Raw genomic sequence first — 43,733 nt, forward strand, 5'->3', positions numbered from 1 at the left:
CTGCGCCCGCCAGCACGTCGGCCACGAGCCGTTCGCGGTGCTGCTCGGCGACGACATGATCGACGCCCGCGACAAGCTGCTGCGGCGGATGATCGAGGTCCGCGCCCGGTACGGCGGCAGCGTGATCGCGCTGATGGAGGTCGAGCCCGACCAGGTCTCGGCGTACGGCTGCGCGGCCATCGAGGCGACCTCCGAGGAGGACGTCGTGCGCATCTCCGACCTCGTCGAGAAGCCCGCCGCCGAGGAGGCGCCGAGCAACTGGATCATCATCGGCCGGTACGTCTGCGACCCCGCGGTGTTCGACGTCCTGGAGAAGACCCCGCCGGGGCGCGGCGGCGAGATCCAGCTGACCGACGCGCTGCGCACCCTCGCCGACATGCCCGCCGACCAGGGCGGAGGCGTCTTCGGGGTGAAGTTCCGGGGCCGCCGCTACGACACCGGCAACAAGCTGGAGTACCTGCGGACGGTCGTCCAGTTCGCTGCGGAACGTCCTGATCTGGCGCCCGAGTTCCTCCCGTGGCTGCGCGAGTTCGTCCAGCGACAGGACGGCGTGGGCGGCGCGAAGAACCCGTGACGGCACGCCAGACTGGGGGCGTGGAGATGAGAACGGTCGACGAGCATCTGGCGGAGATCCTCGGCAGCGTCACGGAACTGCCGCCGCTCGACATGGCGCTGCTGGAGGCGCAGGGCGCGGTGCTCGCCGAGCCCGTGACCGCGCCGGTGCCGCTGCCGCCGTTCGACAACTCCGCGATGGACGGCTACGCCGTCGTCGCGGCCGACATCGCGGCGGCCACCGAGGCCGATCCGGTCGCGCTGCCCGTCGTCGGCGACATCGTCGCGGGCGACTCGGGCGTGGCGGCGATCCGGCCGGGGCTGACCGCCCGGATCATGACGGGCGCGCCGCTGCCGGCGGGCGCCGACGCGGTCGTCCCCGTCGAGTGGACGGACGGCGGCAACGCCACCGTCCGGATCTCGCGCGCCGCGCCGTCCGGCAACTACATCCGCCGCGCGGGGGAGGACGTCGTCGCCGGGCAGGTCGTCGCGGACGCCGGCATCCGGCTCACCGCGCCCCAGATCGGCATGATCGCGGCGGTGGGACGGGCCCGGGTGACGGTCCGCCCGAAGCCGCGCATCGTGGTCGTCGCCACCGGTGACGAACTGCGCGAGCCGGGCAGCGGTTCGCTCGCGCCCGGCCAGATCTGGGAGTCGAACAGCTTCATGCTCACCGCCGCCGTGGTCGAGGCGGGCGGGGTGGGCTACCGGCAGGCCACGGTGGAGGACGAGCCCGCCAAGGTCCTGGAGATGCTCCACGACCAGCTCGTGAGGGCCGACGCCGTGGTCACCACCGGCGGCGTCTCCATGGGCACCAGGGACGTCGTCAAGGAGGTCCTCACCGGTACGGGCACGGTGGGCTTCCACAAGGTGCGCATGCGTCCCGGCAAGCCGCAGGGGTTCGGCCTCCTCGAAAACACGCCGGTCTTCACGCTTCCGGGCAATCCGGTGAGCGCGTACGTCTCGTTCCAGGTGTTCGTGCGTCCCGCCCTGCTGGCGATGCAGGGGCTGCCTCCCGAACCGCTCCCGACCGTGAGGGCCGTCCTCGCCGAGGACGTCGCCTCGCCCGCCGGGCTCCGCCATTTCGTGCGCGGCAGGCTGACGTACGAGCAGGGCTACATCGTCACGGCCGCGGAGACGCAGGGCTCGCATCAGCTCGCCTCCCTCTCCTCCGCGAACGCGCTCATCGTCCTGCCGGAGGACGCGGAGGCCGTGCCGGCCGGTTCGCACGTCGAGGTGATGAGGTTGCCGTCGTGAATTCCACGGGTCCCGAGTTCACCCACCTGGACGACAAGGGATCGGCCCGCATGGTCGACGTGTCGTCGAAGGACGTCTCGGCGCGGACGGCGACGGCGACGGGCTTCGTCCGGCTCTCCGCCGAGTGCGTCGCCCTGCTGCGCGCGGGCGGCATCCCCAAGGGCGACGCCCTGTCCGTCGCCCGCGTCGCCGGGATCATGGGGGCCAAGCGCGTCCCCGACCTCGTCCCGCTGTGCCACCCGATCGCGCTGCACGGCGTCACCGTCGACCTGGAGGTCCGGGACGACGGCGTCGCGATCACCGCCGTCACCCGCACCGCCGACCGCACCGGCGTCGAGATGGAGGCGCTCACCTCCGTCGGCGTCGCCGCGCTCGCGCTGGTCGACATGGTCAAGGCCGTCGACCCCGCCGCGGTGATCACCGATGTGCGGGTCGAGGAGAAGACCGGCGGCAAGACCGGGGTGTGGCGCCGGTGATCAGGGCGATGGCGGTCACCGTGTCGAACCGGGCCGCCGCGGGCGTGTACGAGGACAGGTCCGGGCCCGTGCTGGTCGAGATGCTGGAGGACCTCGGCTGCCGCGTGGACGGCCCCGTCGTCATCCCGGACGGCGACGCGGTCGCGGACGTGCTGTGGGACGCGGTCGCCCAGGGCTACGACGTCGTCGTCACGTCCGGCGGGACCGGCCTCACCCCGACCGACGAGACCCCCGAGATGACCCGCCGGGTCCTCGAATGGGAGATCCCGGGCATCGCCGAGGCGATCCGGCTGGAGGGCCGCGAGAAGGTCCCCGCCGCGATCCTGTCCCGCGGCCTCGCCGGCGTCGCGGGCCGCACCCTCATCGTCAACCTGCCGGGCTCCACCGGCGGCGTCCGCGACGGCATGACCGTCCTCGGCCGCGTCCTGGCCCACGCCGTCGACCAGATCGCCGGCGGCGACCACCCGCGCCAGTAGGCGCCCGGGTGCCCGCCAGCGCCGGCGAAGGCTCAGCCGAGGGCAAGGACCCGCATGACGTGCCGTGCGGTGCGTCCGCCCTCCTGCTCCGCGACGCCGAGCGCGGTGCGCAGGTCGAGCTCGTCGAGGAGTGCCCGGGTCACCGCCGCCTCGGCCGCGGGGGAGGAGCGGCGGCGCCCGGCCGCCTGATGGAGGCGGTCCAGGTCGGCCGCGGCACGGTCGAGATCGCCGGGCGTGTAGTCCCATTCGTCCGCCCACGGCTCGGTGAGGAGCATGAGCCGGACGGCCGAGGCCGCGTGGTCGTGGATCAGGTCCGACACCAGCACCAGGTTGCCGGTGGACTTGGCCATCTTGACCCCGTCCCGGCAGACCATCCCGACGTGCAGCCAGGCCCGGGAGAACGGGCGCACCCCGGTCAGCGCCTCGGCCATCGCGGCCTCGTAGGCGTGGTGCGGGAAACGCAGGTCGGTGCCGCCGGAGTGCAGATCCAGAGCGGGGCCGAAGGTCGTCATGGCCATCGCGGTGCATTCGGCGTGCCAGCCGGGGCGTCCCGTGCCCCACGGGCTGGGCCAGGCGGGCTCACCCGATCGCGAGGGCCGCCAGACGGCGACGTCGAACGGGTGCTCCTTCGCGGGGTCGTCGGGCGCGTCACCGTATTCGGCCAGCAGGGCATGCGCCCGGTCGGCGTCGAGTCCGGCCCGCCGCGGGACGTCGGCGCCGCGGAAGTAGACCGCGCCGTCGCGGACGTAGGCGTGATCGGACGCGATGAGGCCCTGGGCGAGCGCGACCACCTCCACGACATGGTTGTGCGCGCGCGGCTGGTGATCGACGGGGTGGACGCCGAGGGCGTCGAGGTCGCGTTCGAAATAGAACTGCTGGACGGCGGCGAAGCTGTCGTACGGGCTGCCGGCGCGGTGCGCGGCCTGGTTCAGGACGTCGTCGACGTCGGTGACGTTGCGGCACACGCGCACGTCGCCACCCGCATGGCGCAGGACGCGGGCGGCCACGTCGGCCCAGACGAAGGTGCGGGCGTGCCCGAGATGGGTCGCGTCGTACGGGGTGATCCCGCAGACGTACATCCGGGCGGGTCCGACGACCGGGAGCCGGCGGCCGCCGATCTTCAGGGTGCGGTCCGGTGCGTTGCGCTCCATGAGTGCCCTCTTCGGTGTGGTCAAAGGCGCCGATCAGCGGCAACCGCCTCCAGCGCGGGCCGCCGCGGACGGGCTGCCGTGTGGGCACGGGCCAGCCGCTCAAGGCGGGCGGCGCGCAGGATCTTCGCGAGCTGCGGACGGACGCCGGTCAACGTGACCGTACCTCCCCGGCGGCGCGCCAGTCCTTCGGCGGCGGCGATCGCGGCCAGGCCTCGCGCGTCGCAGAAGGTCAGCGCCGACGTGTCGATCAGGACGTGCGGCCCCCGGTCGTCGATCAGCCGGGCCAGCTCGATCCCGAAATCGGCGGCGGTGGCGATGTCCAGTTCCCCCGCGATCGTGACACGTGTCGCGCCTGCGCCATCGTGCCTGCCCCGCGCTGTGAACTGCACAGGGGTGTTTTGTAGGACGGTGTGGGTGTTTGTTGTGGTTCCTCCATTGGACACCCTTCAAGACTCCGCTGCCGTCCGCTCGGTGGACAGGGACCAAGGTCCCGGTCGTCGCGTGCCAAAGTCCTGGTCAGCGGGAACACCGCCTAGAGCACATCAATCCCGCGCGGTAACGCGAAATGAACCGAGAGTGACGAGAAGGGGATCGCGATGTCCGAGACGATCGTCGTCGCCACCGACGGGTCCGAGGCGTCGGACCGCGCCCTCGACTGGGCCGCCGCGGACGCCGTCCTGCGCAGGCGCCCTCTGCACATCGTCCACGCCGTCGAGAGCTGGCCCTACAAGGCCCCGCTGTTCGCGCCACCGGAGATCGTCGAGCAGACGACCCAGGCGGGGCACGCGGTCCTCGTCGCCGCGGTCGAGCACGTGCACGAGCGGTGGCCGGACCTGGTGGCGACCACCGCGCTGGTCGCCGAGGAGACGTCCAAGGCCCTGCGGGAGCAGTCGGAGAACGCGTTCGAGCTGGTGCTGGGCAGCCGCGGCCGGGGCGGCTTCGCCAGCCTGCTGCTGGGATCGACGAGCCTGAAGATGGCCGGGCGCTCCGCCGTCCCGGTCGTGATCGTCCGTGGCGACGCCGCGGACCGCGGCGAGGTCATCGTGGGGATCGACCTGCTGCGGGACGTGGACCAGGTGCTCGACTACGCCTTCGACGCCGCCGCCGTCCACGGGGCCCGGCTCCGCGTCGTCCACGCCTGGCAGACGTTCGCGACCCTGATCGAGGCCGGCTACGTCATCGACGCCGAGCAGATCGAGCTGGACCTGCGCAACCAGCTCATCGCCGCCTACAGGCCCCTGCGGGACAAGTACCCCCACGTGGACGTCGTCGACGAGATCGTCCTGGAACACCCGGTCATCGCGCTGTCCAACGCCTCCCGCGACGCCCGCCTGCTGGTGGTCGGCGCCCACGACCGGTGGCCCCCACCGCAGCTCGGCTCGACGACCCACGGAGTCATCCACCACGCGGAGTGCCCCGTCGCGGTCATCCCGTCCCGCTGAGCCCGCCGCCGGCCAGGAGCCCGTGCGGACGAGTACGCCGAATCTTTTCCCGCGAGGTGTCGAACGGCGCCGGACCCGTTCGTAGCGAGGGTGAGAGACCGGCACCGGCCGGTCGCCGCACACCGGAGGCCCCGCGATGTCGGTCACCCCGCCGCTCCACGAGAGCACCGCGACCACCACCCCCAGAGCCGGACGGCGCGAATGGGCCGCGCTGGCCGTGCTCGGCCTGCCCACGTTCCTGGTCTCGATGGACTTCTCCGTTCTGTACCTGGCCGTCCCGCACCTGACCGCGGGGCTCGCCCCGAGCGGCGTCCAGCAACTGTGGATCGTCGACATCTACGGCTTCCTGATAGCGGGCTTCCTGGTCACCATGGGCACCCTCGGTGACCGGATCGGCCGCAAGAGGCTGTTGCTCGCCGGCGGCGCCCTGTTCGGCATCGCCTCCGTGGCGGCGGCGTTCTCCACCAGCCCGGAGATGCTCATCGCGAGCCGCGCGCTGCTCGGCGTGGCCGGTGCCGCGGTCATGCCGTCGGTGCTGGCCCTGGTCACCGGCATGTTCACCGACCAGCGGCAGCGCAGCCGCGCCCTCGCCGTCTATCTGACCTGTTTCATGGGCGGGATGACCCTCGGTCCCCTCGTGGGCGGCGTGCTGCTGGAGTTCTTCTGGTGGGGCTCGGTGTTCCTGGTCGCCGTGCCCGGGATCGTGCTGCTGCTGGTGTTCGGTCCCTTCCTGCTTCCCGACCAGCGTGCACCGCGGTCCGGCAGGCTCGACCCGCTCAGCGTCGTGCTGTCCCTGGCGGCGATCCTGCCGTTCGTCTACGGGCTCAAGGAACTGGCCGCCCACGGCTGGGCGCGGACGCCCGCGGTCGCGCTGACGGTCGGCATCGCGGTGGCGGTGGTGTTCGTCCGGCGGCAGCGGCGCCTGCCCCATCCGCTGCTCGACCTGAGCATGTTCGGCGACCGGACGTTCAGCTCCGCGCTGGGCCTGTTCTTCGTGACCGCCATGGTGGGCACCGGAACGCTCCTGCTCGTCACGCTGTACCTGCAGAACGTCGCCGGCCTCACCCCTCTCAAGGCCGGTCTGCTCCTGCTGGTGCCCAACGTGCTGATGATCATCGGCAACCTGGTCACCCCGTCGCTGGCGAATCGCGTCCGCCCGGCGTACCTGATCGCGGGCGGGCTGCTCGTGGCCGGTGTCGGCTACACGCTCTTCGTGCTGGCCGACTCGGCGTCCGGCCCGGAAACGGTCTTCATCGCGATGTGCGTCGTCATGCTCGGCACGGCGCCGCTGGCCGCGCTCTGCAACCACCTCGCCATGGGCGCGGTGCCGGCGGACAGGGCCGGCTCCGGGGCGTCGATCGTGCAGACGACCACCGAGTTCGGCCTCGGGCTCGGCATCGCCACCCTCGGCACGCTCGGAACCGCGGTGTACCGGGGCGGCGTGGAGGACGCGCTCGGCACGCTGCCGCCCCACGTGGCGGACGCCGCCCGGGAGAGCGTCGACCGCGCGGTCGGCGCGGCCGGCCGGCTGCCCGCCGGGCAGAGCGAGGACCTGCTGGCCGCGGCCCGCGACGCGTTCACGTCCGGTGTGCATGTGGTCGGCCTGGTCAGTGCCGTCATCTACGCCGTCCTCGCCGTCCTCGCCGTGTGGGCGTTCAGGCACGTGCGGGACGCGTCCGGCGGCGGTGACGGCATCCCGGAGGACGGGGACACCGCGACGGACCTCCCGGAGATCGTCCCGGCTTCCGGCACGGGGGCGGCCGGCATGGAAAGGTGCTGATGGTGGCGCACGCGGCCGGTTGATGGAGTCGAGGAGTTGATCGTGATGAAGTACCTGATCGCCGTCCAGTTCGACGAGAGCGCGCCGGAGCCCCCGGAGGAGGAGATGCGCGCGCAGATGGCCCGGACGTCCAAGGTCACCGAGGAGATGCAGGCGGCGGGCTCGTGGGTGTTCGTGGGGGGCCTGCTGCCCTCGGACGCGACCACCGTGGTGCGTCCGGGCAACGGGACGACCACGATGACCGACGGCCCGTTCGCCGAGACCAAGGAGCAGCTCGGCGGGTTCTGGGTGATCGAGTGCGACGACCTGGACCAGGCGCTGGCCTGGGCCGAGAAATGCGCGCTGGCCTGCGGCGAACCGGTCGAGGTGCGGCCCTTCATGGACGCGCAGTGGGCCTGAGAACGGATGATCTGGACGCCATCTACCGGGCGGAGTACGGGCGGTGCGTCGCGACGCTGACGCGCGTCCTCGGTGACATCGGGCTGGCCGAGGAGGCGGTGCAGGACGCGTTCGCCACCGCCGTCCAGAAGTGGGAGGAGCCGCCGCCCAACCCCGGCGCCTGGATCGTGACCACCGCCCGGAACCGGGCGATCGACCGGCTGCGCCGGGAGTCGACCAGGGAGGCCCGCCATGCGCAGGCGCTGCTGCTGCACCAGCCCGACGAGCCGAAGGAGGTGGGACCGGTGCGCGACGACCAGCTCCGGATGATGTTCACCTGCTGCCACCCGGCGCTGTCGCCGCTCGCGCAGACCGCGCTCACCCTGCGGCTGCTGGGCGGGCTGGAGGTGCCGGAGATCGCGCGGGCCTACCTGGTGCCCGAGGCGACGGTGTCCCAGCGGATCGTCCGGGCGAAGAAGAAGATCCGCGACGCCCGCATCCCCTACCGGGTGCCCGCCGCCGCCGACCTCCCCGACCGGCTGGCCTCGGTGCTGACCGTGCTCTACCTGATCTTCAACGAGGGCTATGCCTCGACGTCGGGGGAGCTGCTGCGCACGGACCTGTGCCTGGAGTCGGTCCGGCTGGCCAGGGAGCTGGCCGAGCTGATGCCCGACGAGCCGGAGGCGATCGGCCTGCTGGCGCTGCTGCTGCTCACCGAGGCGCGGCGGCCGGCACGGGTGGGGCCCTCGGGCGAGCTGGTGGTGCTGGCCGAGCAGGACCGGTCGCGCTGGAACCGGGAGCTGATCGCCGAGGGCCACGAGCTGGTGCGGCGGTGCCTGCGGCGGGGGCGGCCGGGGCCGTACCAGTTGCAGGCCGCGATCAACGCCGTGCACACCGACGGCCCGGCGACCGACTGGACGCAGGTGCTGGCGCTGTACGACCAGCTGCTGCGGCATTCCCCGACACCGGTCGTGGCGCTCAACCGCGCGGTCGCCGTCGCCGAGGTGCACGGACCGGACGCGGCGCTCGCCATCGTCGACGACCTGGACCTGCCCGGCTACCACCTGCTGCCCGCCACCCGCGCGGACCTCCTCGCCCGCCTCGGCCGTACCGCCGAGGCCGTCGCCGCCTACGACGAGGCCATCGCCCTGGCCACCAACGACACCGAGCGGATCTTCCTGGAGACGCGACGAGCACGCCTTGCCCAGGACGCCTGAATCAGGACGGCCCGATCAGTTGGTGATCGAGGCGCGGAACCGGTAGCGGTCGCCCCGGTAGACCTGGACGGTCAGCTCTATCGGGCGCTCCGCCTGGTTGAAGGTCAGCTGGGTCGCGACGAGCATCGGCATGGTGTCGCCGATCTTGAACAGCTCGATCTCCCGCGGCGTCGGATGGCGGGCCTCGACCTCGTAGTCGGCGACGCGCGGCAGCTGCGGTGGGTCCGCCGCGCGGAGGGTCGCGTACAGCGAGGCGCTGTTGAAGTCGGTCCCGGCCAGGGCCGGGCAGGCCGCCAGCGGGAGCCGGTTGTGTTCGAGCACGACCAGCAGGTCGTCGAGGAAGCGGAGCCGGTGGAGGTCGAAGAGGTCGGCACCGGGGGCGATGCGGAGCTGCTCGGCCTCCGACACCGTCGCCGGGCGCACCGTGGCGGACAGGACCTCGCTGCGCGCCGTCAGGCCGTTGGCCTGCGCGTAGTCGGCGAAGCCCTGGACCTGCGGGGCCGTCACGGTGGGCGCCGCCGCCTGCTCGGGGACCTGGAGCTCGGCGACGAACCAGCCGCGTGACGAGGCCGGACGCACGATGCCCCGGGACTCCAGTTCGGCGAGGGCGGCCCGCAGCGTCACCCGCGAGACGGAGTACCGGGCCGCGAGCGCCCGCTCGGACGGCAGCCGGTCACCGGCGCGCGCGGCGGTGGCCCGCAGGTCTTCGAGCAACTGCGCGGCCGTGCGCTCGTACAGGGGGAGCGCGTCGTCGGCGAACAGGCCGCGGGGCAGCGGCGTCTGCTCAACAGTCATACCAGAAGCATACCGGTTGAGCTGATCGTCCAGTTCGGGCCGCCGCGTGCTCTGCCCCTTCTGGCCTGCGCCGTCGCTACCGGGGTCGAACCAAAGAATGCCGGATCTAGGCCATTGACAAACCAAACGCATACCACTTACGTTCCGGATAGACCATCCGGCGAGGACGGGGGGAGCACCACCGTGAGCGGACTTCCCCTCGATCCCGTCCGGCGCCACGGTGACGGCCCGGCGGTGCCGCGGACGCGCGCCCGCGGCGGCCGGCGCCGTTGAGATCCACCCACGCGAGGAGGAACCCGACCTTCATGGATCGAACCCTGGGGTACGCAGCCGGCGAACTCGACGACCGCGGAGCGGGCCGGACGGCCCGCGAGATCGCGCAACAGCCCGCCCTGTGGCGCGAGGTGGCCAAGACGGTCTCGGCGCTGGGCGGGAAGCGCGACGCCTTCCTGCGTCCGCTGCTCGATCGCCGTGACGTGCGCATCGTGCTGGCCGGTGCGGGGACGTCCGCGTACGCCGGCGAGCTCCTGGCGCCGGCGCTCGGCCGCCGCCTCGGCCGCCGCGTCGAGGCCGTCGCCAGCACGGAGCTGGTGGCCGACCCGCACGGCTGCCTCGCGGAGGACGTGCCGACGCTGCTGGTCTCGTTCTCCCGCTCGGGGGACAGCCCCGAAGCCGTCGCCGCGACCCGACTCGCGGACCGGCTCCTGACCGAGTGCCACCATCTCGTCGTCACCTGCAACCCGGACGGTCTGCTCTACCAGGAGCACGCCGGCGCGGAGTCCTCGATGGTGCTGCGCATGCCGGCCGCGGCCAACGACCAGGGCTTCGCCATGACGTCGAGCTTCACGTGCATGGTGCTCGGCGTCCTGCTCGTACTCGGCGACGGCACGGCCGACGAGGCCGTCCACCGGCTCGCCACCGCCGCCGAACGCGCGCTGCCCGCCATCGCCGAACGAGCCCGGTCGCTGGCCGCGGCGGGCTACGAGCGCTTCGTCTATCTCGGGAGCGGCCCACTGCGGGGCCTCGCGCAGGAGTCGGCGCTCAAGCTGCTGGAGCTGGCCGCCGGTGACGTGGTGACCCACGCCGAGTCGCCCCTGGCCTTCCGGCACGGCCCCAAGGCCGTGCTGAACGATCGGACGCTGGCCGTGGTCTACGTGTCCAACGACGCCTACACCCGGCGCTACGACCTCGACCTGGTGGAGGAGCTCCGCCGGTCGCTCGCGCCGGACGGCGTCCTCGCCCTGACCGCCCAGGACGGCGAGCCCGGGGAGGACCTCTGGCGCCTCCCAGGACTGGACGGCTTGGACGATGCCCTGGTAGCGCTCTGCTATGCCCTGTTCGCGCAGGTTATCGCGTTGCACACCTCCCTCCGTCTAGGACACCGACCCGACAACCCGTTCCCCGCACAGGAGGTCAACCGTGTCGTGCAAGGCGTCACCATCCACCCGCTCGGCTGAGCCGCCGCGGGCGGCCATCGCGCCCGGAGCCGGGGCGTGACCATGTTCCTCGGAGTCGACGGGGGCGGGACGAAGACCGCCTTCAGCCTGGTCACCGGGAACGGGGAGATCACCGCGCAGGTGGAAGGCCCGTCCACCGACTACTTCTCGGTGGGCATCGACCTGGTCGGCCGCGTTCTGCGGGACGGTGTCGCGGACGTCTGCGCCAAGGCCGGCATCGCGTCCGGGGACGTCCGGCACGCGTTCTTCGGCCTCCCGACCTACGGCGAGGTCAGCGGCGACATCGCCACCCTCAACGCGTCCGCCCGCGATGCCCTCGGGCACGACCGCTTCGCCTGCGGCAACGACATGGTCTGCAGCTGGGCGGGCTCCCTCGGCTGCGAGGACGGGATCAACGTCGTCAGCGGCACCGGTTCCATCACCTACGGCGAGCGCGACGGCCGCCGCGTCCGCGTCGGCGGCTGGGGCGAGCTGTTCGGCGACGAGGGGTCCGCCTACTGGATCGGCATCCGCGGGCTCAGCTGCTTCTCCAAGATGAGCGACGGCCGCCTGCCCGCCGGCCCCCTGCACGCGCTGATCAAGGAGCACCTGGACCTCGACGAGGATCTCGACCTGGTCGACGTGGTGCTCAACCGCTGGCAGGGGAGCCGGAGCAAGATCGCAGCCCTCAGCAGGCTGGTCGTCACCGCGGCCGACCAGGGAGACCGCCACGGGGCCGGCATCCTCACCGAGGCCGCGCGGGAACTGGCCGAGACCGTTGACACCGCGCGCACGCACCTCGGGTTCCCGCCGGGCCGGCCGGTGCCCGTCTCCTACTCCGGCGGAGTGTTCAACGCCGGCCCGTCGATCCTGGACGCCTTCCACCGCGAACTCGGCGAGCGGTACGCCGCCTTCGAGCTGCGCGACCCCCTCTTCCCACCCGACATCGGCGCCGCGATCTATGCCGCGAAGCTGAGCGCCGACCCGCTGAGCCACGACGCGCTCCAGCGCCTGCAAACCGCATCCAGCACGTCGTAGGGAGAAGACGATGAAGAACGACAGAAGCTGGGTCATCTACGCCGCGCTGCTCGTGGCCTTCTGGGGCACGTGGGGCGCTCTCTCCAACCTGCCGACGAAGTGGTACGACTACCCGGACGAGATGATCTACATCGTCTGGGCGCTGACGATGCTCATCCCGACCTACTTCGGGCTGCGCGGCGTCACCTTCGACCGCCGGCCCGTCGCGGCCGGCTACGGCCTGGTCATCGGGCTGACCGGCGCCGGCGGCCAGCTGCTGCTCTTCCACGCGCTCACCGTCGGCCCCGCCTACCTGATCTTCCCGATCATCGCGCTGTCCCCGGCCATCACCGCGCTGATGGCCATCGCGTTCCTCCGGGAACGGCTCACCACGCTCTCGGCGATCGGGCTCGTCGCCGCCCTGGCGGCCCTCCTGCTGTTCAACATCTCGGACGGCGACGGCGACGCCTCCACGGGCCCCTGGCTGATCTACGCGATCGGCATCTTCGTCGCCTGGGGCGTCCAGGCCTTCTACATGAAGAAGGCCGCCACGGTCGGCGTCAACGACGGAACGACCTTCGCCTACATGACCATCAGCGGACTGCTGCTGATCCCCGTCGCGATCGTCATGATGGGCGGGCTCCCCGGCGACTTCACCTGGAAGGCCCCCACCCTCACCGCCGCGACACAGATACTCAACGCGATCGGTGCGCTGTTCCTCGTCATGGCGCTGAGCCGCGGGAAGGCGACGATCGTGGCGCCCTCGACGAACGCCCTGTCCCCGGTGCTCACCGTCATCCTGTCCCTGGCGATCTACCAGACGGTCCCATCGGTCTACGCCGTCATCGGCATCGTCCTCGCGATCGGCGGCTCGACCCTGATGATCTACACCGACGAGCAGAAGGGCGCGGCCGCGCCGGCGGCCGAGCCCGAGGGGAGCCTGACATGAAGCGGCGCACCGTACTGAAGATCGCCCTCGGAGGCGCCGGAGCGACCGCCCTCCCCGCCGGGGTCATGACCGCCACCCCCGCGAGCGCCGCCGACGTCGTCGGGGTAGGCGACACCACCATCACCCTGGAGTTCGACGACGAGCTGCGCAGCCGGGTGGCCCTGAAGGACGTCGGCATCACGCGCTTCGACGCCGGTGAAGCCCTCCTCCTGCAAGGCGGGGCCATCGAGGCGTTCGCCTACCGCGGACACCGGACCCGCAAGACCCGGCACCCCCGGCACGGCGCGGGCGTCCACGTGACCATCCACGGCGACGCCGACAATGGCGTGCGGAAGACGGTCGAGCTGACCTCCTTCAAGCGCCTGCCCGGAATGATCCTGATGAAGGTGACCTACACCAACCGGTCGCGTACCGCGCTGAAGGTCACCGGATGGCGCAACGGAGCCCACGAACTCATCGAGAAACCCGGCGGCTTCTACACCTTCTCCGGCACCACCCACGAGGACCGCCGCGACTGGGTGCAACCAATGAAGGACGACTTCTTCCAGGAGAACTCCCTGGGAATGGACTCATCCGACTACGGCGGCGGAACACCCCTCGCAACCGTCTGGCGCCGCGGCGCGGGCCTCTCTGTCGGCCACGTCGAACCCGTAGCGAGAATCCTGAGCATGCCCGTCCGCAGAACAACCCGCGGAGCGAGCATCGCCATCAAAGCCGAAACCGACCGCACCCTGAAACCGGGCCGGCACCTGACCACGGAAACCACATTCCTGACGGCAGCCCCGGGCGACCACTTCGTGCCCCTCCAACGCTACCGCGACTACATGGGCGACATTTCCCTGCGCGCCCCCGACGCCCCCGACTCGGCCTTCGAGCCCATCTGGTGCGCTTGGGGCTACGAGCGCGACTTCACCGTCGACCAAGTCATCGGGACACTTCCCAAAGTGCGCGAGGTCGGCCTCCACTGGGCCGTCCTCGACGACGGCTGGCAGACCAACGAAGGCGACTGGGACCTCAACCCCCAAAAGTTCCCGCAAGGCGAACCGGACATGCGAGCCTTCACCAAGCAGATCCGGGACGCGGGCCTGCGCCCCCGCCTCTGGTGGGCCCCACTGGCGGCGGACCCCGGAAGCAATCTGTTCACCGAACACCCCGACATGCTCCTGCTGGACCGCGACGGCAACAAGCAAGAAGTGACCTGGTGGGACGCCTACACGCTGTGCCCCGCCTACCAGCCGACCGTCGACTACTTCGTCCGCCAAGCCAAGAAATTCATCGGCGACTGGGGCTACGAAGGCCTCAAAATCGACGGCCAGCACCTCAACGGCGTCACCCCCTGCTACAACCCGGCCCACCGGCACGCCCGGCCCGAAGAATCGACCGAAGGCGTGGCCCGCTTCTGGAAGGCGATCTACGAAGCCGCACATCAGGCGAACCCGAACGCCCTCATCGAACTGTGCCCCTGCGGCACGGCCTTCGCCTTCCACAACCTGCCGTACGTCGACCAGTACCCGGCGTCGGACCCGGAGTCGTCCTACCAGGTCCGGACCAAGGGCAAGACGATGAAGGCCCTGATGGGGCCGGGCAGCAGCTACGCCGGCGACCACGTCGAACTCTCCGACGGAGGCGACGACTTCGCCTCCAGCTACGGCGTAGGAGCCGTCCTGTCGACCAAGTTCACCTACCCGCAGGACACCCCGGACGATCCAAACGCGCTAACCCCCGAACGGGAAGCCCTCTGGCGCAAATGGATCGCCCTCTACAAGAACAACATGCTCCCCACCGGCATCTACAGGGGCGACCTATACGACATAGGCTTCGACAAGCCCGAAGCACACGTAATCGCCAAGGGCAGGACCCTCCACTACGCCTTCTACGCCCCCCAATGGAACGGCACAATAGAACTACGAGGCCTGGGAAACGCCCGCTACCACCTAACCGACCCCTTCACCGGCAAGTCACTAGGCACAGCAGACGCCCGGAACAACAGGGTGAAACTAACCTTCAACCAGTTCCAACTCCTAACCGCCACCCCAACCCCCTGACACCGCACAACCAAGACGCAGCGGGCGGGATGACCATTCCATTCCCGCCCGCCGCGCCCCACCGCCTCAGCAAGGCAAACGCCGCAACTCACGCCTTCGAGGATCGCTCCCACCGAAACAGGTGGCTACCAATGCCGCTTGACGGTCCCCTTGGTGGCGACACGCGCCTTGGTAAGAGTGCGCAGCTTCGCCCGCCGGCTGCGCCGCTGCAGCCTGCTTTCGACCCAGTCCCCCAGCGGTAGACCAGGTTCCTTCCGCCACGTCTTCGGCCGCCGACGCGCCAGCCGCTCCTCGGCCTCCTCGGCCCTGTCGCGGTCGAGCGTGCCGGTAGCATCCCGAAGAACCCGCTGGAGACGATGCCGGTTGGCGCGATTAGGAAACCGCTTGTTCAGCCGTACCGCATTCCTGGACGTCTCGTCGTTCTCCGCGTAGGCATTGCGGCGGTCTGACGAGGCTCAAACCAGTTGAGGGATGACCAGTCCCCAGACCACGACCATCATCCAGCCGAGCGCGGCTCCGGCGATCGCCAACCCGATGCCGGGCTGGCCGGAGCGGCGCACCCGCGCCCACGCCACGTGCCCGAGAAGGATCGCCGGGATAGAGGTGACGCCGCAAGTGATCGGTCCGAACAGTCCGAGCACCAGTGCCCGGATCGCAGCATGGTTATGGGACGTCCAGGCGCCTGGGATGCCGTGGATGAACGAGGGCGGCCAGACGGGTCCGTAACCCTCAGAGCGCGGCCGCGCTTCTCGGCTGGCGGCCTCCCGGTACCACCATTCAGCCTCGGCGAACCGCCGCTCACCCTCAAGCACCGCCGCGTAGTCGCGCGTCGCGTCCGGGTCACCGCCCAACGCGGCCTCCTGCCGCGGCTCCAAGCGTCCCACCACAGCGTTCCCCTCATAAAGCCTCACGCCAGGCTGACGGGGCAAGCAATGATCAACCCCGAGCGGTCGAGCCAGATCACGGATGTGAATGCGAGGGCCAACGAGGTCCGTTCCTCGACCGGGGGATTGCCGAGCAGCCTCCGGCACACCCAGATCGTAGGGTCGATGGTGCTGGACTTCTGCAGCTCGAGATCGGTGAGCAGCGCACCGACCTCCAACCACCCGTCCACCAGGTACGCGCGTCGAGGTGTTCGGTGGCAATAGCAACGAACCGGGGGAGTGCGCTGATCGATATGCGCGCGAGCCGCTTTGTGACGCTGTGGGGGGGTTGCGGCAAACGGCGGCGGGTGCCTTTGCGGCGTCAGATGCGGCCGGTCTCGTGGGCCCACATGGCGACCTCGACGCGGTTTCGGGCGCCGAGCTTTCGCATGAGGCTGGCGAGGTGGGCTTTGACGGTGCTTGGGGTGATATGGAGCTCGCTGGCGATCTCATTGTTGGTGCGGCCTTGGGCTACAGGCACGAGGACTTCCTCCTCGCGGGCGGTGAGCGGTTCTATCGGCTGCCTCGGTGGTGGGGTCTGTGCGTGGGCGAACGCTGCGAGTAGTCGGACAGTCACGCTGGGTGCGATCAGTGCGTCTCCGTCGGCGGCGGCGTGGATGGCCTGGGTCAGCAGGGCGGGTCCGGCGTCCTTGAGTAGGAACCCGCGGGCGCCGGCTTTGAGCGCCCCGTGGACATAATCGTCGAGGTCGAAGGTGGTGATGACCACGATCGGCAGGGGATCGGTGACGTCGGGGCCGGCGAGGCGTCGGGTGGCTTCGATGCCGTCCATCAGCGGCATTCGGATGTCGAACAGGCCGACGTCGGGGCGCAGCTGGAGCGCCAGGCGGACTGCCTCGCGTCCGTCGGCGGCCGCGCCGACCACTTCGATGTCGGGTTGGGCGTCGAGCAGCATGGTCAGCCCGGTGCGCACGATGGGCTGGTCGTCGGCGATGAGGACCCTGATGCTCATCGTGGTGTCCCGGTTCGAGGCAGGACCGCCTCTACCCGCCAGCCCCGCTCGGCGGTGGGGCCTGCGTGGAAGGTGCCGCCGAGCAGTGAGGCGCGTTCCCGCATGCCCACCAGGCCGTAGCCTGCTGGGGCGCGGCCGCCGGCGGCGGAGCCGTCGTCGTCGATGGTCAGCCGTACCTGGTCGGCGTCGCCTGTGACGGCGACGGTGACCTGGGTCGCGTGACGGGCGTGCCGTCGAGCGTTGGTGATGGACTCCTGGGCCAGGCGGTAGATCGCGGCCCCGACCGCCGGGCTGAGGTCGTCGAACTCTCCGAATAGCGTCACCTTGACGCAGGGACGCGTCCGGCCATCGGTGGCGAGCTGCTCGACCTCGGCCACGCCGGGCTGCGGCGCGAACTCGGTGTCCTGTGTGGCGCGGAGCACGCCGACGATGGCGCGCAGCTCGGTGAGGGTGCGGGTCGCTGCGTCCTCGATGACGGCCAGGGCCTCGATGGCACGCTCGGGGTGGGAGGCCGCGACGGCACGTCCTGCTTGGGCCTGGATGGCGATGCCCGAGACGTGGTGGGCGACGGTGTCGTGGAGTTCACGAGCGAGCTGTTCGCGTTCGCGGGCCTTGGCGTGGTCGATGTCGCGGATGCGGATCTTCGTGCGATAGCGGATCGCGGTGCCGAGCGCGGCGGCGGACAGGAAGAACGCGTATCCCGCGACCACCTCCGCCAGGCTGGTGGGGTCGGCGCCGAGGGTGGTGATGACAGCCAGCCAGAGCACGATGACGCCGAGGCCGCTTGCGGCTTCCCGGCCAGAGCCCCACCGGAACAAGGCGTAGGCCAGGATCAGCACCGCGATGCTGCTGTTCAGCAGGGCGCCTTGCGACCCGGTGAGGATTCTGACGATGTCGACGATCGTCAACGTGCCGAAGGAGACCGCAACCGCGACGAGCGGGTGCGTGCGTCGCCACAGCAGGGGGCCGAGGACCGCGAGCACCGCGAGTAGCAGCAGCGGGCGTGGCGCCAGGTCCTGGCGAAGCACCGCTTCCACCACCGACCAGCAGATCAGTACTGCGACCAAGGCCCAGTCCCGCGGCCCCAGCTCCGGGGCATTCATGGGTCGAGGTTCGGCCCACAGCGAGCGGAGTGCGTTGGTGGCCATCTGATCAGCCTAGGCAGCCCGCGTGCTCGGTGTATTCGCCGAAAGTACAAGAGCCCGGCTGTGCCAACGGCCAGGTCGAATAAGGCTCCGCGGCTGATGTGCCCGCCGCCGGCGTCCGTGAAGGTGAAAGCACCCACCCGATCAAGCCAGGGAGCATTGTGATGAGAACGCCTCAATCCCACGCCGCACCAGGGAATCCGCCGTCCCCGAGCACGCTGGAAGATCTGCGCATGCCCGTGCAGGCCAAGCTCGCAGCGGCATGGACCAGCTTCATGTTCCTCTACATCTACGTCGACTACCTCGCCCTGTACAAGCCCGGCTTCCTCGACGACCTCCTGGCCGGCAGCGTCCACGAGTTCGACACCGGCCCGACCTTCGTCGCCATCGCGCTCACGCTCATGGCCATCCCGATCCTCATGATCCTGCTCTCCGCGACACTGCCCGCCGGTGTCAACCGCACCATCAACCTCGTCGTCGCAACGCTCTACATCCCCGTCTCGATGTTCAACGCGGCAGGGGAGACCTGGACCTACTCCTACTTCTACGGCCTGTCCATCGGACTCGAGGTGCTGCTCCTGGCCTTCATCCTGCGCTCCGCCTGGACCTGGCCACGCCGCATCGCATCACCGGCGACCCTGGCAGCCGGCCTCGACAGCGAGCCACCCCGCAGGCCGCAGCAGGCATGACCGCCCGCCCCGCACCCGACCATCCTTCGCTCGCGCCACCCGCGGGCACAATCCATTCAGCGAAGATCAAGCCAGCTCAACCCCACAGGTCACGCCCCACCCTGAATGGACACAATTCGGGGCCAGTTCCGGTCTGTCGGGTCTTGGGCCTATGCCCGGGCACCTACTACGGCCACGAATGCCGACCGCCTCGACCCGGAACCCGCCGAGATGCCGTGTTGACCGAGCGGATCCAATTCGTCCACCAAGCCAACTACGGCGTCTCCGGTGCTCGCCGGGTGCACCAGCAGGTACGTCGGCAGGGCCGGCAAGTGACGCGGTGCACGATGGGACGGCTGATGCGCCAGCAGGTTTGAAACGCGCGCGCCGTGGAGTTAAGCGCCGCACTACGGTGCCAGATGAGACGGCACCGCGGCCGCCGGGCCTGGTCAACCGGCCATTCGTCGCGGATCGGCACGACCGCGCGATTCCGGCAGACGATCCCGATGCCCGGGGTCTCGCGCAGCCACACGGTGAAGGCATCGGACCCGCGGTCGGGCAGGACATCGACTCGCCAGCGGGCCTCGGCGTCGATCGACGCTGTTGCGTAGGAGCGGGAGCGCCGCAGAGAGAAATCGTCTGCGCCCAGCACCCGCGGGATCGCCACCGTTGGAACAGGGGCCGTATCGCAGTGTGCCGCGACGCCGGCACACCCAGAGCCGAGAGCACACGGGAACCAGCCCGACTCGCCACTCTCGCGCCACCGCCCCGACCCGCACAGGCAGCCGGGCAGTTCGCCGCTTATAACGCTCCAGCACCCCGGCCACCTGTTCCGGGAAGGCCGCCGAGAGTACCGCCAGCTGCGCCGGGCGGGGCGGCGTACCTACGCAACCGGCCGATCGCCAGGCAGACCGGCAGACCGGCCACGGTACGCCTGCACTACGCAGGGACGTGGACGGTCTCGCGTCGAATGGGAGGCGGACGCAGGTGCGTCTCCGGTAACGACCTCGTGTCCGAGGTGAGGGCTACGTCACGAAGCCGTGACCGCGGCGGTGCGGCCGGGGTGTGACGTTTGGGTGGTCGCGCGTGCCATCTGGTGTCGGGTGGGCTTGGTGGCGATGTGGTGGCAAATGATTAGAGGCCGGTTTGGGATTTCTCCTGAACCGGCCTCTTGCCTGGGATGTCTCGGTGGAGCTGAGGGGATTTGAACCCCTGACCCCCTCGATGCGAACGAGGTGCGCTACCGGACTGCGCTACAGCCCCGAGGACTCCGTAAGGTTAGCAAACATCGTGGGGTGCTCGCGCATCCGTTATTCGCCGACGGCGCGGCGGTCGTCGGCGTACTGGTCGAAGACCTCGTCGGGGGCGGGGAGCTCGATGACCTCGGCGGCTTCGGTGGCCTCGGCGGCGCGGCGGGCCTGGTCGGCGCGGGCGCGGGCCGCGGCGCGGGCCCGTGCGGCGGCGGCCTGGCGGCGGGCGGTGTCCATGCCGACGGCCACGCGGAGCAGGGCGAGGTGGCCCGCCAGCAGCAGGGCCGGGGGCGCGGTGATCCACCAGGGCGCGACGCCGGACGCGGCGACGGCGACGGCGGTGAGGACCAGGGCCGTGAGGCCCGTGGTGCGGCGGCGGCGCCGGGCGATCACGGTGGCGCGGCTCACCGGGCGGCGGGGCTCCGGGGCCTCCTCTTCCTCGTCGTCCTCGGCGACGGACTCGTCGGGACGCTTGTGGAGGAGACGGGAGATGCCGGTCGCCTCGGTGTCGCGGCGCAGCCACATGGGTACGAGGACGACGGCCCAGACGGCGACGATCGCGAGATAGAGGACGGCGCTGCTCATCGGCCCCACCGCCCCAGGGCACGCTCAGGAGGCGGGCCGACTTTCGGCGCGCGAACGTGCAATGGGAGCAGGGTCACGCCCCGCACGGTACGAGGGGGTGTCAGAGGTTGACGAGCATAAGGGGCGGTGTGTCGCGAGATCGATCTCGCCGTTACTCTCCGTTTGCCGGGCCTTCTCGAACGGAGGATTCTTACGGCCGGAAAGTCACGTCCGGCTCAGGTGTGCCGGGGAAATGCCTGTTTACGGTCGGCGAGCCAGCGGGCGCGCAGGCCGCCGGGGACGTCCTCGACGGTGAGGGCATAGCAGATGTGGTCGCGCCAGGCGCCGTCGATGTGCAGATGGCGGCGCCGAATTCCCTCTTCCCGGAATCCGAGCTTTTCGACGACGCGGCGGGACGCGGTGTTCTCCGGGCGGATATTCGCCTCCAGCCGGTGCAGGCCGACGGTGAAGAAACAGTGGTCGACGGCGAGGGCGACCGCGGTGGGAATGACGCCGCGTCCGGCGACGCGCTTGTCGACCCAGTAGCCGATCTGGGCGGAACGGGCCGAGCCCCAGACGATCGCGCCGATGGTGAGCTGGCCGGCGAAGTCGTCCTCGTGGGTGACGACCCACGGCAGCGCGAGGCCCTGGCGGGCCTCGCGGCGCATCGTGTGCACCATGCTGAGGTACGGACCGAGGCCGCTGCGGAACAGCGGGGTCTCGGGGTTCGTCGGCTCCCAGGGGCGGAGCCAGTCGGCGTTGCGGACCCGCAGCTCGCGCCAGACGGCGGCGTCGCGATGCCGCAGCGGGCGCAGCCCGACAGGGCCTTCGGTCAGGGTGACCGGCCATCCCCGCAAACGTTCCACGGTTCCATGATTCCCTGGTCGGACGTGTGGACGCCATTGATTGCCACCGAGAATTCGGGCACGCGGGACGTCCTCAGATGCGGCGGCCCTTTCTCATCACCCAGGAAACGCTCAGGTCGTCGTCGAGAACGACCAGGTCAGCGTCCTTGCCGGGGTCCAGGGAGCCGATCCGGGAGTCGAGGCCGAGCGCGCGTGCCGGGGTGAGGGACGCCGCTTCGGCGGCGCGCTCGATCGGCAGGCCGGCCTCGGTCACGGCCTGGCGGAACGCGTCGGCCATGGTGATGCTGCTGCCGGCGATGGACGTCCCGCCGGCGAGGGTGGCGCGGCCGCCGCGGACCTCGACGTCCATGACGCCGAGGCGGTAGTCGCCGTCGCCCATCCCGGCGGCGGCCATCGCGTCGGTGATCAGCGCGACGCGGGGCGTGGCGGCGAACGCGAGGCGGGCGACGGCGGGTTCCACATGGACGCCGTCGTTGATCAGCTCGACGGTGACCCGGGGGTCGGTGAGCGCGGCGGCGACGGGCCCTCCCTCACGGTGGTGCAGCGGGCGCATCGCGTTGAACAGGTGCGTCGCGACGCGGGCGCCGGCGTCGAACGCGGCCCGCGCCGTCGCGCCGGGGCCGTCGGTGTGGCCGACGGCGGCGATCACGCCGGCGTCCGCGGCGGCCCGGACGAGGTCGAGCGCGCCGGGCAGCTCGGGCGCGAGGGTGATCATGCGGACATGCCCGCGGCCGACCCGGACGAGCCGGCCGAACTCGGCGGGGTCCGGGGGGCGCAGCAGCGCCGGGTCGTGGGCGCCGCAGCGGTCGCGGGACAGGTAGGGGCCTTCGAGGTGGACGCCCGCGATGACGCCGTCGGCGGCGAGGTCGGCGAGCCCGGCGACGGCGGAGGCCAGCTCGTCCGGGGTTCCGGTGACCAGGCTCGCCATGGTGGTGGTCGTCCCGTGCGCGAGGTGGAACTCGGCGGCCCGGCGGGCCTCGGCGGGGTTCTGGTAGGACGCGCCCGCACCGCCATGGACGTGCATGTCCACGAAGCCGGGGACGACGTACCGGCCGCCGAGGTCGAGCACGTCGCCCGGTCCGGGCGCGGCCGCGATCGTCCCGCCGGCGATGTGGAGGGCGCCGTGCCGGACGCCGTCCGGCAGGACGACCCGGGCGTTGGCCAGGGAGGCGACGGGCATGGGATCCTCTCGCTGCGCGCATATGATCGATGCTGATTGTTCCATGGCGAGAACGCGCAGGTAAGACCAGGGGCGCGCAGGGCTAGAATCCGCGGGACGGAGATCGCCCAGCCCGTCCACCCGCACGAAAGGGGGCCGTGTGGCCCGGCACGAGCGCTGGAACGCGCTGCTCGAAATGCTCGCGGACGCCGGGCAGCTGACCGTCGAGGAGGCGTCCCGGCGCATGGGGGTGTCGGCCGCGACGATCCGCCGCGACTTCGACCAGCTCGCGCAGCAGCAGATGCTGACCCGCACCCGCGGCGGCGCCGTCGCGCAGAGCGTCAGCTACGACCTGCCGCTGCGCTACAAGGCGGCGCGGCACGCGTCCGAGAAGCAGCGGATCGCGGCGGCGACGGCGGAGCTGGCCAAGCCCGGCTCGATCATCGGGCTGAACGGCGGGACGACGACGTCGGAGGTCGCCCGGGTCCTCGCCACCCGCGCCGACCTGCACGCCGAGGGGACGACCCCGGGGGTCACGATCGTGACGAACGCCCTGAACATCGGCAACGAGCTGGCCGTCCGGCCGCATGTGAAGATCGTGCTGACCGGTGGGGTGCCGCGCCCACAGTCCTACGAGCTGACCGGGCCGCTCGCCACCGGGATCTTCGACCACGTGACGCTGGACATGGCGGTCATCGGGGTGAACGGGGTGACCGCGCGGCACGGCGCGACCTGCCACAACGAGGGCGAGGCCGACGTGAACCGGCTGATGGCCGAGCGCGCCGACCAGGTGGTCGTGGTGGCGGACGGCTCGAAGGTCGGGCACCGCGCGTTCGCCCGCATCTGCGACACCGACCGGATCGACGTCCTGGTGACGGACGGGACGGTGCCGGAGGCGGAGGTGGCCGCCTTCACCGAGGCCGGGGTGCGCGTGATCCAGGCGTAGCGGTGTCGTAGGGCGGGGTTAGCGTTCTGGGACGGACGTTCCGCGAGGAGGCGCCATGGCCGAGGAGGGGACCGGGTGGGGCGGGGATCTGTGGAAGGCCGCCGACCTGCTGACACCGATGGCCGTCCGGGTGGCGGCGACCCTGCGGCTGGCCGACCACATCGCCGCCGGCCGCACGACGCCCGGTGACCTGGCCGCGGTGGTGGACGCCGACCGGGACGCCCTGGGCCGGGTGATGGACCACCTCGTGACGTCGGGGGTGCTCTCGCGCGACGGGGACGGCGCCTACGGCCTGACGGCCCTGGGCGAGCAGCTCCGGGACGATCACCCCGGCGGGCTGCGGCCATGGCTCGACCTCGACGGCGCCATCGGACGGGCCGACCTGTGCTTCGTCCAGTTGCTGCACACCGTCCGCACCGGCGAGCCCGCGTTCCCGCGCCAGTTCGGTCGTCCGTACTGGGACGACCTGGCGGCCGACGACACGCGCTCGGCGTCCTTCGACGCCCTGATGGGGTCCCGGCTGGTCGCGGAGGCGCCCGCGGTGGCCGCCGCCTACCCGTGGGGCGAGCTCGGTCATGTCGTCGACGTGGGCGGCGGCAACGGCAGCCTGCTGATCGCCCTCCTGCGCGCCCACGAGGGATTGCGCGGGACGGTGATCGACCTGGCCGGACCGGTGGACCGCGCCCGGCAGGCCATCGCCTCGGCGGGCCTGGACGACCGGGCGGGCGCGCAGGCGGGCAGCTTCTTCGACGCGCTTCCCGCCGGGGCGGGCGGCTACCTGCTCTCGGGCGTCCTGCACGACTGGGACGACGAGGACGCCCTGCGCATCCTGCGACGGTGCGCCGAGGCGGCCGGGGCCGCCGGACGGGTGCTCGCCGTCGACCACGTCGCCGATGGCGGCGAAGGCGGCGAAGGCGCGCAGCACACCGAGGGCGACCTGCGCATGCTGTGCTACGTCCGCGGCCGGGAGCGCACCCTCGACCGGCTGGGGGAATTGGCCGGGCGGGCCGGCCTGCGGCTCGAATCGGTCACGCCGGCCGCCTCCCGCTCGATCATCGAATTCCTCCCCATCCAGCTGAACCACCCCTTTTCATGAAGTGCCCGAGCAATGGGCTGTGAAAGGCAAAACAAGTCGCCAAGAATGCCTTTCATGCCGACATGATGCGATCCCGGCAACGGGCGGTCTAGCTGGCTGGACGCGGTGTCAATAGCCCGATTCGCCCTCTTGGTGACAATTGCACGTTGTCGGTGCGATCTGTCGGCGTGGGCCGTTCTGAAGGTCGCTTCAGGGTGCTTCAGGCTGGGCTCAGAAATGTTCGTCAGAGTGATGGTCGTCGAAGCCCTCAGTGCTCCGGATGGAGGAGGAAGCGATGACCGTTGGCCTGGATGTCACCAATGTGGGCGGTCGTGCCGTGGAAGGTTTTCCCGGCCGCCCGCGGTGCGAGGTCCGTCAGCTCCACGTGGCCTCGAAGGGGCTGCGCGTGCGGGTTCGCAGCGTGCAGACGGCGACCGAGAAATGGCGTTCCCACTGCCTCGGCTGCATGCGCGTGTGGGAGGACGTGTACGTGGTGCGGTACTGCGGCGACGCGGTCGCGTGGAGGCTCGGCGGGGTGGCCGTCCAGCCGCCGTGGGTCGACCGGGCCTGCTCGTCGTGCGGCAGCCTGCGGGTGAAGGTCCTCTCGGCGGGCCTCGTGGCGCGGCGCGGCACCACCGAGTGACACAGGGCCGCCGCGTGACGCGGCGCCCGGCCGGTCAGCCGTCGTCCTCGCCGGGGGCGTCGGCGATGACCTCGCCCGTGGCGGTGTCCACCCGCAGCTTGTGCTCCCGCCCGTCGCGGTCGGTGACGTCGACCTCCCAGACGTGCGCGGTCCGGCGGTACTCGAAGTCGACCGCGGCGACGGTGCCGGGCACCTCCTCCAGGGCGGCCCGCGCCGCCCGGGCCGCGGTGATCTTCGCGGCTCCCAGCGCGGCGGCCTGGTCGGGACGGCCGGTGGTGCCGTCGTCGCAGTCGTCGCCGTCCTCGCCCTCCTCCGGCGGGTCGAGGCGGTCGGCCACCACGCGGCCGTCGCGGGAGTCGATGTGCAGCTCCCGCGCGGTGCCGTCGGTGGCGATGACATCGGCCTCCCAGATCAGCGTCCGGCCGTTGTAGCCCAGCTCCAGGCCCTCGATGTGGCCGCCCGGCACCGTCCGCGACGCGATGCCGGCGGCCCGCTCGATGCCGAGGCGCAGCGCCACCGGCCGGGCGCGGACGTCGTCCCCGCCGGCGAGCCCGGCGGCGAGCACGGTTGCGGCCGACCCGGCCAGCCCGCCCAGCGCGATCGCGATCACCAGCACCGGCCCGCGCCCCGACAGCGCCCTCATCCCAACCTCCCGAAGCCACCGGCCGCTCGGCCGGACATCACCCCGAGCGCCGCTCCGATTACACTGTGCGATGAGTCAATCACAACACGCAGTGGCGATGAGAAGGGCCGGACCGCGATGCGCCTGCTGATCGTCGAGGACGAGAGACGGCTGGCCCGGTCGCTGGCGCAGGGGCTGGCCGCCGAGGGCTACGCGGTGGACACGGCGCACGACGGCGCCACCGGCCTCGGCCGGGCGCTGGAGAACGACTACGACCTGATCCTGCTCGACATCATGCTGCCCGGCATGAACGGGTACCGGGTCTGCTCGGCGCTGCGCGCGGCGGGCGACGAGACCCCGATCCTGATGCTGACCGCCAAGGACGGCGAGTACGACCAGGCCGAGGGGCTCGACATCGGCGCGGACGACTACCTCACCAAGCCGTTCTCCTACGTGGTGCTGCTCGCCCACATCCGGGCCCTGCTGCGGCGCCGCACCCGGGGCGCCGCGCCGCTCATCGAGCTCGGCGACCTCACCATCGAGCCCGCCGCCCGGCGGGTGCTGCGCGCCGGCGTGCAGGTGGAGCTCACCGCCAAGGAGTTCGCGGTGCTGGAGCACCTGGCGTCCAACGCGGGCCAGGTGGTGTCGAAGTCGCAGATCCTCGAACACGTCTGGGACGGCGCCTTCGACGGCGACCCCAACATCGTCGAGGTCTACGTGAGCGCGCTGCGCCGCAAGCTGGACGCGCCGTTCGGGCGCCGGTCGATCACCACGGTCCGCGGCGCCGGGTACCGGCTGGCCACCAACGGCGGCGCCGACCGTCCGGACGGGGGCGGCTGATGCCGCGCCTGGTCGACTCGGTGCGCGCCCGCACCACGGTCGGCGCGACCGCGGTGGTCGCGGTGGCGCTCGCCGTCGCGGGGCTGACCGTGATGTCCCTGCTGCGGGCGAACCTCGCGAGGCACGCCGACCTGCAGGCGGAGATGAGCGCCCGCGAGATCGCCGCCAAGCTCGCCACCGGCACCCCCGTCCACCGGCTGGACCTGGACGACACCGAGGAGCGCCCGATCCAGATCGTGGACGCGTCCGGCCGGGTGCGCGCGGCCAGCGAGCAGCTGGAGGCCGTCAGCGGGACGGGCGGCTCCGGGACGGGCGGCTCCGCGGCGGCGGCGCGGCCGGGGGCCGGCGCCCTGCCGGGGGAGGGGGACGACGACCTGGACGAGGAGGACCCGCGCCCCGGGCACGTCTCCGACGACGTCCGGCACGCCACGGGACGCGCCACCATGGGCGGGCGGGCCGACGACTACAGGTTCGCCGCGGTGGAGGCGACCACTCCCGCGGGCGAGACCGTCACCGTCTACGCGGGCGCCGCCCTGACCGCCACGCGCGACGCGGTCGCCGCGGTGGGCCGGGCGATGCTCGCCGGGCTGCCCCTGCTGCTGGCCGTGGTCGCCGCCGTGACCTGGCTGGTCACCCGGCGGGCGCTGCGCCCGGTGGCGGCGATCCGCGGCGAGCTGGCGGAGATCACGGCCTCCGGCGACCTGACCCGCCGGGTCCCCGTGCCGGGGACGCGGGACGAGGTGGCCGAACTGGCGGGCACGACGAACGAGACCCTGGCCGCCCTGGAGCGGTCGGTGACCCGGCAGCGCGGGTTCGTCGCCGACGCCGCCCACGAGCTGCGCACGCCGATCGCCTCGCTGCGCACGCAGCTGGAGGTGGGCGCGGCGCATCCCCGGCTGCTGGACGTCGCCGAGCTGGCCGCCGACGTCGTCCGGCTCCAGCACCTGGCCGCCGACCTGCTCCTGCTGGCCCGGCTGGACGCCGGGGCGGACCCGGCGCCGGCGGTGGCGGTGGACATGGCCGAGCTGGTGCGCGAGGAGCTGCGGCGCCGTCCCGCGGGCGGCCGCGCCCTCGCCATCGAGGCCGAGGTGGCGGGCGCCCCGCGGGCCCTCGGCAGCCGGACGCGGCTGGCCCGCGTCCTGTCCAACCTGCTCGACAACGCCGAGCGGCACGCGGCCGGGAGGATCCGGGTGGGGCTGGGCGCGCAGGAGGGCGCGACGGTGCTGCGGGTCGCCGACGACGGCGCCGGGGTGCCGCCGGACGACCGGGAGCGGATCTTCGAGCGGTTCGTCCGGCTGGACGAGGCGCGCAGCCGCGACGACGGCGGCTCCGGGCTCGGCCTGGCGATCACCCGCGACCTGGTCCTGGCGCACGGCGGGATGATCACGGTCGGTGACGCGCCCGAGGGCGGCGCCCTGTTCGAGGTGCGGCTCCCGCCCGCCGGAACCCGGCCCGCCGCCGGGGGACGGGAGGCGCGAGGCGCCGCCCGTCCCCGGGAGATCAGTACTTGATCATTCCGCGGATGTTCTTGCCGTCCCGCATGTCCTGGTAGCCCTTGTTGACGTCGTCGAGCTCGTAGGTGGTGGTGACCAGCTCGTCCAGCTTGAGCCTGCCCTCGTCGTAGAGGCGCAGGAGGCGCGGGATGTCGCGGCGCGGGTTGGCGTTGCCGAAGATGCAGCCGACCAGCTCCTTGCGCTGCATCGCGAGGTCGAACAGGTTGAGCTTGACGTCCTCCTGGACGATCGGCGCGACGGCGGTGACGACGCCGCGGCCGCCCTTGGCGACCATGCCCATCATCGGGGCGACGAGGTCGCCGGTGGCGACGCCGGTGGTGAGGATCGCCTTGTCGGCGTTGGCGCCCCAGGTGATCTCGCCGACGGTGGCCATGGCCTCCTCGACGGACGCGGCGGAGTGGGTGGCGCCGAACTCGGTGGCCTTCTCGCGCTTCCAGTCGACCGGGTCGACGACGACGACGTGGCGGGCGCCGGCCATCGCCGCGCCCTGCACCGCGTTCATCCCGATGCCGCCGAGGCCGATCACCACGACGGTGTCGCCGGGCTGGACGCCGGCCGCGTTGACCGCCGAGCCCCAGCCGGTGGTGACGCCGCAGCCGACCAGCGCGGCCTTGTCGAGCGGGATCCAGTCGTCGATCTTGATGGCGGTGGCCTCGTTGACGACGGTGTAGGGGGAGAAGGTCCCGGTGCAGCACATGATGCCCAGGTCCTTGCCGCTCTTGGAGTGGTGGCGGGCGGTCATGTCGCCGATCTGCCGTCCGGCGAGCAGCACCGCGCCGAGGTCGCAGAGGTGCTGGCGGCCGCGGGCGCACGAGGGGCAGCGGCCGCAGGCCGGGATGAAGGACAGGACGACGTGGTCGCCCTCCTGCAGCGTGGTCACGCCGGGGCCGACCTCCACGACCTCGCCGGCGCCCTCGTGCCCGCCGATGACGGGGAACTGCTCCCAGCCCATGAGCTTGGCGATCTCCGGGTCGAGCACCATGTCCCCGGTGACCAGGTGCTCGTCGGAGTGGCACAGCCCCGACGCGGCGAACTTGACCTTGACCTCGCCCGCCTTGGGGTCGTCGAGCTCGATGTCCTCGATGCTCCAGTCGGTGTGCGGTTCCCACAGGATCGCCGCTCTGGTCTGCACTGGTACCTCCCGCGGGACGGGCCGCCTGTCGAAGTGATGACTCCTGGATACTAGAACTTGATTCGGGAAGCTAGAGGCGGGCGCAAGTTGATCGAGTCAAAAACCTGCGCCCCCGCCAACCTTGATCACCGGCTCGGTCTCAGCCGGGCTCAGCCGGACGGGACGTGGCGCGCGGCGGTCGCGTGGAGCGCCAGCGACAGCTCGACGGCGTGGTCGACCACCGCGTCGAGGTCGTCGCCCAGCCGGCCGTCCGCCCACTGCTGGGCCAGCTCGGTCATCGCGCCGGTGAACATGGTCGCGGCGATGACGACGGGGAGCCCGGGGTTCTCGGCGCTGCTCATCGCGAGCACGCCGTCGAGCAGCGCGGTCTGCGCGGCCCGGCGCCGTTCGGCGAGCACCTCGTTGCCGCGCGCCTCGGCGAACAGGACGCGTCCCCTGCGCGGGTCGTCGCTGATGAACCGCAGGACGCTGCGGATGCCGGCGCGGGTGCGGACGTCCGGCCGGGGGCCCGCCTCGTCCAGGGCACGGGCCAGGTCCTCGCCGAGGGCGGTGGCCTCCCGGTCGTAGACGGCCGCCAGCAGGTCGCCGGTGCCGGCGAAGTTCTCGTAGAAGTAGCGGGTGTGCAGCTCGGCCTCGCGGCACACCGCCCGGACGGTCAGCGCCGCCTCGCCCTCCTCGCCGAACAGCCGGAACGCGGCCCGGACGAGCATGGCGCGCCGCTCGTCGCGGCGGCGGTCGGCGGGCACCCCGGCCCACCGGGTGGACGTGGCCGTGCGCGCGGTCGCCATGGCGCACACCCTAGCAAGCCTGGACACGCGTGTACCCAGACACTTACTCTGGATACACCTGTCACCAGAATGGGCCCGGGAGAGCACGGCATGGCACCGAAGAGCAACGTCATCGCGGCACGGTTCGAGCGCGCCTTCGACACCGAGATCCGCTCCAGGTTCTTCAAGGGCCTGGACTTCGCCGGACCGGACGGCGACCCGGGCTGGTTCGGGCCGGACAGCGCGGTCTGGTACGTCCACTCGCACCTGCCGACCCTGATGCTCGGCCTGGTCGGCGCCGCCTACATCGAGGGGCTCGACCCGAGCATCAGCTGGATGGCCTATGACCACTCCCGCATCCCCGAGCGCGTCGACGGCGTCCCCACCGGGAACATCGACCCGGAAGGGGCGGCGGTCCGGCTCGGGCACTCGCTGTCGTTCTTCATCGGGACGGCCTACGGCTCCACCGCGACCGCCGAGCGGCTGGCCCGCACCGTCCGCGCCATGCACCACACGGTCAAAGGCACCCGCCCGGACGGGCTCCCCTACGACGCCGACGACCCCGAATGGCTGCGCTGGAACTACGCCACCGTCGTCTGGGGCCTCGCCACCGCGCACGAGCGCTACCACCGGCGCCCGCTCAAGGGGGACGACCTGGAGCGCTACTACCGCGAGTTCGTCCGCGTCGGCGAGGCCCTGGGCGGGACCGGCCTGCCCGCCACCAAGGCCGAGGTCGCCGAGTGCCTGGAGTCCTACCTGCCGCGGCTGGCGGTGACCCCGATCAAGGCCTTCGCGACCGGGCCCAACCTGCGGGACGGCAAGGTCAAGCCGTGGGAGCCCGGCAGCCCCTTCATGGACTGGGCGGCGCGCGACATGCTCCCGGAGTGGGCGCGCAAGCTCGTCCTCTACCGGCCGCCCAACCCGGTGACGCTGCGGCTCCGCCGGACGACGCTGTGGCTCGTCCTCAACGCCCTGCACGACGCGACCGGGCCGCTGCCCGAGTTCCGCCAGGCCGAGGCCCGCGTGGCGAAAGGGGTGACGGAACCGGTCGCCTCCACCGCGCCGACCGCCCCCGACCCCGTCCTCACCCGCCAGGAGGTGGAGGCCACCGCCTGACGCAGGCGGGTCCAACGCCGCCAGGCCCTACGGCGCCGATGATTTCGGCGTGCGGCGACGGTCCATAGAACAGAGACCGTCATCCTCGATTGGAGGCCGCATGCGCGAGCGGACGTGTACGGCGCAGACCGCGTTGCACGGCGGGCTGCTGGAACGGGCGGTCGGCTTCGTGCTGACGGCCGTCCAGGCGGTCACGCCGCAGATGCTCACCCGGCCGACGCCCTGTGAGCTTTGGGACCTCCACATGTTGCTGCTGCACGTCCGTGACTCGCTTGAGGCGCTCCATGAAGGGATGAGCCTCGGGCATGTCGAGACGGTGCCGACGCAGAGGGCGCCCGTGGACGACCCCGTGTCCGCCCTGCGGGTGCAGGCCGTGCGGGTGCTGAAGGCGTCCGCCGCGCGAGGAACGGTCGCGATCGGTGACCGGCGGCTGGCCGGCGGGCTGATGGTGGTGACGGGCGCCCTGGAGGTGGCCGTGCACGGGTGGGACATCTCGCAGGCCACGGGGGAGGGGCGTCCCATCCCGCCCGCGCTGGCGGACGAGCTGCTGAAGATCAGCCCGCTGGTGGTGCCGGAGGAGCGCGGTCACCTGTTCGCCGGGCCCGTGGACCCGGGGCCGCGGGCCGGGCCGGCCGACCGGCTGGTCGCCTTCCTCGGCCGCCGCCCGCCCGCGGGGCCGGAGACCCCCTAGCGGGGACCCCTAGCGCCGGACAGAAACCGAATGACATTCTGGTGTCTGACGGCACGACGCTTGGAGGGGCCATGGCGATCGCCATCAGCGACGAACACCGGGAGCTGGCGAGGACGGCACGCTCGTTCCTGCGCGACCACGACGCGCGCGCCGCGAACCGCGCGCTCCTGGAGGCGGACAAGGAGACGCTGCCGGACTTCTGGCCGGATTTCGCCGCGCTCGGGCTGCTCGGCCTGCACCTTCCCGAGGAGCACGGCGGCGGCGCTGGGCTCCAGGAGCTGGTCGTGGTCGCCGAGGAACTGGGCCGCGCCGCCGCGCCGGGCCCGATGCTGCCGACGATGACGGCGTCCGCCGCGATCGCCGCGTCCGGAGGCGAGGAGCAGCGGGCGCGGCTCCTGCCCGGCCTCGCCTCCGGCGACACCACGGCCGCCCTCGGCCTGGGCGGCGCGCTGACGGTCACCGGAGGCACCGCCACCGGGGACGCCGGTGTCGTGCTCGGCGGCGGGCTCGCCGAACTGCTCCTCCTCCCGGCGGGCGACGACCTGCTCGTCGTGCGCGCGGACGCCCCCGGCGTCGCCGTCGAGGTGCCCGGGAACCTCGACCCGTCCCGCCGCTCCGCCCGCGTGCGGCTCGACGGCGCCGCGGTGGAGGTGCTCCCCGGGGCCCGCGCCCGCGCCACGGCCGTCGCCCGGACGCTGGCGTCCGCCGAGGCAGTCGGCGGCGCGCTCGAATGCGTCGACACCGCCACCGCGTACGCCAAGGTGCGGCGGCAGTTCGGCCGCCCGATCGCGACGTTCCAGGCCGTCAAGCACCACTGCGCGAACATGCTCGTCGCCGCCGAGCTGGGCACGGCGGCCGTCTGGGACGCGGCGCGGGCCGCCTCGGGGCCGGCGGACCAGTTCGAGCTGGCGGCGGCCGTCGCGGCGGCGCTCGCCCTCCCGGCGTTCACGGCCAACGCGGGCCTGAACATCCAGGTGCACGGCGGCATCGGCTTCACCTGGGAGCACGACGCCCACCTGCTGCTGCGCCGGGCCGCGGCCCTGGAGGCCGTCCTCGACCCGCACGCCGCCGAGCGCGACGTGACCCGGCTGCGGACCGCCGGGGTCGTCCGGGAGGCGAGCCTGGACCTGCCGCCCGAGGCCGAGGCGGAGCGCCCGCGGATCCGCGCGCTGGCCCGGGAGATCGCCGCGCTGCCGGCCGCCGGGCAGCGGGCCCGGCTCATCGAGACCGGGTACGTCCAGCCGCACTGGCCGCGCCCCTGGGGCGTGGAGGCGAGCGCCGGGCTGCAGCTCGTCATCGAGGACGAGTTCCGCGCCGCCGGCGTCAGGCGTCCCCAGCTCGGCATCACCGGCTGGGTGATCCTCACCCTCGTCCAGCACGGCACGCAGGACCAGATCGACCGCTTCGTGCGTCCCGCGCTGAACGGAGACGAGATCTGGTGCCAGCTGTTCAGCGAGCCGGAGGCCGGCTCGGACGCCGCCGCCGTCAAGACCCGCGCCGAGAAGGTGGACGGCGGCTGGGTGGTCAACGGCCAGAAGGTCTGGACGAGCGGCGCGCACTACTGCCGCTGGGGCTTCGCCACCGTCCGCACCGACCCGGACGCGCCGAAGCACTCCGGCGTCACCATGGTCGTCATCGACATGGAGCACCCCGGCGTGGAGGTCCGGCCGCTGCGGCAGACGACCGGGGACTCGGAGTTCAACGAGGTGTTCTTCTCCGACGTCTTCGTCCCCGACGCCGACGTGGTCGGCACCCCCAACCAGGGCTGGACGGTCGCCCGCGCCACCCTCGGCAACGAGCGCGTCAGCATCGGCGGCGGTGCCGGCGGCCGGACGGGCCCGGACGTCGTCTCCCTCTACGCCGAGCACGGCGACCGCGTCCCCGGCGGCGCCGAGCGCGTCGGCGCCCACGCGGCCGAGGAGCAGGCCCTGCGCCTGCTCAACCTCCGCTCCGCCGAACGCGCCGTCGCCGGCGGCGAGCCCGGCCCCGAGGGCAACATCACCAAGCTCGTCCTCGCCGAGCACGGCCACGCCACCGCCGCCCTCCTCGCCGAGTTCGCCGGCCCGGACGCCGCCTTCACCGACGGCCCCGGCCAGCTCGCCTCCCTCGTGCGCCTCGGCTCGCGCGGCCTGTCCATCGCCGGCGGCACCTCGGAGATCACCCGCAACCAGATCGCCGAGCGCATCCTCGGCCTCCCCCGCGACCCCCTGATCAGGTAGGGACCGGCCCCGGCGCGACCGCGCCGGGGCCGGAGCGTTCAGGGGCGGGCGTCTCAGGGGCGGCGGCGGTGTTCGAGGTTCAGGGACGGGTTGCCGGTCATGTGGCGGATGCGGGCGATGTCGGTGCCCGGGGGGACGACCTCGTCGATCGCGTCGAGGGTGGCGGCGTCGAGGCGGACGTCGGCGGCGGCGAGCAGGTCGTCCAGCTGGTCCATGGTCTTCGGGCCGATGATGGTCGAGGTGATCGCCGGGTGCTCGCCGGCGAAGGCCAGCGCCATGCGGGTCAGCGACAGGCCGGCGTTCTCGGCGATCTTCTCGAGGCGCTCGACGGCGTCGTAGCGGACGGGGGCGCTCGGGTCCACGTCGACGGTGCGGTCCCGCCAGGCGGGCGGCGTGCCGTCGGCGGGCGTGAACCGGGCGCCCGCCGGGGCCTCCTGCCCGCGCCGGTACTTGCCGGTCAGCCAGCCTCCGGCGAGCGGGCTCCACGGGATCACGCCCATGCCGTACCGCTGCGCGGCGGGGAGCACGGCCTCCTCGATCGAGCGGGCGAAGATCGAGTACTGGGGCTGCTCGCACACGAACCGGACGCCGCCCCGGCGCTCGGCGGCCCACTGCGCCTCGACGATCCAGTCGGCCGGGAAGGTCGACGACCCGGCGTAGAGGATCTTCCCCTGCCGGACGAGGTCGGTCAGCGCGTCGAGGGTCTCCTCCAGATCGGTGTCCCAGTCGCGGCGGTGCATCTGGTACAGGTCGATGCGGTCGGTGCCGAGGCGGCGGAGGCTGTCCTCCACGGCCCGGACGATGTGACGGCGCGACCCCCCGCGGCCGTTGCGCTCCTCACCGAGCGGGAAGAAGAACTTGCTCGCGAGGACGACGTCGTCGCGGCGGCCCTTGAGGGCCTTGCCGACGATCTCCTCGCTCTCCCCGGCGGAGTACATGTCGGCGGTGTCGATGAAGTTGATCCCCGCGTCCAGCGCCTTGTGGACGATGCGCACGGAGTCGTCGTGGTCGGGGTTGCCGACGGCGCCGAACATCATCGCGCCGAGGCACTGGGTGCTGACCTCGACGCCGGTCCGGCCGAGCTTGCGGTACTGCATCCTGGCGTGCTCCCTCGTTAGCGAACGCCCAGAACGCTAGAAACTGGAGCACACTCCAGGTCAAGTGCGCCGTTCATCCCCGTTCAACTTCTCCAGGGCCTGGAGGGTCTGGTCTATGTGCGGGTGGTCCGCGCCGAGAACTCGTCGTCGCCCTCGCAGGACAGACCGGAGAAGCGCCTCCGCCTCGCGGCGACGACCTTGGGTCTCCAGAGTCCTGGCGACCCAGTAACGGGTCATGAGGGTGTTGGGGTGGTCAACGCCCAGAACCTCCTCTCGTGTGGCGAGAACCTGCCGGAAGAGGCGCTCGGCGTCCTCGTGACGGCCTTGGGCGAGGACCATGCGGGCCACCCAGTGGCGTGTGGTCAGCGTGTCGGGATGGTCGGGCCCAAGGGTCTCCTCCTCCACCAGGAGGACCTCGCGGTAGGCCCTTTCCGCCTCGTCGTGCCTGCCCTGTGCGGCCGCCGTCCTCGCGATCGCGTAGCGGATGGTGAGGGTATCGGGTTGGTCGGGACCGAGGACGCGTTCCTCGACGGCGAGAACCTCCCGGTAGACGGTCTTCGATTCCAGATGCTCCGGATGGTCCGAGAAAGGCGCGCTGGAGTTGGTCTCCTGGGTGCCGAGCAGTTCCCGGTAAATCGCCTCGGCCTCGCTGAACCGGCCCTGTTCGCCCGCCATCCGGGCAATGCCGTACTGGGCGCGGAGGGTCTCCGGGTGGCCGGGCCCCATGGTGCGGTCTCCGTCGGCCAGAATGTCGCGATAGACCTGCTCGGCCTCGTGGTACCGCCCCTGGGCGGCGGCCATCCGGGCGACCCCGTAGCGAGCGTTGAGAGTGTCCGGATGCCCGGGGCCGAGGATCCGTTCCCTGGACGCGAGGATCTCGCGGAAAGCCGTCTCCGCCTCGCCGTACCTGCCTTGGCCGGCCGCCATGCGGGCGATGCCGTAGTGGGCGCTGAGCGTGTCTTCGTGATCGAGGCCGAGGAGGCGGCTCCTGATGGCGAAGACTTCTGCGTAAACGGCCCTCGCCTGAGCGTAGGCGCCCGTGGAGGCGAGATGCCGTCCGCTCATGTAGGCGGCCTTCGCGGAATCCAGCCGGGCTTGCCGGCCGAGGCGGGGCAGCGCACTGACGGCGTCGAGGACCTGCCTCGCATGGGGGACGAGGAATTGCCATACTTCCCATTTCGCTGGATCTTCCGGCAATCCGCTCTGCTCGCCATGCGTCGCACCCACCAGGACTTTCGCCGCGGTCGTGAGGTAGCGGTCCTCCTGCTCTCGCGGACGGCTCACGTCCCGGACGAGCGGATGCAGGCGCAGTACAGGAATGTCCTCCTCATGGCTGGGCGAATCCAGATCCAGGAGTCCGGTGTCCGAGAGGGCGACCAGGGATTGCCAGATCTCGCCACCGGTCGTCGATGACGGAAAGATCTCGGATTCGGCGAGCAGCCGCGGCAGGAGAAGCATCTCGTACGGAATCGGCGCGTCCGCGAAACACGAAAGCAGGTTGAGCAAGGCTCGCACCGGCCCGGTGCCGCGGCGCTCCAGCAGTTCGAGCGACAGCTCCCAGGTGCGCCCGAGCATCTGGCGGGCCTCACGATCGGACACCTGCACCTGCTGGGAGGGGAAGCCCGCCTCCGGCGGATCCACATCGAGGGCGGAGCGGTACTCGGCGAACGTTCGGGCGCGCTCGGGATCGGCGAAGATCCGCGGCATCTGCTGGGACTGGGCGAGGTAGCTTCCGGCCAGGCGCAGCGCCAGCGGCAGCCCGCCGAGCCGTCGCGAGAGCGACTCCGCATCGGCGCGGGATCCCGCCTTGGAGCCCGTCCCGTCCAACAGCACCTGCGCCCCCTCGACGGGGGTGAGCATCCCGACGTCGTGGGCACGGCACCAGCCGCCCCAGTCCGGGACGCGACCGTGCCGGCTGGTCACGATCGCCATCCCGGCGGCGGTCGCGACGGGCCGGAGCCAGCCGGTCCCGTCGGGGAGCGGGGCGTCGTCGATCGTCAGGACGGCGGGGTCGTCGGCGTTGTCGAAGACGAGCAGCCAGGGAGTGTCGCGGTCGGCCAGCCGCTCCCAGATGAGATCGGCGACATCGCGGTGGGCGATCTCGGCATCGCTGAGCCTGAGCCGGCGGGCCAGGTTGAGCATGCCCATCGTGACCCGTCCAGCGTCGGAGGCCGGAATCCACCAGACGCCGGCGCCCTTCTCCTGGACGCGGCAGGCGACCTCCAACGCCACGCTGGACTTGCCCGCGCCGCCGAGGCCGTGCAGGAGGTGAACGCGCTCGGCCGAGCCGGGACGGGACAGTGCCTCGACCAGTTCGGCGATCAGCTCGTCACGGCCGCGCAGCGGGGCGTCCTCGTAGCGGCGGCCGGCCGGCACGGCGATCGTGCCGATGGCCTCGTCCAGCGCCGGCGGAGCGGAGAACCGGTTGATCTGGATTCCGGAGAGCAGGACGGCTTGCTGCCGGACGCCCGTGGTGCCCTGCCGGGCGTCGACCCGGCCGACCAGGCCGCGAAGTTCCTCCTCGACCTCCGGGGCCGCCTCCAGAAGATCGGCGAGCTGCTCCTGCCAAACGGCCGCCTGGACTCGCATGGCCTGTTCGAGCTCGTTCTCGGGCAGGGACGCCAGTTGCGTGCGTGCGGACTCCAGCCGGTCTTCCATGGCGGTGACCTCGGCGGGGGTGCCGCGGCCGAGCAGGCGCGCCAGCCGTCCCTTGGCCGACTCCCATCCGTCGCTCACCATCATCTGCACGACGGCGACCCCGCCGGCTCCCGCCAAGGCCATGGTGGCCTCTGACAACATGACGTTCACACCGCCCGAAATACGGCGTCCCACGACCACATCGGGCGCTGGGACATCATTGATCGTGTCTCCATGCCCTCGGGCACCGCTGATCACGCGCGCCTTCAGATGCCGCTTGTGGACGTCGTCTTTGAGGCACGCGCCATAGTTCCCACGCGCGGAACGCCCAGGATGCGTCGGGGTGCCGGTGACCGCCGTCGGCGGCGACACCGGTAGCCCCGCGGGTCAGGCTTCGGCCAGCCAGTCGTACCAGGTCTTGAGGCCGTCGCCGCGCGTCGCCGAGATGGGGAGGACCTCCAGGCCGGGGCAGAGGCGGCGGGCCGCGGCGATGCAGGCGTCCATGTCGAAGTCGACGTGGGGGAGCAGGTCCACCTTGTTGACCAGCAGGACGTCGGCGCCGCGGAACATGTACGGGTACTTCAGCGGCTTGTCGGCGCCCTCGGTGACGGACATCAGGACCACGCGGGCCCGCTCGCCGAGGTCGAACAGCGCGGGGCAGACGAGGTTGCCGACGTTCTCGATGAAGACGGTGGAGCCGTCCGGCGGCGCCAGCGCGGTGAGCGCGCCGGCCACCATCGCGGCGTCGAGGTGGCAGCCGGCGCCGGTGTTGACCTGGACGGTCCGGGCCCCGGCGGCGGTGAGCCGCCGCGCGTCGAGCAGCGTCTCCTGGTCGCCCTCGATCACCGAGATCGGGCGGTCCGGGCTCAGGTCGGCGACGGTGCGCTCCAGCAGCGTCGTCTTGCCCGAGCCGGGGGAGCTCATCATGTTGAGCGCGACGATGCCGCGCTCGGCGAACCAGGTCCGGTTCAGGCCGGCGAGGTCGTCGTTGCGGGCCAGGACCTTCTGCTCCAGCGTCACGTGCTCCAGAGGCACCTGCTCAAGAGGCACCTGTTCCAGAGGCACCTGTTCCAGAGGCACGGGGCGGCCGGGTTCCAGAGTGATGCGCGGGGCGTCCTCGCCGTCGCAGCCGCAGGTCTCACACATCGGCGACCTCCACGCCCCGGATCGAAAGGTCGGCGCCGCCGCTGACGGTGACGTCGGCGCTGCCGCACGGGCAGACGGCGAGCGCGTCGCGGGCGGGGAAGGACGTCCCGCAGTCCGTGCACTCGCCCACCCCGTCGGTCTCGGTGATGTCGAGCCGGGCGCCCTCGACGCACGTCCCCTCGCCGGCGAGTTCGAAGCAGAATCGCACCGCGTCCGGCATGACTCCGGAAAGTCTCCCTATGTCGAGGTGGACCACCACCACTCGCGAATCGGGCAATTGCGCTGAAATCGCCGCTATGACGCTCTCCGTGACGGCCAATTCGTGCACCCGTCCTCCCGCCCGGTTTCCGCTGCTCCGACGCTGGTCTGCTGCCCCGATCACCCCGGCTCAAACGGCGTTTTTACGGAATGGAGAAACTCGGTTGGGGGGCTTTTCGGGCGGTGTTTCGCGCCGTTCCCGGCGGGCAGGGCGGCATTGGCGATGATCTCGGGGGAGGAAAGCCATGGCGGGCGTCGCTCCGGAGCGACCACTGACGGAGGAGATCCACATTCTGTGGACTTCCGAGGGAATGAGCTGCGACGGGGACACGATCTCGGTGACCGCGGCCTCGCTGCCGAGCATCGAGGACGTCGTCCTCGGAGCGATACCGGGCCTGCCGAAGGTCCACCTGCACAACAAGGTGCTCGCCTACGAGACCGGCGACGACTTCATGGAGGCCTTCCACCGGGCCGCGCGGGGGGAACTGGAGCCCTTCGTCCTCGTCGTCGAGGGGTCGGTCCCCAACGAGAACATCAACGGGGACGGCTACTGGACGTCGATGGGCAACGATCCCGAGACCGGCGAGCCGATCACGCTGAACACCTGGATCGACCGGCTCGCGCCGAAGGCGTGGGCGGTCGTCGCGGCGGGCACGTGCGCGACCTACGGCGGCATCCACGCGATGGCCGGCAACCCGACCGGGTGCATGGGCCTCGCCGACTACCTCGGCTGGGACTTCCGGTCCGCGGGCGGCCTGCCGATCGTCAACGTGCCGGGCTGCCCCGTCCAGCCGGACAACTTCATGGAGACGCTGCTCTGGGTGCTGCACCAGGCGGCCGGGCAGGCGCCCGTCATCCCGCTGGACGAGCAGCTCCGCCCGACCTGGCTGTTCGGCAAGACGGTGCACGAGGGCTGCGACCGCGCCGCCTACTACGAGCAGGCCGACTTCGCCCGCGACTACAACTCGCCCAAGTGCCAGGTGAAGATCGGCTGCTGGGGCCCGGTGGTGAACTGCAACGTCACCAAGCGCGGCTGGATGGACGGCGTCGGCGGCTGCCCGAACGTCGGGGGGATCTGCATCGGCTGCACGATGCCGGGCTTTCCCGACAAGTTCATGCCGTTCATGGACGAGCCGCCCGGCGCGAGCCTGTCCTCCACCCTGCTGCGCACGTACGGGCCGTTCATCCGGACGCTGCGGTCGATCACGAACAGGAGCGCCAACCGGGAACCGAAGTGGCGCCACAACCGAGACAGGCTGACCAGCGGCTACCAGCCCCGCTGGCCGCACAACTGAAAGGCGTCGTGCGATGAAACAGGGCACCGAGGCCAGGAGCGGCCGGCAGGCCACGCAGGGCGGCCTCGTCGAGGTGGCGTTCGACCCGATCACCCGGATCGTCGGCAACCTCGGCATCTACACCAAGATCGACTTCGCGAACCGGCAGGTCGCGGAGTGCCAGAGCACCTCGTCGATCTTCCGCGGCTACAGCGTGTTCATGAAGGGCAAGGACCCGCGGGACGCGCACTTCATCACCAGCCGGATCTGCGGCATCTGCGGCGACAACCATGCGACCTGCTCGATCTACGCACAGAACATGGCGTACGGGATCAAACCGCCGCCGCTCGCCGACTGGATCATCAACCTCGGCGAGGCCGCCGAGTACATGTTCGACCACACGATCTTCCAGGACAACCTGGTGTTCGTCGACTTCTGCGAGCGGATGGTCGCCGAGACGAACCCGAGCCTGCTGGCGACGGCGAAGAACACCGACGCGCCGCGCGGCTCCGTCCACGGCTTCCGGACGATCGCCGACATCATGGCGGCGTTCAACCCGTTCGAGGGCTCGGTCTACAAGGAGGCCCTCCAGCTGAGCCGCATCACCCGCGAGATGATCTGCCTGATGGAGGGGCGGCACGTCCACCCGTCCACCCTGTATCCCGGCGGCGTGGGGACGGTCGCGACGCCGCAGGTGTTCACCGACTACCTCGTCCGGCTGACGCGCTGCCTCGACTTCGTCAAGCGGGCCGTCGCGATGAACGACGACATCTTCGACTTCTTCCTGGAGGCGCTGCCCGGCTACGACCAGGTCGGGCGGCGGCGGACGCTGCTCGGCTGCTGGGGCGCGTTCCAGAACCCCGACGTCTGCGACTACGACTACCGGCACATGTCCGAGTGGGGGCGCGCCGCCTACGTCACCCCCGGGATCGTCGTGGACGGGCAGCTCCTCACCACGGACCTGGTCGACATCAACCTCGGCATGCGGATCCTGCTGGGCAGCTCGTACTACGACGACTGGGTCAACGACGAGACGTTCGTCAAGGAGGACCCGCTCGGCAACCCGATCGACCAGCGGCACCCGTGGAACCAGACGACGCTGCCTCACCCGCAGAAGCGCGACCTGGACGGCGGCAAGTACAGCTGGGTGATGAGCCCGCGGTGGAAGCACCCGGAGACCGGCGACCATCTCGCGCTCGACACCGGTGGCGGGCCGCTCGCCCGGCTGTGGGCGACCGCGCTGGCCGGCGAGGTGGACACGCCGTACGTCCGGTCCACGGGGCACAGCGTCCAGATCGACCTGCCGAAGACGCCCGGCATGCCGGAGGTCAACCTGGAGTGGACGCCGCCGCGGTACGCCAACACGATCGAGCGCGACCGGGCCCGCGCCTACTTCATCGCCTACGCGGCCGGGATGGCGCTGTTCTTCGCCGAGAAGGCCCTGGACGAGGTGCGGGCGGGGCGGACGAAGGTGTTCACCGACTTCGAGGTCCCCGAGGAGGCGATCGGCTGCGGGTTCCACGAGGCCGTCCGGGGCGTGCTGTCCCACCACCTCGTCATCCGCGACCACAAGATCGCGAACTACCACCCGTACCCGCCGACGCCGTGGAACGCCAGCCCGCGCGACTCCTACGGCACGCCCGGCCCGTACGAGGACGCGGTCGCCGGCCAGCCGATCTTCGAGGAGAACGGGCCGGACGACTTCAAGGGCATCGACATCATGCGGACCGTCCGCAGCTTCGACCCGTGCCTGCCGTGCGGCGTGCACATGTACGTCGGCGGCGGCCGGACGATCGAGAAGCGGCACTCGCCGATGTTCGGCGCGCAGGACGGGCGGCACTGATGGCCTGGGACGACGAGCGCGTCCGGGAGCACGTCCGGCACCTCGAAGGGCTGCTCGGACGGCTGGACCCGGCGGCCGCGCCGGTCGTCCAGGCGCTGGTGGAGCTGTACGGGGAGGCCCTCGACCGGGTCGTCCGGAGCACCCCGGACCTCTCCGCGCTCACCGGGGACGAGCTGGTCGGCCACCTGCTGCTCACGCACGGCCTGCACCCCGAGTCACCGGAGACGCGGGTGGGACGGGCGCTCGGCGCCATGGACGCGTTCCTCGGCAAGCACCGCACCTCCGTGGAGTTCTCCGGGATCGAGGGGGCGACGGTGCGGCTGAAGGTCGCGACCGAGGGCCGGGCCGCCGCGCCCCGCCCGGTGCTGGAGGCCGTGGAGCGGGCCGTCCTCGCCGCGGCGCCGGAGCTGTCGCGGGTCGAGATGGAGGCGCCCGCGCCGGAGCCCGTCCTGATCACGCTGGACCAGGTGCGGAGCCGGGTATGACCTCCGGGCTGTCCACGCCGCGGCTGGCCGCGCTGGCCGCGTCCCCGATGTCGGCCCCGCCGCCCGCGGCCGAGGCCGCGGAGGCGTGCGAGCTGTGCGCCGAGCCCCTGCACGGCGCGCACCGGCACGTGCTCGACCTGGAGAAGGACGAGCTGCTGTGCGCGTGCAAGGCCTGCGCCGTCCTGTTCGACGACCAGGCGGCGGGCGGACGGCACTACCGGCTCGTCCCGGCCGGACGGCGCGAGCTGCGGGGCTTCGTCCTGGACGGCCCTCTTTGGGCGGGCCTCGGAGTCCCCGTCGACCTGGCGTTCTTCTCCGTGGCCGGGACGGGCGAGGTGACCGCCCGCTACCCGAGCCCGGCCGGGGCGCTGCACGCGTCCGTCCACGCCGACAGCTGGCGGCGCCTGGCCGAGGCCAACCCCGTCCTGGCGGAGCTGCGCCCGGACGTGGAGGCGCTCGTCGTGCACCGGGCGAAGGGCGCGTCCGAGCACTGGATCCTTCCGGTCGACGACTGCTACCGGCTCACCGCGCTGCTGCGCGAGCACTGGGCGGGGTTCGCCGGCGGGGACGCGGTGTGGGACCACATCGGCAGGTTCTTCGAGGAGATGAGGGGAGAAAGATGATCAAGGTCGGCAAGCGCGACGTGAAGCCCGACGCGCCGGCGCACACCCGCGGCGTCCACGAGGGCAACAACGTCGGGAATTACGACAAGCAGGTCGGGCACCTGCCCGACGGCACGTCCACGGCGGCGCGGTCCACCGGGATCAACCCGTCGGCCCGCGGACCGATCCTCGACTCGATGCCGAATCTGTCACCAGCATGAGCGAAGCGAAGCGGGGGGTGCGGGGGGTCGGCCCCCCGCAAGAGACGGGCATGAGCGAAGCGAAGCGGGGGGTGCGGGGGGTCGGCCCC

The 43,733-nt window shown here is 71.7% G+C and carries 44 protein-coding genes and 1 tRNA gene (1 of these 45 running past the window's edge); 27 read left to right on the top strand and 18 right to left on the bottom strand.

Going from position 1 to position 43,733, the window contains the following annotated elements; all coding sequences use genetic code 11:
• The 4 genes in view from galU to BM339_RS34615 are tightly spaced (at most 26 nt apart) and all read left to right on the top strand, a layout consistent with a single transcriptional unit that may run on beyond the window.
• Positions 1-574, top strand: partial view of a UTP--glucose-1-phosphate uridylyltransferase GalU gene (gene galU / locus BM339_RS34600; RefSeq protein ID WP_075023600.1) — the 3' portion only. 353 nt of this gene lie to the left of the window's left edge; 574 of the gene's 927 nt are visible here — the last part of the coding sequence; the start codon falls outside the window, past its left edge; the stop codon is at positions 572-574.
• A 26-nt stretch (positions 575-600) separates the two neighbouring features.
• Positions 601-1,809 (top strand): molybdotransferase-like divisome protein Glp, encoded by a 1,209-nt coding sequence (glp, locus tag BM339_RS34605; RefSeq protein ID WP_075023601.1) that lies wholly within the window; start codon positions 601-603, stop codon positions 1,807-1,809.
• Positions 1,806-2,285, top strand: a complete 480-nt coding sequence (gene moaC / locus BM339_RS34610) for a cyclic pyranopterin monophosphate synthase MoaC (RefSeq protein WP_021594939.1) — start codon at positions 1,806-1,808, stop codon at positions 2,283-2,285. Before glp ends, moaC begins: the two co-directional genes overlap by 4 nt.
• An 8-nt stretch (positions 2,286-2,293) precedes the next feature.
• Positions 2,294-2,761, top strand: a complete 468-nt coding sequence (locus tag BM339_RS34615; protein WP_033331257.1) for a MogA/MoaB family molybdenum cofactor biosynthesis protein — start codon at positions 2,294-2,296, stop codon at positions 2,759-2,761.
• A gap of 32 nt (positions 2,762-2,793) precedes the next feature.
• Here the strand turns inward: BM339_RS34615 and BM339_RS34620 are convergent, their stop codons facing one another.
• Positions 2,794-3,912, bottom strand: a complete 1,119-nt coding sequence (locus BM339_RS34620) for a class I tRNA ligase family protein (protein ID WP_075023602.1) — start codon at positions 3,910-3,912, stop codon at positions 2,794-2,796.
• Positions 3,913-3,932: 20 nt separating this feature from the next.
• Complete coding sequence (locus tag BM339_RS34625; RefSeq protein ID WP_075023603.1) at positions 3,933-4,301, bottom strand: STAS domain-containing protein; 369 nt, start codon at positions 4,299-4,301, stop codon at positions 3,933-3,935.
• A 207-nt stretch (positions 4,302-4,508) separates the two neighbouring features.
• Here BM339_RS34625 and BM339_RS34630 point away from each other — a divergent pair, with 207 nt between their 5' ends.
• From BM339_RS34630 to BM339_RS34645, 4 genes are all read left to right on the top strand, one after another.
• Positions 4,509-5,354, top strand: a complete 846-nt coding sequence (locus BM339_RS34630; RefSeq protein ID WP_075023604.1) for a universal stress protein — start codon at positions 4,509-4,511, stop codon at positions 5,352-5,354.
• A 136-nt stretch (positions 5,355-5,490) separates the two neighbouring features.
• A complete protein-coding gene (locus BM339_RS34635; protein ID WP_075023605.1) occupies positions 5,491-7,134 on the top strand; it encodes an MFS transporter in 1,644 nt (547 codons plus the stop codon).
• A gap of 45 nt (positions 7,135-7,179) precedes the next feature.
• Positions 7,180-7,533 carry a YciI family protein gene (locus BM339_RS34640; RefSeq protein WP_235206384.1) on the top strand — a complete coding sequence of 118 codons (354 nt, stop codon included), beginning with the start codon at positions 7,180-7,182 and terminating at the stop codon, positions 7,531-7,533.
• Positions 7,524-8,729: an RNA polymerase sigma factor gene (locus tag BM339_RS34645; protein ID WP_244938724.1), complete on the top strand. Its 1,206-nt coding sequence runs from the start codon at positions 7,524-7,526 to the stop codon at positions 8,727-8,729. Before BM339_RS34640 ends, BM339_RS34645 begins: the two co-directional genes overlap by 10 nt.
• 15 nt (positions 8,730-8,744) lie before the next feature.
• Here BM339_RS34645 and BM339_RS34650 read toward each other — a convergent pair whose 3' ends face one another.
• A complete protein-coding gene (locus BM339_RS34650; protein WP_021594931.1) occupies positions 8,745-9,524 on the bottom strand; it encodes a GntR family transcriptional regulator in 780 nt (259 codons plus the stop codon).
• Between the two features lie 305 nt (positions 9,525-9,829).
• Between BM339_RS34650 and BM339_RS34655 the strand changes: the two genes are divergently transcribed.
• The 4 genes from BM339_RS34655 to BM339_RS34670 are packed head-to-tail and all read left to right on the top strand — an operon-like array spanning position 9,830 to position 14,971.
• Positions 9,830-10,981, top strand: a complete 1,152-nt coding sequence (locus BM339_RS34655) for an SIS domain-containing protein (protein WP_075023606.1) — start codon at positions 9,830-9,832, stop codon at positions 10,979-10,981.
• Between the two features lie 42 nt (positions 10,982-11,023).
• The gene (locus BM339_RS34660) at positions 11,024-11,998 is read left to right on the top strand and encodes a BadF/BadG/BcrA/BcrD ATPase family protein (protein WP_075023661.1); all 975 of its coding nucleotides are present in this window, start codon (positions 11,024-11,026) and stop codon (positions 11,996-11,998) included.
• Between the two features lie 10 nt (positions 11,999-12,008).
• Positions 12,009-12,926, top strand: a complete 918-nt coding sequence (locus BM339_RS34665; protein WP_075023607.1) for an EamA family transporter — start codon at positions 12,009-12,011, stop codon at positions 12,924-12,926.
• Positions 12,923-14,971, top strand: coding sequence for a glycoside hydrolase family 36 protein (locus tag BM339_RS34670; protein WP_075023608.1), 2,049 nt, complete (start codon positions 12,923-12,925; stop codon positions 14,969-14,971). Before BM339_RS34665 ends, BM339_RS34670 begins: the two co-directional genes overlap by 4 nt.
• A 455-nt stretch (positions 14,972-15,426) precedes the next feature.
• On the opposite strand, the gene BM339_RS48085 is transcribed toward BM339_RS34670, so the two are convergent.
• The 4 genes from BM339_RS48085 to BM339_RS34690 all read right to left on the bottom strand — a co-directional run bounded on the left by BM339_RS48085 (position 15,427) and on the right by BM339_RS34690 (position 17,967).
• Positions 15,427-15,822, bottom strand: coding sequence for a DUF4190 domain-containing protein (locus BM339_RS48085; RefSeq protein ID WP_177287853.1), 396 nt, complete (start codon positions 15,820-15,822; stop codon positions 15,427-15,429).
• 56 nt (positions 15,823-15,878) lie between these two features.
• Entirely contained in the window at positions 15,879-16,073 is a 195-nt protein-coding gene (locus BM339_RS49080; RefSeq protein ID WP_143118727.1) for a hypothetical protein, read from the bottom strand.
• Between the two features lie 143 nt (positions 16,074-16,216).
• Complete coding sequence (locus BM339_RS34685; RefSeq protein WP_075023611.1) at positions 16,217-16,864, bottom strand: response regulator; 648 nt, start codon at positions 16,862-16,864, stop codon at positions 16,217-16,219.
• Entirely contained in the window at positions 16,861-17,967 is a 1,107-nt protein-coding gene (locus BM339_RS34690) for a sensor histidine kinase (protein ID WP_256255593.1), read from the bottom strand. The genes BM339_RS34685 and BM339_RS34690 overlap by 4 nt, the downstream gene beginning before the upstream one ends.
• A gap of 275 nt (positions 17,968-18,242) precedes the next feature.
• Here BM339_RS34690 and BM339_RS34695 point away from each other — a divergent pair, with 275 nt between their 5' ends.
• Both BM339_RS34695 and BM339_RS52735 read left to right on the top strand, forming a co-directional pair.
• Positions 18,243-18,698, top strand: coding sequence for a DUF6326 family protein (locus BM339_RS34695; RefSeq protein WP_218163829.1), 456 nt, complete (start codon positions 18,243-18,245; stop codon positions 18,696-18,698).
• Positions 18,695-19,054: an IS3 family transposase gene (locus BM339_RS52735; RefSeq protein WP_143118728.1), complete on the top strand. Its 360-nt coding sequence runs from the start codon at positions 18,695-18,697 to the stop codon at positions 19,052-19,054. Before BM339_RS34695 ends, BM339_RS52735 begins: the two co-directional genes overlap by 4 nt.
• A gap of 812 nt (positions 19,055-19,866) precedes the next feature.
• On the opposite strand, the gene BM339_RS34705 is transcribed toward BM339_RS52735, so the two are convergent.
• The 4 genes from BM339_RS34705 to nagA all read right to left on the bottom strand — a co-directional run bounded on the left by BM339_RS34705 (position 19,867) and on the right by nagA (position 22,537).
• Positions 19,867-19,940: transfer RNA gene (locus BM339_RS34705), tRNA-Ala, on the bottom strand.
• Positions 19,941-19,987: 47 nt separating this feature from the next.
• A complete protein-coding gene (sepX, locus tag BM339_RS34710) occupies positions 19,988-20,512 on the bottom strand; it encodes a divisome protein SepX/GlpR (RefSeq protein ID WP_024934990.1) in 525 nt (174 codons plus the stop codon).
• Positions 20,513-20,727: 215 nt separating this feature from the next.
• Positions 20,728-21,357, bottom strand: coding sequence for a GNAT family N-acetyltransferase (locus BM339_RS34715; protein WP_024934991.1), 630 nt, complete (start codon positions 21,355-21,357; stop codon positions 20,728-20,730).
• 73 nt (positions 21,358-21,430) lie between these two features.
• Positions 21,431-22,537 carry an N-acetylglucosamine-6-phosphate deacetylase gene (gene nagA / locus BM339_RS34720; protein ID WP_075023614.1) on the bottom strand — a complete coding sequence of 369 codons (1,107 nt, stop codon included), beginning with the start codon at positions 22,535-22,537 and terminating at the stop codon, positions 21,431-21,433.
• 139 nt (positions 22,538-22,676) lie between these two features.
• Here nagA and BM339_RS34725 point away from each other — a divergent pair, with 139 nt between their 5' ends.
• From BM339_RS34725 to BM339_RS34735, 3 genes are all read left to right on the top strand, one after another.
• The gene (locus BM339_RS34725; RefSeq protein WP_021598076.1) at positions 22,677-23,462 is read left to right on the top strand and encodes a DeoR/GlpR family DNA-binding transcription regulator; all 786 of its coding nucleotides are present in this window, start codon (positions 22,677-22,679) and stop codon (positions 23,460-23,462) included.
• A 55-nt stretch (positions 23,463-23,517) separates the two neighbouring features.
• Entirely contained in the window at positions 23,518-24,558 is a 1,041-nt protein-coding gene (locus tag BM339_RS34730; RefSeq protein ID WP_075023615.1) for a methyltransferase, read from the top strand.
• Positions 24,559-24,943: 385 nt separating this feature from the next.
• Positions 24,944-25,180, top strand: a complete 237-nt coding sequence (locus BM339_RS34735; RefSeq protein WP_075023662.1) for a hypothetical protein — start codon at positions 24,944-24,946, stop codon at positions 25,178-25,180.
• Positions 25,181-25,214: 34 nt separating this feature from the next.
• Here the strand turns inward: BM339_RS34735 and BM339_RS34740 are convergent, their stop codons facing one another.
• Positions 25,215-25,823, bottom strand: a complete 609-nt coding sequence (locus BM339_RS34740) for a PepSY domain-containing protein (protein WP_021598079.1) — start codon at positions 25,821-25,823, stop codon at positions 25,215-25,217.
• A gap of 117 nt (positions 25,824-25,940) precedes the next feature.
• On the opposite strand from BM339_RS34740, the gene BM339_RS34745 reads away from it, so the two are divergent.
• Together BM339_RS34745 and BM339_RS34750 are read left to right on the top strand one after the other, a co-directional pair.
• A complete protein-coding gene (locus tag BM339_RS34745; RefSeq protein WP_075023616.1) occupies positions 25,941-26,642 on the top strand; it encodes a response regulator transcription factor in 702 nt (233 codons plus the stop codon).
• On the top strand, positions 26,642-28,153 hold the full coding sequence (locus BM339_RS34750) for a sensor histidine kinase (RefSeq protein ID WP_024934993.1): 1,512 nt from the start codon (positions 26,642-26,644) through the stop codon (positions 28,151-28,153). Before BM339_RS34745 ends, BM339_RS34750 begins: the two co-directional genes overlap by 1 nt.
• Here BM339_RS34750 and BM339_RS34755 read toward each other — a convergent pair.
• Both BM339_RS34755 and BM339_RS34760 read right to left on the bottom strand, forming a co-directional pair.
• A complete protein-coding gene (locus tag BM339_RS34755; protein WP_021598082.1) occupies positions 28,143-29,288 on the bottom strand; it encodes an NDMA-dependent alcohol dehydrogenase in 1,146 nt (381 codons plus the stop codon). The genes BM339_RS34750 and BM339_RS34755 overlap by 11 nt on opposite strands.
• Positions 29,289-29,437: 149 nt before the next feature.
• On the bottom strand, positions 29,438-30,076 hold the full coding sequence (locus BM339_RS34760) for a TetR/AcrR family transcriptional regulator (RefSeq protein ID WP_075023617.1): 639 nt from the start codon (positions 30,074-30,076) through the stop codon (positions 29,438-29,440).
• A gap of 90 nt (positions 30,077-30,166) precedes the next feature.
• Here BM339_RS34760 and BM339_RS34765 point away from each other — a divergent pair, with 90 nt between their 5' ends.
• The 3 genes from BM339_RS34765 to BM339_RS34775 all read left to right on the top strand — a co-directional run bounded on the left by BM339_RS34765 (position 30,167) and on the right by BM339_RS34775 (position 34,081).
• Entirely contained in the window at positions 30,167-31,171 is a 1,005-nt protein-coding gene (locus BM339_RS34765; protein WP_075023618.1) for an oxygenase MpaB family protein, read from the top strand.
• Between the two features lie 100 nt (positions 31,172-31,271).
• Positions 31,272-31,862 carry a TIGR03086 family metal-binding protein gene (locus BM339_RS34770; protein WP_075023619.1) on the top strand — a complete coding sequence of 197 codons (591 nt, stop codon included), beginning with the start codon at positions 31,272-31,274 and terminating at the stop codon, positions 31,860-31,862.
• 71 nt (positions 31,863-31,933) lie between these two features.
• On the top strand, positions 31,934-34,081 hold the full coding sequence (locus tag BM339_RS34775; protein WP_075023620.1) for an acyl-CoA dehydrogenase family protein: 2,148 nt from the start codon (positions 31,934-31,936) through the stop codon (positions 34,079-34,081).
• 53 nt (positions 34,082-34,134) lie between these two features.
• On the opposite strand, the gene BM339_RS34780 is transcribed toward BM339_RS34775, so the two are convergent.
• The 4 genes from BM339_RS34780 to BM339_RS34795 all read right to left on the bottom strand — a co-directional run bounded on the left by BM339_RS34780 (position 34,135) and on the right by BM339_RS34795 (position 39,343).
• Entirely contained in the window at positions 34,135-35,178 is a 1,044-nt protein-coding gene (locus BM339_RS34780) for an aldo/keto reductase (RefSeq protein ID WP_075023621.1), read from the bottom strand.
• 60 nt (positions 35,179-35,238) lie between these two features.
• Complete coding sequence (locus BM339_RS34785) at positions 35,239-37,959, bottom strand: tetratricopeptide repeat protein (RefSeq protein ID WP_143118729.1); 2,721 nt, start codon at positions 37,957-37,959, stop codon at positions 35,239-35,241.
• A 243-nt stretch (positions 37,960-38,202) separates the two neighbouring features.
• Positions 38,203-38,961 (bottom strand): hydrogenase nickel incorporation protein HypB, encoded by a 759-nt coding sequence (gene hypB, locus BM339_RS34790; protein WP_075023623.1) that lies wholly within the window; start codon positions 38,959-38,961, stop codon positions 38,203-38,205.
• The gene (locus tag BM339_RS34795; protein WP_308209778.1) at positions 38,954-39,343 is read right to left on the bottom strand and encodes a hydrogenase maturation nickel metallochaperone HypA/HybF; all 390 of its coding nucleotides are present in this window, start codon (positions 39,341-39,343) and stop codon (positions 38,954-38,956) included. The genes hypB and BM339_RS34795 overlap by 8 nt, the downstream gene beginning before the upstream one ends.
• A gap of 121 nt (positions 39,344-39,464) precedes the next feature.
• Here BM339_RS34795 and BM339_RS34800 point away from each other — a divergent pair, with 121 nt between their 5' ends.
• Genes BM339_RS34800 through BM339_RS34820 form a run of 5 tightly spaced genes read left to right on the top strand, consistent with a single transcriptional unit; the run spans position 39,465 to position 43,644 of the window.
• The gene (locus tag BM339_RS34800) at positions 39,465-40,514 is read left to right on the top strand and encodes an NADH-quinone oxidoreductase subunit B family protein (protein ID WP_021597136.1); all 1,050 of its coding nucleotides are present in this window, start codon (positions 39,465-39,467) and stop codon (positions 40,512-40,514) included.
• Positions 40,515-40,527: 13 nt separating this feature from the next.
• Positions 40,528-42,336 (top strand): nickel-dependent hydrogenase large subunit, encoded by a 1,809-nt coding sequence (locus BM339_RS34805; RefSeq protein ID WP_021597135.1) that lies wholly within the window; start codon positions 40,528-40,530, stop codon positions 42,334-42,336.
• Entirely contained in the window at positions 42,336-42,821 is a 486-nt protein-coding gene (locus tag BM339_RS34810; RefSeq protein ID WP_075023625.1) for a hypothetical protein, read from the top strand. The genes BM339_RS34805 and BM339_RS34810 overlap by 1 nt, the downstream gene beginning before the upstream one ends.
• Positions 42,818-43,444, top strand: coding sequence for a DUF5947 family protein (locus BM339_RS34815; protein ID WP_021597133.1), 627 nt, complete (start codon positions 42,818-42,820; stop codon positions 43,442-43,444). Before BM339_RS34810 ends, BM339_RS34815 begins: the two co-directional genes overlap by 4 nt.
• Positions 43,441-43,644: a hypothetical protein gene (locus BM339_RS34820; protein ID WP_021597132.1), complete on the top strand. Its 204-nt coding sequence runs from the start codon at positions 43,441-43,443 to the stop codon at positions 43,642-43,644. Before BM339_RS34815 ends, BM339_RS34820 begins: the two co-directional genes overlap by 4 nt.
• The last annotated feature ends 89 nt before the right edge of the window (positions 43,645-43,733 follow it).

This window comes from Actinomadura madurae, from assembly GCF_900115095.1.
Classification (GTDB): domain Bacteria; phylum Actinomycetota; class Actinomycetes; order Streptosporangiales; family Streptosporangiaceae; genus Spirillospora; species Spirillospora madurae.

Excerpts from the sequence above, each read along its gene's own strand:
- glp (WP_075023601.1), top strand. The coding sequence starts at position 601 with ATGAGAACGGTCGACGAGCATCTGGCGGAGATCCTCGGCAGCGTCACG.
- BM339_RS34615 (WP_033331257.1), top strand. The coding sequence starts at position 2,294 with ATGGCGGTCACCGTGTCGAACCGGGCCGCCGCGGGCGTGTACGAGGAC.
- BM339_RS34620 (WP_075023602.1), bottom strand. The coding sequence starts at position 3,912 with ATGGAGCGCAACGCACCGGACCGCACCCTGAAGATCGGCGGCCGCCGG.
- BM339_RS34630 (WP_075023604.1), top strand. The coding sequence starts at position 4,509 with ATGTCCGAGACGATCGTCGTCGCCACCGACGGGTCCGAGGCGTCGGAC.
- BM339_RS34635 (WP_075023605.1), top strand. The coding sequence starts at position 5,491 with ATGTCGGTCACCCCGCCGCTCCACGAGAGCACCGCGACCACCACCCCC.
- BM339_RS34640 (WP_235206384.1), top strand. The coding sequence starts at position 7,180 with ATGAAGTACCTGATCGCCGTCCAGTTCGACGAGAGCGCGCCGGAGCCC.
- BM339_RS34650 (WP_021594931.1), bottom strand. The coding sequence starts at position 9,524 with ATGACTGTTGAGCAGACGCCGCTGCCCCGCGGCCTGTTCGCCGACGAC.
- BM339_RS34655 (WP_075023606.1), top strand. The coding sequence starts at position 9,830 with ATGGATCGAACCCTGGGGTACGCAGCCGGCGAACTCGACGACCGCGGA.
- BM339_RS34660 (WP_075023661.1), top strand. The coding sequence starts at position 11,024 with ATGTTCCTCGGAGTCGACGGGGGCGGGACGAAGACCGCCTTCAGCCTG.
- BM339_RS34665 (WP_075023607.1), top strand. The coding sequence starts at position 12,009 with ATGAAGAACGACAGAAGCTGGGTCATCTACGCCGCGCTGCTCGTGGCC.
- BM339_RS34670 (WP_075023608.1), top strand. The coding sequence starts at position 12,923 with ATGAAGCGGCGCACCGTACTGAAGATCGCCCTCGGAGGCGCCGGAGCG.
- BM339_RS34685 (WP_075023611.1), bottom strand. The coding sequence starts at position 16,864 with ATGAGCATCAGGGTCCTCATCGCCGACGACCAGCCCATCGTGCGCACC.
- BM339_RS34690 (WP_256255593.1), bottom strand. The coding sequence starts at position 17,967 with ATGAATGCCCCGGAGCTGGGGCCGCGGGACTGGGCCTTGGTCGCAGTA.
- BM339_RS34695 (WP_218163829.1), top strand. The coding sequence starts at position 18,243 with ATGCCCGTGCAGGCCAAGCTCGCAGCGGCATGGACCAGCTTCATGTTC.
- BM339_RS52735 (WP_143118728.1), top strand. The coding sequence starts at position 18,695 with ATGACCGCCCGCCCCGCACCCGACCATCCTTCGCTCGCGCCACCCGCG.
- sepX (WP_024934990.1), bottom strand. The coding sequence starts at position 20,512 with ATGAGCAGCGCCGTCCTCTATCTCGCGATCGTCGCCGTCTGGGCCGTC.
- nagA (WP_075023614.1), bottom strand. The coding sequence starts at position 22,537 with ATGCCCGTCGCCTCCCTGGCCAACGCCCGGGTCGTCCTGCCGGACGGC.
- BM339_RS34730 (WP_075023615.1), top strand. The coding sequence starts at position 23,518 with ATGGCCGAGGAGGGGACCGGGTGGGGCGGGGATCTGTGGAAGGCCGCC.
- BM339_RS34740 (WP_021598079.1), bottom strand. The coding sequence starts at position 25,823 with ATGAGGGCGCTGTCGGGGCGCGGGCCGGTGCTGGTGATCGCGATCGCG.
- BM339_RS34745 (WP_075023616.1), top strand. The coding sequence starts at position 25,941 with ATGCGCCTGCTGATCGTCGAGGACGAGAGACGGCTGGCCCGGTCGCTG.
- BM339_RS34750 (WP_024934993.1), top strand. The coding sequence starts at position 26,642 with ATGCCGCGCCTGGTCGACTCGGTGCGCGCCCGCACCACGGTCGGCGCG.
- BM339_RS34760 (WP_075023617.1), bottom strand. The coding sequence starts at position 30,076 with ATGGCGACCGCGCGCACGGCCACGTCCACCCGGTGGGCCGGGGTGCCC.
- BM339_RS34765 (WP_075023618.1), top strand. The coding sequence starts at position 30,167 with ATGGCACCGAAGAGCAACGTCATCGCGGCACGGTTCGAGCGCGCCTTC.
- BM339_RS34770 (WP_075023619.1), top strand. The coding sequence starts at position 31,272 with ATGCGCGAGCGGACGTGTACGGCGCAGACCGCGTTGCACGGCGGGCTG.
- BM339_RS34775 (WP_075023620.1), top strand. The coding sequence starts at position 31,934 with ATGGCGATCGCCATCAGCGACGAACACCGGGAGCTGGCGAGGACGGCA.
- BM339_RS34780 (WP_075023621.1), bottom strand. The coding sequence starts at position 35,178 with ATGCAGTACCGCAAGCTCGGCCGGACCGGCGTCGAGGTCAGCACCCAG.
- BM339_RS34785 (WP_143118729.1), bottom strand. The coding sequence starts at position 37,959 with ATGGCCTTGGCGGGAGCCGGCGGGGTCGCCGTCGTGCAGATGATGGTG.
- hypB (WP_075023623.1), bottom strand. The coding sequence starts at position 38,961 with ATGTGTGAGACCTGCGGCTGCGACGGCGAGGACGCCCCGCGCATCACT.
- BM339_RS34800 (WP_021597136.1), top strand. The coding sequence starts at position 39,465 with ATGGCGGGCGTCGCTCCGGAGCGACCACTGACGGAGGAGATCCACATT.
- BM339_RS34805 (WP_021597135.1), top strand. The coding sequence starts at position 40,528 with ATGAAACAGGGCACCGAGGCCAGGAGCGGCCGGCAGGCCACGCAGGGC.
- BM339_RS34810 (WP_075023625.1), top strand. The coding sequence starts at position 42,336 with ATGGCCTGGGACGACGAGCGCGTCCGGGAGCACGTCCGGCACCTCGAA.
- BM339_RS34815 (WP_021597133.1), top strand. The coding sequence starts at position 42,818 with ATGACCTCCGGGCTGTCCACGCCGCGGCTGGCCGCGCTGGCCGCGTCC.
- BM339_RS34820 (WP_021597132.1), top strand. The coding sequence starts at position 43,441 with ATGATCAAGGTCGGCAAGCGCGACGTGAAGCCCGACGCGCCGGCGCAC.